Annotated in this window: 53 protein-coding genes and 1 tRNA gene (2 of these 54 only partly in view); 28 read left to right on the forward strand and 26 right to left on the reverse strand. The window is 65.4% G+C overall.

Annotated features, from left to right (window positions below):
- From GRI89_RS18245 to gloB, 7 genes are all read left to right on the forward strand, one after another.
- Window positions 1-182: the 3' portion of a CBU_0592 family membrane protein gene (locus GRI89_RS18245; RefSeq protein WP_328598116.1), read on the forward strand. Its footprint begins 163 nt before the window's first position; the window shows 182 of its 345 coding nt (coding positions 164-345); its start codon lies off the left edge, out of view; its stop codon occupies window positions 180-182.
- The gene (locus tag GRI89_RS06285) at window positions 179-808 is read left to right on the forward strand and encodes a (d)CMP kinase (RefSeq protein ID WP_159793320.1); all 630 of its coding nucleotides are present in this window, start codon (window positions 179-181) and stop codon (window positions 806-808) included. Before GRI89_RS18245 ends, GRI89_RS06285 begins: the two co-directional genes overlap by 4 nt.
- A 52-nt stretch (window positions 809-860) precedes the next feature.
- Entirely contained in the window at window positions 861-1223 is a 363-nt protein-coding gene (locus GRI89_RS06290) for an ArsR/SmtB family transcription factor (protein WP_159793322.1), read from the forward strand.
- Complete coding sequence (locus GRI89_RS06295) at window positions 1204-1713, forward strand: SRPBCC domain-containing protein (RefSeq protein WP_159793323.1); 510 nt, start codon at window positions 1204-1206, stop codon at window positions 1711-1713. The genes GRI89_RS06290 and GRI89_RS06295 overlap by 20 nt, the downstream gene beginning before the upstream one ends.
- Before the next feature lie 117 nt (window positions 1714-1830).
- A complete protein-coding gene (locus GRI89_RS06300) occupies window positions 1831-2151 on the forward strand; it encodes a hypothetical protein (RefSeq protein ID WP_159793325.1) in 321 nt (106 codons plus the stop codon).
- Window positions 2152-2419: 268 nt separating this feature from the next.
- On the forward strand, window positions 2420-4129 hold the full coding sequence (rpsA, locus tag GRI89_RS06305; RefSeq protein ID WP_159793327.1) for a 30S ribosomal protein S1: 1710 nt from the start codon (window positions 2420-2422) through the stop codon (window positions 4127-4129).
- Window positions 4130-4267: 138 nt separating this feature from the next.
- The gene (gene gloB, locus GRI89_RS06310; protein ID WP_159793329.1) at window positions 4268-5032 is read left to right on the forward strand and encodes a hydroxyacylglutathione hydrolase; all 765 of its coding nucleotides are present in this window, start codon (window positions 4268-4270) and stop codon (window positions 5030-5032) included.
- Here gloB and GRI89_RS06315 read toward each other — a convergent pair.
- From GRI89_RS06315 to GRI89_RS06355, 9 genes are all read right to left on the reverse strand, one after another.
- On the reverse strand, window positions 5029-5643 hold the full coding sequence (locus GRI89_RS06315) for an NAD(P)-dependent oxidoreductase (RefSeq protein ID WP_159793331.1): 615 nt from the start codon (window positions 5641-5643) through the stop codon (window positions 5029-5031). The two genes, gloB and GRI89_RS06315, sit on opposite strands and share 4 nt — an antisense overlap.
- Window positions 5644-5774: 131 nt before the next feature.
- Window positions 5775-6305 (reverse strand): F0F1 ATP synthase subunit B family protein, encoded by a 531-nt coding sequence (locus GRI89_RS06320; RefSeq protein WP_328598117.1) that lies wholly within the window; start codon window positions 6303-6305, stop codon window positions 5775-5777.
- Window positions 6298-6792 carry a F0F1 ATP synthase subunit B family protein gene (locus GRI89_RS06325; protein ID WP_159793333.1) on the reverse strand — a complete coding sequence of 165 codons (495 nt, stop codon included), beginning with the start codon at window positions 6790-6792 and terminating at the stop codon, window positions 6298-6300. Before GRI89_RS06325 ends, GRI89_RS06320 begins: the two co-directional genes overlap by 8 nt.
- 65 nt (window positions 6793-6857) lie before the next feature.
- Window positions 6858-7085: an ATP synthase subunit c family protein gene (locus GRI89_RS06330; RefSeq protein WP_159793335.1), complete on the reverse strand. Its 228-nt coding sequence runs from the start codon at window positions 7083-7085 to the stop codon at window positions 6858-6860.
- 33 nt (window positions 7086-7118) lie between these two features.
- Window positions 7119-7871, reverse strand: a complete 753-nt coding sequence (locus GRI89_RS06335; RefSeq protein WP_159793817.1) for a F0F1 ATP synthase subunit A — start codon at window positions 7869-7871, stop codon at window positions 7119-7121.
- Window positions 7872-7925: 54 nt separating this feature from the next.
- The gene (locus GRI89_RS18250) at window positions 7926-8237 is read right to left on the reverse strand and encodes an AtpZ/AtpI family protein (protein WP_159793337.1); all 312 of its coding nucleotides are present in this window, start codon (window positions 8235-8237) and stop codon (window positions 7926-7928) included.
- A 189-nt stretch (window positions 8238-8426) separates the two neighbouring features.
- Window positions 8427-8819 carry a YdbL family protein gene (locus tag GRI89_RS06345; protein ID WP_159793339.1) on the reverse strand — a complete coding sequence of 131 codons (393 nt, stop codon included), beginning with the start codon at window positions 8817-8819 and terminating at the stop codon, window positions 8427-8429.
- 11 nt (window positions 8820-8830) lie between these two features.
- Window positions 8831-8992 carry a YnbE family lipoprotein gene (locus GRI89_RS06350; protein ID WP_159793819.1) on the reverse strand — a complete coding sequence of 54 codons (162 nt, stop codon included), beginning with the start codon at window positions 8990-8992 and terminating at the stop codon, window positions 8831-8833.
- An 80-nt stretch (window positions 8993-9072) separates the two neighbouring features.
- Window positions 9073-12291 carry an intermembrane phospholipid transport protein YdbH family protein gene (locus GRI89_RS06355; protein ID WP_159793341.1) on the reverse strand — a complete coding sequence of 1073 codons (3219 nt, stop codon included), beginning with the start codon at window positions 12289-12291 and terminating at the stop codon, window positions 9073-9075.
- Between the two features lie 35 nt (window positions 12292-12326).
- Here GRI89_RS06355 and radC point away from each other — a divergent pair, with 35 nt between their 5' ends.
- Window positions 12327-13064, forward strand: a complete 738-nt coding sequence (gene radC / locus GRI89_RS06360; RefSeq protein WP_159793343.1) for a RadC family protein — start codon at window positions 12327-12329, stop codon at window positions 13062-13064.
- On the opposite strand, the gene GRI89_RS06365 is transcribed toward radC, so the two are convergent.
- Both GRI89_RS06365 and GRI89_RS06370 read right to left on the reverse strand, forming a co-directional pair.
- On the reverse strand, window positions 13061-14707 hold the full coding sequence (locus GRI89_RS06365; RefSeq protein WP_159793345.1) for an alkaline phosphatase family protein: 1647 nt from the start codon (window positions 14705-14707) through the stop codon (window positions 13061-13063). The genes radC and GRI89_RS06365 overlap by 4 nt on opposite strands.
- A gap of 76 nt (window positions 14708-14783) precedes the next feature.
- Window positions 14784-17558, reverse strand: a complete 2775-nt coding sequence (locus tag GRI89_RS06370) for a DUF3857 domain-containing protein (protein WP_159793347.1) — start codon at window positions 17556-17558, stop codon at window positions 14784-14786.
- Between the two features lie 159 nt (window positions 17559-17717).
- Between GRI89_RS06370 and purB the strand changes: the two genes are divergently transcribed.
- The 8 genes from purB to GRI89_RS06410 all read left to right on the forward strand — a co-directional run bounded on the left by purB (window position 17718) and on the right by GRI89_RS06410 (window position 25604).
- Entirely contained in the window at window positions 17718-19028 is a 1311-nt protein-coding gene (purB, locus tag GRI89_RS06375; protein ID WP_159793349.1) for an adenylosuccinate lyase, read from the forward strand.
- A gap of 101 nt (window positions 19029-19129) precedes the next feature.
- Window positions 19130-19465 carry a DUF1049 domain-containing protein gene (locus GRI89_RS06380; protein ID WP_159793351.1) on the forward strand — a complete coding sequence of 112 codons (336 nt, stop codon included), beginning with the start codon at window positions 19130-19132 and terminating at the stop codon, window positions 19463-19465.
- Entirely contained in the window at window positions 19462-20136 is a 675-nt protein-coding gene (gene pyrF / locus GRI89_RS06385) for an orotidine-5'-phosphate decarboxylase (protein ID WP_328598118.1), read from the forward strand. The genes GRI89_RS06380 and pyrF overlap by 4 nt, the downstream gene beginning before the upstream one ends.
- A 58-nt stretch (window positions 20137-20194) precedes the next feature.
- Window positions 20195-20833, forward strand: a complete 639-nt coding sequence (locus tag GRI89_RS06390; RefSeq protein WP_159793353.1) for a phosphoribosylanthranilate isomerase — start codon at window positions 20195-20197, stop codon at window positions 20831-20833.
- Between the two features lie 89 nt (window positions 20834-20922).
- The gene (gene trpB, locus GRI89_RS06395) at window positions 20923-22134 is read left to right on the forward strand and encodes a tryptophan synthase subunit beta (protein WP_159793355.1); all 1212 of its coding nucleotides are present in this window, start codon (window positions 20923-20925) and stop codon (window positions 22132-22134) included.
- Between the two features lie 178 nt (window positions 22135-22312).
- On the forward strand, window positions 22313-23095 hold the full coding sequence (trpA, locus tag GRI89_RS06400; protein ID WP_159793823.1) for a tryptophan synthase subunit alpha: 783 nt from the start codon (window positions 22313-22315) through the stop codon (window positions 23093-23095).
- A gap of 139 nt (window positions 23096-23234) precedes the next feature.
- Window positions 23235-24083, forward strand: a complete 849-nt coding sequence (gene accD, locus GRI89_RS06405) for an acetyl-CoA carboxylase, carboxyltransferase subunit beta (RefSeq protein ID WP_159793356.1) — start codon at window positions 23235-23237, stop codon at window positions 24081-24083.
- Between the two features lie 222 nt (window positions 24084-24305).
- Window positions 24306-25604, forward strand: coding sequence for a bifunctional folylpolyglutamate synthase/dihydrofolate synthase (locus GRI89_RS06410; RefSeq protein ID WP_328598119.1), 1299 nt, complete (start codon window positions 24306-24308; stop codon window positions 25602-25604).
- 6 nt (window positions 25605-25610) lie between these two features.
- Here GRI89_RS06410 and GRI89_RS06415 read toward each other — a convergent pair whose 3' ends face one another.
- Window positions 25611-26948 (reverse strand): AmpG family muropeptide MFS transporter, encoded by a 1338-nt coding sequence (locus GRI89_RS06415; RefSeq protein ID WP_159793357.1) that lies wholly within the window; start codon window positions 26946-26948, stop codon window positions 25611-25613.
- A 91-nt stretch (window positions 26949-27039) separates the two neighbouring features.
- Between GRI89_RS06415 and GRI89_RS06420 the strand changes: the two genes are divergently transcribed.
- Both GRI89_RS06420 and rsmD read left to right on the forward strand, forming a co-directional pair.
- Window positions 27040-27801, forward strand: a complete 762-nt coding sequence (locus GRI89_RS06420; protein WP_159793358.1) for a pseudouridine synthase — start codon at window positions 27040-27042, stop codon at window positions 27799-27801.
- A complete protein-coding gene (gene rsmD, locus GRI89_RS06425) occupies window positions 27798-28343 on the forward strand; it encodes a 16S rRNA (guanine(966)-N(2))-methyltransferase RsmD (protein ID WP_328598120.1) in 546 nt (181 codons plus the stop codon). Before GRI89_RS06420 ends, rsmD begins: the two co-directional genes overlap by 4 nt.
- A gap of 9 nt (window positions 28344-28352) precedes the next feature.
- Here rsmD and GRI89_RS06430 read toward each other — a convergent pair whose 3' ends face one another.
- Window positions 28353-28631, reverse strand: a complete 279-nt coding sequence (locus GRI89_RS06430; protein ID WP_159793359.1) for a hypothetical protein — start codon at window positions 28629-28631, stop codon at window positions 28353-28355.
- A gap of 112 nt (window positions 28632-28743) precedes the next feature.
- Between GRI89_RS06430 and GRI89_RS06435 the strand changes: the two genes are divergently transcribed.
- Entirely contained in the window at window positions 28744-31050 is a 2307-nt protein-coding gene (locus GRI89_RS06435; RefSeq protein WP_407924968.1) for an ATP-dependent helicase, read from the forward strand.
- Here GRI89_RS06435 and GRI89_RS06440 read toward each other — a convergent pair whose 3' ends face one another.
- From GRI89_RS06440 to GRI89_RS06450, 3 genes are all read right to left on the reverse strand, one after another.
- Window positions 31051-31866, reverse strand: coding sequence for a sterol desaturase family protein (locus GRI89_RS06440; protein ID WP_159793361.1), 816 nt, complete (start codon window positions 31864-31866; stop codon window positions 31051-31053).
- 50 nt (window positions 31867-31916) lie between these two features.
- Window positions 31917-33284 carry a DEAD/DEAH box helicase gene (locus GRI89_RS06445; protein WP_159793362.1) on the reverse strand — a complete coding sequence of 456 codons (1368 nt, stop codon included), beginning with the start codon at window positions 33282-33284 and terminating at the stop codon, window positions 31917-31919.
- 97 nt (window positions 33285-33381) lie between these two features.
- Window positions 33382-33951, reverse strand: coding sequence for a hypothetical protein (locus GRI89_RS06450; protein ID WP_159793363.1), 570 nt, complete (start codon window positions 33949-33951; stop codon window positions 33382-33384).
- A gap of 127 nt (window positions 33952-34078) precedes the next feature.
- Here GRI89_RS06450 and GRI89_RS06455 point away from each other — a divergent pair, with 127 nt between their 5' ends.
- Entirely contained in the window at window positions 34079-35527 is a 1449-nt protein-coding gene (locus GRI89_RS06455; protein WP_328598121.1) for an FAD-binding oxidoreductase, read from the forward strand.
- A gap of 67 nt (window positions 35528-35594) precedes the next feature.
- Window positions 35595-36398, forward strand: coding sequence for a SapC family protein (locus tag GRI89_RS06460; RefSeq protein WP_159793364.1), 804 nt, complete (start codon window positions 35595-35597; stop codon window positions 36396-36398).
- Between the two features lie 173 nt (window positions 36399-36571).
- Here GRI89_RS06460 and GRI89_RS06465 read toward each other — a convergent pair whose 3' ends face one another.
- Complete coding sequence (locus GRI89_RS06465; protein WP_159793365.1) at window positions 36572-37516, reverse strand: N-formylglutamate amidohydrolase; 945 nt, start codon at window positions 37514-37516, stop codon at window positions 36572-36574.
- A 115-nt stretch (window positions 37517-37631) separates the two neighbouring features.
- Between GRI89_RS06465 and cpdR the strand changes: the two genes are divergently transcribed.
- The 6 genes from cpdR to GRI89_RS06495 all read left to right on the forward strand — a co-directional run bounded on the left by cpdR (window position 37632) and on the right by GRI89_RS06495 (window position 42338).
- Window positions 37632-38006 (forward strand): cell cycle two-component system response regulator CpdR, encoded by a 375-nt coding sequence (gene cpdR / locus GRI89_RS06470; RefSeq protein ID WP_159793366.1) that lies wholly within the window; start codon window positions 37632-37634, stop codon window positions 38004-38006.
- 52 nt (window positions 38007-38058) lie between these two features.
- Window positions 38059-38133 (forward strand) — tRNA-Val (locus GRI89_RS06475).
- Between the two features lie 86 nt (window positions 38134-38219).
- The gene (locus tag GRI89_RS06480; protein ID WP_159793367.1) at window positions 38220-39290 is read left to right on the forward strand and encodes a type III polyketide synthase; all 1071 of its coding nucleotides are present in this window, start codon (window positions 38220-38222) and stop codon (window positions 39288-39290) included.
- A complete protein-coding gene (locus GRI89_RS06485) occupies window positions 39280-39966 on the forward strand; it encodes a methyltransferase domain-containing protein (protein ID WP_159793368.1) in 687 nt (228 codons plus the stop codon). Before GRI89_RS06480 ends, GRI89_RS06485 begins: the two co-directional genes overlap by 11 nt.
- Complete coding sequence (locus GRI89_RS06490) at window positions 39963-41039, forward strand: NAD(P)/FAD-dependent oxidoreductase (RefSeq protein ID WP_159793369.1); 1077 nt, start codon at window positions 39963-39965, stop codon at window positions 41037-41039. Before GRI89_RS06485 ends, GRI89_RS06490 begins: the two co-directional genes overlap by 4 nt.
- 75 nt (window positions 41040-41114) lie before the next feature.
- A complete protein-coding gene (locus GRI89_RS06495; protein WP_159793370.1) occupies window positions 41115-42338 on the forward strand; it encodes an NADP-dependent isocitrate dehydrogenase in 1224 nt (407 codons plus the stop codon).
- Between the two features lies 1 nt (window position 42339).
- On the opposite strand, the gene GRI89_RS06500 is transcribed toward GRI89_RS06495, so the two are convergent.
- The gene (locus GRI89_RS06500) at window positions 42340-43554 is read right to left on the reverse strand and encodes an FAD-dependent oxidoreductase (RefSeq protein ID WP_159793371.1); all 1215 of its coding nucleotides are present in this window, start codon (window positions 43552-43554) and stop codon (window positions 42340-42342) included.
- Window positions 43538-45019, reverse strand: a complete 1482-nt coding sequence (gene putP / locus GRI89_RS06505; protein WP_159793372.1) for a sodium/proline symporter PutP — start codon at window positions 45017-45019, stop codon at window positions 43538-43540. Before putP ends, GRI89_RS06500 begins: the two co-directional genes overlap by 17 nt.
- A gap of 110 nt (window positions 45020-45129) precedes the next feature.
- On the opposite strand from putP, the gene GRI89_RS06510 reads away from it, so the two are divergent.
- Window positions 45130-46896, forward strand: a complete 1767-nt coding sequence (locus GRI89_RS06510) for a cation:proton antiporter domain-containing protein (RefSeq protein WP_159793374.1) — start codon at window positions 45130-45132, stop codon at window positions 46894-46896.
- A 164-nt stretch (window positions 46897-47060) separates the two neighbouring features.
- On the opposite strand, the gene alaS is transcribed toward GRI89_RS06510, so the two are convergent.
- From alaS to GRI89_RS06545, 7 genes are all read right to left on the reverse strand, one after another.
- Window positions 47061-49727: an alanine--tRNA ligase gene (gene alaS / locus GRI89_RS06515; protein WP_159793376.1), complete on the reverse strand. Its 2667-nt coding sequence runs from the start codon at window positions 49725-49727 to the stop codon at window positions 47061-47063.
- Between the two features lie 72 nt (window positions 49728-49799).
- On the reverse strand, window positions 49800-50141 hold the full coding sequence (locus GRI89_RS06520) for a VOC family protein (protein ID WP_159793378.1): 342 nt from the start codon (window positions 50139-50141) through the stop codon (window positions 49800-49802).
- 25 nt (window positions 50142-50166) lie between these two features.
- Window positions 50167-50991 (reverse strand): class I SAM-dependent methyltransferase, encoded by an 825-nt coding sequence (locus tag GRI89_RS06525; protein WP_159793380.1) that lies wholly within the window; start codon window positions 50989-50991, stop codon window positions 50167-50169.
- A 148-nt stretch (window positions 50992-51139) separates the two neighbouring features.
- Window positions 51140-52210, reverse strand: coding sequence for a recombinase RecA (gene recA, locus GRI89_RS06530; protein WP_159793382.1), 1071 nt, complete (start codon window positions 52208-52210; stop codon window positions 51140-51142).
- Between the two features lie 157 nt (window positions 52211-52367).
- Window positions 52368-53984 carry a DUF4139 domain-containing protein gene (locus GRI89_RS06535; RefSeq protein WP_159793384.1) on the reverse strand — a complete coding sequence of 539 codons (1617 nt, stop codon included), beginning with the start codon at window positions 53982-53984 and terminating at the stop codon, window positions 52368-52370.
- Window positions 53985-53995: 11 nt separating this feature from the next.
- Window positions 53996-55510, reverse strand: coding sequence for a DUF4139 domain-containing protein (locus GRI89_RS06540; protein ID WP_235912839.1), 1515 nt, complete (start codon window positions 55508-55510; stop codon window positions 53996-53998).
- Window positions 55511-55688: 178 nt separating this feature from the next.
- Window positions 55689-57671 carry the 3' portion of a response regulator gene (locus GRI89_RS06545; protein ID WP_159793386.1) on the reverse strand. The gene runs 459 nt beyond the window's last position, so the window shows 1983 of its 2442 coding nt (coding positions 460-2442); its start codon lies off the right edge, out of view; its stop codon occupies window positions 55689-55691.

The raw sequence follows: 57671 nt of genomic DNA on the forward strand, positions 1-57671 counted from the left end.
CCAACCTGCCCTCGTTGCTGCTTGAGGGTATCTGGGCCTGTGTCGCTGTCTGGGGGCTCGCGAAGGCGTTCTCGAACCACTCCCCCTCCCGCAAGCGGGAGAGGTCAGGGGTGGGCCGGAATGCCACCTATTCTGCTAGCCCACCATCCAGCCCCCTACCGCCTGCGGGAGGGGGAGAATGATCATCGCTGTTGATGGACCTACGGCCAGCGGCAAGGGCACCATAGCCCGTGCGCTGGCCGCGCATTTCGGGCTGCCGCATCTCGATACCGGGCTGCTCTATCGCGCGGTCGGCTATCAGGTTGGACTCGACGGCGGCAATCCGGATGAGGCGGCGGACGCTCTCGCCGCCTGTGCGTTTCCCGACGCCCTGCTCGAAAATTCCGAACTGCGCAGCGAAGCCACCGGCGGGCTCGCGAGCCGAGTTTCGATCCATCCAGCCGTGCGGCAGGCTCTTTACGAGCGGCAGCGGCAGTTTGCACTGCAACCCGGGGGCGCGGTACTCGACGGACGCGACATAGGTACGGTCATTGCTCCCGAGGCCGAGGTGAAGCTGTTCGTCACCGCCTCGGTCGAAGCTCGCGCCGAGCGCCGTTTCCGCGAGATGCAGGCGCAGGGCCGCGCGGCAACGCTCGCCGAGATCGCAGAGGACCTGCGCCGGCGTGACGAGCGCGACCGCACACGTGCTACGGCCCCGCTGGTCGCCGCGCTCGACGCGGTGCAGCTCGATACCTCCAGCCTGTCGCCCGACCAGGCGGTGGCGGAGGCCATTCGTATCGTCGAGCAGAAGCCCAACCACCACGCCTAACCGAATCCAAGCGCGCTTGCGCGGGTTCGCGTTCGTCTATATACTGAACCATATGGTTCACTATTCAGAAGCCCGACTCGACACCGCCTTTGCCGCCTTGTCCGATGCGACCCGGCGCGGCGTGCTCGAACAGCTCGGGCGATCCGAAGCCTCGATCACCGAACTCGCCGACCGCTTCCACATGACCCTAACCGGCATGAAGAAGCACATCAGCGTGCTCGAGCGCGCGGGCCTCGTCACCACACGCAAGGTAGGGCGCGTGCGGACCTGCCGATCTGGCCTCAGCGGGCTGGAGGAAGAGGCGGCATGGATCGAGAACTACCGCAAGATGTGGTCCGCTCGGTTCGAGGCGCTGGACGAGGTTATCGAGGAACTGCAGGCACAGGAGAACGACGATGAACGACATGGCAAGTGAACCCGCCGGGGCGGCGCACCCGACAACGGCGGAACGCGTTTCAGACCGGGAAATGGCCGTCTCCCGCGTCTTCGCGGCCCCACCGCGCATCGTCTTCAAGGCATGGTCGCGCTCGGAATTGTTCCAGCGCTGGTGGGTGCCGCAGTCGATGGGACTCAACCTGCAATCGTGCGACATGGACGTCCGCACCGGCGGCACATACCGCCTCGAGTTCGGCTTGCCGGACGGTACCTCGATGGCCTTCTTCGGACGGTATCTCGAAGTAATCCCGGAAGCGAAGATCGTCTGGACCAACGAGGAAAGCCCCGAAGGCAACGTGATTACGGTGACCTTCGAGAACCGTGGCGACACGACACTGCTGACCTTCCACGAGCTCTATCCCTCGAAAGAGGCGCTGGATCGGGCACTCGAAGACATGGACGACGCCCTGCTCGAACCGTTCGAACAGCTCGACGCGCTGCTTGTCGAGATGGGGGCAAACCACGGCTAGCCGCGGCGCCTTGGCGTGCGATACATCTGCGCTTAATGGCGTGACCGTCATTGCCGCAGCGATCCGGCTGGCACAGGCGCGGATCGCCGGTTAGAAGTCGACAGGGATCGAATTGCCGTGTTACGCTGTACCTACCTGCCTCTCGCTCTGCTGGCGCTCGGCGCCCCGGCCATTGCCCCTGCGCAGACCTATGGCCCGACGCAAAGCTATGGCCCGGCGGTGGTCGACGAGCAGTATTACGAGATGTACCGCGGCGATTCCCTCGACATCAATATCGAGAAGGAAGCCGACTGGGCCAAGGTCGACGGCGAGGCGGTGGCGGCGATCCTCAGCACCGGCAACAAGCTGCGGCTGGTCGCGGTCAAGACCGGCAAGGCCGAAGTGACTGTGACCAATCACGAGAAGCTTGTCTGGCGCGCAGCCGTCGTCGTTCGCTGAGCCGCCAGAAGCAATCCGGGGCGGTTTCCCTTGCTTCGCAGCCGGTTTTCGCCTAGGCGCGCGCCCGTCCGACGGACAGTTCCCGACGATGCCCGGCGAGGATGCGCTTCCGGCGCCCCGCATCGCATTTGACGGTCCTGCCCCGAAGGCGCCCGTGACGGTATTCGGCCGCGCGGGCAGTTCGGCCACAAAGACCGGCGGATCCAACCGCCTGGCCGGAAAGACGTCAGTCCTAGCGAAGGCCGGGACGAAGTAGGATAATTGACACATGGCAACCACTGCCAACCCCACTCGCGACGATTTCGCGAAACTCCTCGAAGAACAGCTCGGCGGCGCCGGCGAAGACGGTTTCGAAGGCCGTGTCGTCCACGGCACCGTGACCGCGATCGAAAACGGCATGGCCCTGATCGACGTCGGCCTGAAGAGCGAAGGCCGTATTTCACTGCGCGAATTCGCTCGCGGCGAAGGCGATGAGCCGCTCAAGGTCGGTGACGACGTTGAAGTGTTCGTCGACCGTGTCGAGAACGCCGACGGCGAAGCGATGCTCAGCCGCGACCGCGCCCGCCGCGAAGCCGCCTGGGACAAGCTCGAAAGCGAATTCGGCGAAGGCAAGCGCGTCGAAGGCCGCATCTTCGGCCGCGTCAAGGGCGGCTTCACCGTCGACCTCGACGGCGCCGTGGCCTTCCTGCCCGGCTCGCAGGTCGATATCCGCCCGGTTCGCGACGTTGGCCCGCTAATGGACATGCCGCAGCCCTTCCAGATCCTGAAGATGGACCGCCGCCGCGGCAACATCGTCGTTTCGCGCCGCGCGGTCCTCGAAGAGACCCGCGCCGAACAGCGCAGCGAACTGATCGACCGCCTCACCGAAGGCCAGGTCATCGACGGCGTGGTCAAGAACATTACCGACTACGGCGCCTTCGTCGACCTCGGCGGCATCGACGGCCTGCTCCATGTGACCGACATGAGCTACAAGCGAGTCAACCACCCGAGCGAGGTGATCAACATCGGCGACACCGTCACCGTGCAGATCATCCGCATCAACCAGGACACGCAGCGCATCAGCCTCGGCATGAAGCAGCTGGAGAGCGATCCGTGGGACGGCGTGGGTGCCAAGTACCCGGTCGGCGCCAAGGTTTCCGGCACCGTCACCAACATCACCGAATACGGCGCCTTCGTGGAGCTGGAAGCGGGCATCGAAGGCCTCGTCCACGTCTCCGAAATGAGCTGGACCAAGAAGAACGTCCACCCGGGCAAGATCGTCTCGACCTCGCAGGAAGTCGACGTGATGGTGCTCGAGGTCGACGCCGAGAAGCGCCGCATCTCGCTTGGCCTCAAGCAGGCCCAGCGCAACCCGTGGGAAGAGTTCGCCGAGACTCATCCGGTCGGCTCGAAGGTCGAAGGCGAAGTCAAGAACGCCACCGAGTTCGGCCTGTTCATCGGCCTGCCCGGCGACGTGGACGGCATGGTTCACATGTCGGACATCGCCTGGGGCATCTCGGGCGAGGACGCGCTAGCTCTGCACCGCAAGGGTGAGCAGGTCGAAGCGATCGTGCTCGACGTGGATGTCGACAAGGAGCGCATCAGCCTCGGCATGAAGCAGCTCGAGAAGGGCGCGCCGGCTGCCGGCGGCGTCGCGACCTCGAGTGGCCTGAAGAAGGGCGACGTCGTCACTGTCACCGTCCTTGAAGTCCGCGATGGCGGCCTCGAAGTGCAGGCGGGCGACGATGGCGCGACCGGCTTCATCAAGCGCAGCGACCTCGGCCGCGACCGCGACGAACAGCGTCCCGACCGCTTCCAGCCGGGCGCCAAGGTCGACGCCATGGTCACCGGGTTCGACCGCTCGAAGAAGCCGAACTTCTCGATCAAGGCGCGCCAGATCGCCGAAGAGAAGGAAGCTGTCGCGCAGTTCGGTTCGTCCGACTCCGGCGCCTCACTCGGCGACATCCTCGGCGAAGCGCTGAAGGGCAAGAGCGAGTAACGCCAGGACCTCGTAGCGCGCTTGTGGACGTCAACCGTCCTCAAGTAGCGAAGCGATAGGACAACAAGAAGGCCCGCTTGCTCAAAGGAGCAGGCGGGCCTTTCCTATGGCGCGGCGCACGCGTAAATTCGCGACTCGATGCTGCAAGTCCACCAGTTCCCCTGCCTGAGCGACAACTACGGCTACCTGCTGCACGATCCTGCCAGCTACGAAACGGTTTGCATCGATACCCCCGATGCCGAGTCCTACCTGCGCGAGGCCGACGCGCAGGGCTGGCCGATCACCGCAATCTGGAACACCCACTGGCACCCCGACCACGCCGGAGGGAACATGGCGATCAAGGCCGCGACCGGCTGCGAGATCATCGCCCCGGCGATCGACGCGCCGAAGATCGAGGGCGTCGATCGCATGGTCAAAGGCGGCGACACGGTAATGATCGGCGAGTTCGCGGCCTACGTGATTGACGTTGGCGGACACACGATGGGACACATCGCCTACCACCTGCCCGAGGCGGGCATCGCGTTTGTCGGGGATTCGGTCTTCGCGCTCGGCTGTGGCCGGATGTTCGAGGGCACCGCACCACAGTTCTGGGCCAGCCTCCTTCGCATCAAGGCCATGCCGCTCAGGACGACGCTCTACTGCGCACACGAGTACACCCAGGCCAACGCCAGGTTCGCGCTCCATGCCGATCCCGACAACGAGGAACTGCGGCATTACAGCGAGGAAATCGACGACAGGCGCGCCACGGGCAAGCCGACCGTGCCGATGGTCCTGAAGCGCGAGCTGGCCACCAACCCGTTCCTGCGCGCCGACACGCCCGAAATGCAGGCCCGCTGGGGCGGCTCCGGCCCCGCCGAGACCTTCGCCGCGCTGCGGGCGGCGAAGGACAATTTCAGGGGTTAGTAACCGACGGTAAAGCGGCTGCGGATGGAGTTGCCCTGCTCCAGCTCGTCGACCATGGCGATGGCGTAGTCGGCGTAGCTGATCTTGCTCTCGCCGGCATCGTCAACCACCAGGTCGTCCTTGCCGAGCCGGAAGCTGCCCGGCCCCTTCCGGTCACCGACAAAGATGTTCATCGCCGGGGAGAAGAACGTCCAGGCGGTGTGCGCCTCCTTCTTCAGGTCGTCGAGGAAATCCATGCCCGGCTTGACGATCGGCTTGAGGAATTCCGGGAAACCCGCGGAATCGAACACCCGCACGCCTTCGGGGTTGGTCAGGCTGGCCGCGCCGCCCATCACCAGCAGCCGGTCGATACCGGCCTTCTTGACCGCACCGAGCAACGTCGAGGCCGGAACGTCGAAATGCAGCGCGCTGATGACCGCGTCGGCACCGGCGACGAGGCCGGGCAGCGCATCAACGTCGGAAGCATCGCCCGGACGCTGTTCGATATGATCGCCGCTGGGGAGCGTGTCGGCATTGCGCCCGATGGCGATCACCTCATGCCCGCGCGAAACGAGCTCCTTGGTGATCTCCGAACCGCCCTTCCCGCTCGCGCCGAGTACTGCAACTTTCATCACGCTCTCCTGACCTGTCTTTGCATAGCAACCTAACGGCAGCGTGCAGGCAGCGAAAGCCCGGAGTGCAGATACGACAGGGCCGCGCGGCGCCAATGGCGCCGCGCGGCCCTGCGAATTTCGGACCGAGGTCAAATGTTCGAGATGATCTCGTCGGCCAGCTTACTGTCTTCCTTCTCGCCATGCTTGGCGGCGATCAGCTTGCGGGCGGCCTCGGCAGCCGCGCTGGCGACCTTTGCGCGCAGTTCCTCGACCGCGCTACGCTCGGCCGTGGCGATCTTTTCTTCGGCCAGCGATTTGTGACGCTCGATCAGCGCAGTCGCGTCGGCCTTGGCCTTCTCGACGATCTCGGCGGCCTGCTTTTCGGCACCGGCGCGCAGGGCTGCGATGTCCTTTTCGGCGTCGGCAGTCTTCTTGGCGTAGCTGTCGCGCAGCGCCTCGGCCTCGGCGCGCAGCGCCTTGGCTTCATCGAGCTGCTTGCGGATGCCCGCAATGCGGTTGTCGAGGATGCCGGCGATAATCCCCGGCACGCCCTTCCAGAGCGCAATCGCAAAGACCATGATCATCGCCAGGGCGACATAGCCGCCCGGCGAAATACCGAACGCGGTCGGCTCGACGTGGTGTTCGGCTTCGGTGGCGGCGTGGGCGAGAATCTCAAGCACGGCTCAGGGCTTCCGCAACGGCGGTGCGAGCGGCGGCATCATCCACCTTCGAACCGGTCAGTTTGGCGACGATTTCACGGGTCGCATCGGCGGCCATGGCTTCGACTTCGGTCAGGGCCGAACGGCGCGCCTCGTCGAGTGCGGCAGAAGCCTCGTCGAGCTTCTTGGCAAGACGCTTATCGGCAGCCGCGACGCGCTTGTCGGCGTCCTTGGCAGCTTCTTCCTTGGCCTTGGCGGTGACCGCCTGGGCTTCGGCATGCGCCTCGTTGATCGTCGCGCGCCAGGCTTCTTCGGCCGTGGCGGCTTCCGCACGCAGGTGCTCGGCCGCGGCGAGGTCGGCGGCGATCTGTGCGTCGCGCTGGTCCACCGTCTCCTCTACCTTGGGGACGATCCCGCGGCCAACGAAGAAGTAGATCACGCCAAGCACGATCAGCAGCCAGAACCACTGCGACTGATAGACGAGGGCAAGTTGCGCAAGTTGGGGCATCGGATGGCCTTTACACGAAAATTCGCTGTCAGGACCCGGCGGCGCTTGCCGCCGGGCCGGCTGGATCAGCGCGCGTAGAGGATGATCATCGCGACGGCGAACGCCATCAGGCCGAGCAGTTCGGCCGCGGCGAAGCCGATGTACAGCGTACCGGTCTGGCTACCGGCAGCAGCCGGGTTGCGCAGCGCGCCCTGAAGGAACGAACCGAACACGAAGCCCACACCGGCAGCGGCGGCGCCGACACCGATCGCCGCGATACCGGCACCGATAACCTGAGCAGAAGCGAGTTCCATTTTGTTAACTCCGTTGGATAAATCGTTGAAAGACTAGTGAAGATTGACCGCGTCGTTGATGTACAGCGCGGTAAGAAGGGCAAACACGAAGGCCTGGATCGCACCCACCAGCAGCTCGAGCGCGCTGACGAAGGCGACGAACAGGAAGGCGAGCAGCGAAATGCCGTAGCCCATCGGACCGCCAGCGTTCAGGCCCTGCACCACGAAGTTGCCAAACACCTCGAGGAGGATGTGACCGGCGAACATGGCGATGAACGGACGCAGACCGAGGCTGAACGGGCGCACCATGAACGAGACGAACTCGATCGGCGCGATCAGCAGGGTCAGGATAAACGGCGTTCCCTTGGGCACGAACAGGCTGAAGAAGTGCAGCCCGTGCTTCCAGAAACCGACGCCGAGGACGATGGCGAAGCTGATGATCGACATCGTGCCGGTCACGGTGAACTGGCTAGTGACGGTAAACGGATGCGCGCCGGGGACGATGCCGAACGGCATGGCGCCGATCCAGTTGGCGGCGAGGATGAAGACGAAGGCGGTAAACACCCACGGCAGGTACTTGCGGCCTTCGGGGCCGATAGACTGCCGGGTGACGTTTTCGAGGAAGCCGGTCAGCATCTCGACGGCCGTCTGCCAGCGGCCAGGGACCAACTGGCGCTTGGTGCCGCCCCACATGAACGCCACGATCACCGCGAGGACGATGAGCATCCACAGCGCGGAATTGGTGAACATAAACGGCGATGCCTGCAGTTCTCCGCCGCCGAGCGACGTGATCTGGAACTGGTGCATCGGGTCGATCTTGGCGGGACCTGCCACTTGGTCGTCTTTCCTGTCCTTGGGAGCCTATTGGCCGTTCTTGTTCATCCGCACGACGTGAATGCACGCGCCGGCGAATGCCATGAACATGAGGATGATGGTGAGCCACGGCAGGGTGCCGAGGACGTTGTCGAGCACGAGGCCGATGATAATGCCGCCGAGCGGATAGCCGACCATCGTCGAGACGACCTGCATGCCGATCGCCGGGCCCGACTTGCTCGTGCCATGCTCTTTCGCGACGCGTTCGTCTTCCGCCTTGCGCGCGGCGGCAATGCGTTCCTCAAGCGAATCGATCTTAGGATCTTCGCCGATGGGTGCGTTATCGGGATCGTTGGCCACGATGAAGCTTTTGCCTCGCGCAGGGGTTGCAATGAAATTCGCGGCCAGAGTTGCCCCCGGCCGACGACGCGCCGCCATTAGGGGGGCTGGCAGGCCGAGTCAACCGCGGTTGCCGCGGTGCAAAAACGACAGCGCCGCCTGCCGGTCAGAAGCCGGCAGGCGGCGCAAGCCTATTCAATGATGTACGCCTTACGGACAGCGCGGATCGCGCACAGGAGGTCCGTTGCCGCGGGTCTGCCACGAACCATCGGGCGCCTGGTACTTTTCCCCCGGGGCGGTACGGGCAATTGCAAGACAACCGGCGGTGAAGGCGTATTCCTCGAGGGTAGCCGAGGCTGCTTTGGCCTTGTCGGCATAGACCGCGCGGCGCTTGATGTTGAGGTCGTCGACGAGCTGGCGCAGCGTCGCGTCCCCGGCACCGACGATCGCCAGGTAGCCATCCATCTTTTCGCCGATCTTGCCCGATGCGCGCGCCGCTTCGTAAGCCGGGTCACGCTGGGCAAAGGCCGGCCCGGCAAAGCCCGTCAGGGTCAGCGCGACCGCGGAAAGGGCCAGCGTGGCGCGATTAAAACCGGTGTGCATGCCATTCTCCATCAAAAGATGTCCGCATTCTCGTCGATCGTGTTCCCGGCGTCTTCGGCCAGGCGATAGATAACTTCCTGCTTGATGTTGATGTTGAGCTCAATGACGATAGGCTCGCTCGGTGCGTTGACCGAGATACAGCCGCCCGTCAGCATCGAGCCCAGCACCACCATCGCCGCAGTGCATGTCCGCAAACCCCCGTACATCGGTGGCTTATGCGCCGGACAGGCACCTTTGGTCAAATACACGGCTATCATGGGGTTACCTCGCTTTCGCGGCGCTGAATGGGCGGTTCATTGGCGGTCTGGTTGCCGGGCGGCGGCGCCGGCATCGGTGGATTCGCGGGCGGGCGTCTAATGACATTGCCGTCCTTGTCGAGCAGCCCGACGCTGGCATCGCGCGGGTCCTTCACGGCCGAGGGGTCATAAAGCGACTTCAGGTTCGAGAGCAGCTGGTAGAACGAGGCGCGGATATTGACCACGAAGCGGATCGGCAGGTTGCCGAGCCTGCGGGTGATGAAGTTCTTCTTCGCGCCCTCGCCCTGCCGCACGCCCTCGAAGCGGACCTGGGTGACGATCTCGCCAGTTAGCGGCCCGTTCATGACCACGGTCATGTGGTCGTAGTCGAGAGACTTGAGCGCATCGAAGGCGAAATTGGCAATCGCCCCCATGTCCTCGTAGGTCAGCGCGCCAACGTAGGAGACGTTGCCGGGCCCGCGCGCAGCCAGCTCCCCGTTGACGATGCGGCCGTTGCCCTCGGTATCGAACACCAGCGGCAGGCTGCCATCGAACACGCCGTCGGCGCTGATATTGCTGAGGTCCATGCGCTGGACGAACTGCGAAGCCTCGAGCCCCTTGATGTCGAGAACGTAAGTCCGCTCCTCCGAAACGCCGATGTTGAGCGCCACCGGGCGCAGGGTCAGCGTGCCGCCCATGAACGGCCAGGTGCCGCCGGTGACCGCCAGGACTTCGCCGTTCCTGACCTCGATGCCGATTTCGCCGTCGTATACCTCGATTCCGGGGTTGATCGCCTTGATCTTGAAGCGCTGGTCGGGCGCCGTCGTCAGGCCGAGCAGGTCGGTGAAGCGGACCGTGCCCGAAGCGCCGGTCACCGGGCCGAAGGCGGCCGCGAAATCGAGCGAATCGCTGCTAAAGCTGCCCGCGCTGGTGACGCCCAGCTCGTCCCAGTCGATCCGGCCCAAACCGGTGACCGTTCCGTTGACATTGGCCACCACGCCGAGCGCGAGATGGCTCAGTGCCTCGGGCTGCAATCCGCTGTCGAAGACGATGCCCGGCACGGCGAGGTCGGCGAAACCGCGCCCGGTGCCAAGGTCGTGGTGGATCGAGGCTATGGTGACCGTGCGACCCGACGCCGGTTCGCGCATTTCGGCGTTGGCGAGGATAACGTTGTTTTCGAGCGACAACGTCGCATCGCGCGAAACGAGCGGTTCGAAGCGCGCCTCCTTCTGGCGGTCGATCAGGCGGAACGCGCCGTCGGAGATACGCAGGACACCGCCCGAATAGGACCAGTTGCCGCTGGCATCGAGCAGGTCGAGCGGAACGGCGAACAGCTTTACGTCGGTGCCGTCGAAGCTTCCCGAGGCCCCCTTGCCGACATTGGCAGAAAGGTTGCTCAGCGCGAAGGTCGAGGCCGTATCGCGCGGCCCAAGCGAGACGCGCACGCTGCGCGCGGCGATGGTGCCCGGATAGGCGATGCCGACCGGGCCGCTGGCGATCGCAATCGGGGTCTGTCCGAGCCGGCCGCTGACGTCGAGCGACGGCGCGCCCGCGGCGATCTTTAGTCCTCGTCCGTCGTATCGCACTATCGGCTGACCACGCGCGGGGCACAGCTTCAGGCTGCGCCGGTCGAGTTCAAGGTTGGCGAAGCGCAGCGCGGCAAAGCGCAGGTCGGTGCAATCGCGCCACAGCGCCAGCCCTCCGGCGGACGACCAGTTACCATTGAGCGGAACCTCGAGATCGCGGGCAAAGCCTCCAGGCAGCTCGCCGCTCATCAGCGCGCGACCCGCGAAGCCGACCTTGTCGTCGCTCGAAACCAGCGACAGTCCGGGAATCGCCAGCTTGCCTCCCTCGGCGGAATACTCGGCCATGGTCAGGCGCGCGGCGAAGTCGGACCCGCCCCGGCGTTCGATGCGACCCTCGATCCGCGGCATCTCGTGCCCGCCGGTCGAGAAGTTGCCCGCGATGCGGGGAGTGCCGTCACCCGATGCACCGTACTGGAGGCGCGAGACGGCCAGCACCTTTTCGCCGGTGCCGCCGCTGACCTGCGCCTCCGGGATGACGACGGCGAGCACGTCGCCGGTGCGGCGCACTTCGGCCAGCCCCGACAGCGTGCTGCCCTGAGCCTCGCGCTGGATCGCGCCGCGCAGCTTGCGCAGCAAGGCGGCAGCGAATGTCTCGTTCGCACCCTTGGCCATGTCGGCGAGCGTCTTGTCGAGCGCCGATCCGGGCTTGATGCCGCTCCCGGCAAATTCGCCGTCCACGCGCACCCAGTCGAACCTGTCGCCGGCGCGCACCGTACCCTTGGCCGTAAAGGCCGCCAGGCTGGCCTGCGGATGGTTCACGTTCTCGGTCCCGACATCGTAGCTCGCGGTCAGTTCGGCATCGCGGAAGATTGCCTTGCCCTTGAGGACCAGCGATTCGAGCGTGACGGCAGCGAGCTTTGCGCCGTGTGTCTGGCCGATCAGGCCTGCTTCGATCCCGGCCATATCGCGGTCGAGGCGCAGGTCAGCGCTGATGGCCGTCTCGGCGAGGTCCACGCCAGCATCGACGCAAGTCAGCCCGGCGAGGCGTAGCGGCCCCTGGAACTGGGGCCGTTCGGCATCGATACCGATGCTTCCGTAGAGAGTGGCCCTGCTCGCGTCGCACCCCGCGCCCGCCAGTCTCGGTGCGGTTGCTGCCAACTTGCCGGAAAAGCCGCCGCGCAGGTGGCCCTTCCCCTCCGCCTTCATGCCGATGGGTCCGAATTCGCTCTCCAGCAGCGCACGCCCGTCGACGAGGTCGAGCGTCATGTTGGGGAATTCGAACGGCTCGGTGGACCCGCTGAAGACCAGCGGGTCGAGTGCGCCGAAACTCAGCTTGCCGCCGTAGTAGGTGCCGAACAGCCGGGGCCTGACCAACTTCAGGCTGGCGACACCCGGAAGGCCGAGGCGGTAGCGGATCACGACTTCAGCGCGTTCGACCGTAAGGTCCGGCCTGGTCGGGTCGCCGATGATTATGTTTTTCAGCACCTGCCTCCGCCCGCCGATGCGCTCAACCTCGTAGGTCGCCTGCACGCCCTTGCTCGCCAGCGCCGAGGCAATGACGTTATCGGCGATGTCCTTGCGCTGGACCCAAAATGCTATGAACGCGAGCGTTAGGATCAGCAGGAACGGAAAGATAATCCAGCGCCGCCAGAACGAGCGCCGGGGTCCCGGCTCGCCCGGGTCGGGGGAGGTCGCAGCGTCCTCGGCCATTGCCGCACACTTGCGCGAGGCGCGTGGTAAAGGCAATGCGGCATTCGCACGGGGAAAGGGTCGGCGTGTCGCGAAATCAGCCGGAATCAGTCACTAAGACTGCGCATGATGGTGCCGGGCATCGCGCCAGGCTGCGCCAGCGGCTGCTCGACGGCGGGTCCGAGGCGCTGGCCGATTACGAAGTGCTCGAATACCTGCTTTTCGCCGCCATCCCGCGCGGCGACACCAAGCCGGCGGCCAAGGCGCTGCTCGCCCGGTTCGGCTCGCTCGCCGGGGTGCTGAAGGCCGATCACCATGCGCTTGCCGAGGTGGACGGCGTGGGCGAATCCAGCGCCGCCGCGCTCAAGGCCGTGGCGTTCGCCGCGCGGAGAATGGCGCGCTCCAAGGTGCGCGAGAAGACTGTGCTGGGCAGTTGGCAGGCGCTGCTCGACTATCTGACGATCGACATGGCGCACCTGACGATCGAGCGGGTGCGGATCCTCTATCTCGATGCGCGCAACCGCCTGATCCTCGACCACCTGGCGCAGGAAGGCACCATCGACGAAGCGGCGATCCATCCGCGCGAGGTGGTCAAGAAGGGCCTCGAAGTCGGGGCCAGCGCGCTGATCCTCGTCCACAACCACCCGAGCGGCAATCCCGAGCCAAGCCGCGCCGACATTCAGATCACCCAGCGCATTGCCGAGGCAGGGAGGCTGCTCGGCATCGTCGTCCACGACCACGTGATCATCGGCAGTGAGGGGCACACCAGCCTCAGGGCCAAGGGCCTTATCTAGGGATCGCAGGTCGTCCCCGGCCCGGCGTCGAGGTCGAGGCAGCGGCCGTCGATCTCGCCGGCAGGTATAGCCACCTCTGCCAGCGCCGCCAGCGTCGGCACGATATCCACGGTGCGCACCGCGAGCGGTTGTTCGAACCCGGACATGCCCTTGCGCCAGAACAGGATCGGCACGCGGCGGTCGACGTCCCACGGCGACCCATGCGTCGCGACCGAGGCTTTCACCGGGCGTGCAATCGACGAGACGCTCGACTTCAGCAGCACGACGAAATCGCCCGAGTGAGGCGCGTAGTACGATGCGCGTGCCCGGTCTTCGAGCGTCCACTCGTCGACCGGCCCGGTCGGCACCGGACGGGCGGCCAGTTCGGCTGCATCGAACACCGCCGCAACCTGCGAGGAAGCCCTGAACTTTGCGATGGCCGCCGCCTTCACCTTCGCCTGCACATCGGCGGGCAGCGCCCGATTGACGTAGTAGTCGCCGGTCGGACCACCGAGCAGCGGAGCTGGAAGCGTGGCATCCAGCCCCAGCTCGGCAGCGACGGCGGATCCGGCATCGCGGGCGCTGAGCCCGGGATCCCTGCGGCTCGCCGTCGGATCGCCCTGCATGACGATGCGCTCCGGCAGGTCCTGCCCGCCATGGTCGGCGGTCAGCACCACGGCATAGTCGATGCTCCTGGCGTCGAGGAAATCGAACATGCCGGCAAGCGAGCGGTCGAGCGCTTCCTGCTGGATACACATTTCGACGCCCTGCGTGCCGTAGGCGTGGCCGATGTAGTCGTTGGCCGAAAGGCTCAGGCTCAGCACGTCGGTTGCCGCGCCCTGCCCCAGCCGCATCGTATCGACGAGCTTCTCGGCCACCTCGATGGTCCAGCGGTCGAACGCAGGGCTGGTCTTGAAGTTCTCGTCATTGCCGCCCGGCCGCGCGAAATGCCCCGTGCCGACCGAAAGGACATCGTTCACCGGGATCGCCCGTTCGAGATCGCGACACCACTCCGGCACCGCCACGTCCTCCGTGGGAGCGGCGAACTCGAGGGCGAGACGGGCGTTGACCTCAGCTACGACCGGATCGACCGGCTTGCCGGGCAGCGTCACGAACTGGCCCTTCTTCCAGAAATAGGCTGCGTCGATCGCCTTGCCGCCCATCATCAGCGCGGCGCGATCCTTGCCCGATACGGCGACATTGCGCGATGCAGGCTCGACTCCGTGGATGCGTTCGCCGAGCGTCGGCACCAGCAGGTGCTGAGAGGATTCGACGTAGCGCGAGTGATCGGTCCCCGGAGCGCTCTCGTCCTCGGCGCAGTAGACCTCCTTGTCCGCGCGGGCGATGCCCTGGTCGATCCAATAGTTGCCGACGATTCCGCTGCGCGCCGGGTTCGCCCCGGTCATGATCGCCGCATGGCCCGGGCAGGTCTCGGTCGCGGAATGGCCGTGGTAGCCCGAAGGAAACACCGCCCCCTCGGTCAGCCGCTTGAGGCCCCCGGTGTAGTGCTCGCGGTACTGCGCGAATTCGGCGGCGGAGAACTGGTCGACGACAATGGCGACGATCAGCTTGGGCGGATCGCCCTCATCGCCAAGCGCCGGACCTGTTGCCAGTAGGCCAATTGAAGCCAGCGCCGAGGCGGCAAGCTTGCGTAAGAAGGCCAAGAATCAAACCCTCCGAATGCGACGGTGCCGCAGCCGATAACCGAGATTTCGAGCACTTGTGTGACAGGCGATTAGCCTACCGCACGCTGATTCCATAATGGGCGTACTTGCGCTCCAGCGAGGGATCGCGGGCCAGTGCGGCAGCGATGTCGTCGGAGCCCTTCTTGTCGCCCATCGCCTTGCGCACCACTCCGCGCATCAGGAGCGTCGGGCTGAGCTCGGGGCTAGACAGCAGCGCAGCATCGATGTCGTCGAGCGCTTCCTGCAGGCGGCCGAGCCGGAAGTAGGCCATCGCCCGGCTGTCGAGCACCGGCGGCGACCAACTCGATTGCTCCACAGCGCGAGTGCAGACCTGCGCGAGGTCGTCGGGCTGGTAGTTCCAGCTTGCCTTGAACCAGCACCGCGCGTTGAGCATGGTCGGGTCGCCGGGGCGTTCGGCAAGCAGGTCCTCGATCTTTGCGAAGCCATCGTCCTTGCGCCCGGCCTGGGCGTAGAGATCGCTGAGTTCCATTCCGATCGACTGGCGCTCGTTGGCGTCGCCGTCGAGGTTCTCGACAATGGCGATGGCCTCATCGACCCGATCGAGTTCGGCCAGGATCTGCGCCTCGTAAATCGCCGAGCCGACCGAGGGATCAAGGTCGGATGCCGCGCGGGCATCGGCCAGGGCGTCGTCGAGCCGTCCGAGGTCCAGCAGTAGCCCCGACCGTGTCCAATAGGCTTGCGTGTCGGGCGCCAGTTCGATTACCTTGTTCATGTCGGCCAACGCACCATCGCGATCATAGGTGCCGCTGCGGAAGCGGGCGCGGTTGAGGTAGTTGTCGGCGTCGTCCGGTTTTCTTTCGATCAGTTTGGCGTAAGCCTGCTCGATCGGCGCCAATCGCGAACGGTCCCTCTTGCCGGCGAATTCGAAGCGCCGGGAAACGTCACGCGGTGCTTCGAGCGTGAGCGCGAGCGAGCCGAGGCGACTGGCGCGCGAACGCTCGGCCATCGCCTGGTCGGCGGGGAGTTCCCCGCCCTGCGAAGTGGCGAAGTCGGTCACGAAGAAGCGATTGCCCTCGATCTTCGCGCTGCGTTCGAGGTGCGTCCCGGCAATGTCCTCGTCAAGCGTGGTCTTGCCTTCGAGTTCGAACTTCCCCTCCGTATCGGGGAGCAGGATCGTCACCTCGTTCATCTGTGCCGACGGTCCGTCGAGCTCGACCGGGATTTCACTCCACGCCTTGCGCGATCGGTCGGGCTTGAACTCGAAGCCGGTTGTCACGAGGTTCAACTGGCGCTTGCCCTGCCCGCGATCCCAGCGCCAGAGCGTGGTCATCAGGCCTTTCACTTTGACTATGGCCCGGTTGTTGGCGGCATCGAATGTCATCGATCCTTCGATGACCTGAGTAGGCCCGATCGAGGAAGCCACGAATCCCGCGATCAGGTCGTCCATCTGGTCCTTGCCGGCCTGATCGATAAGCGCGCGCAATGTGCCGGCGAACGATCCGCCGACCGTCCACTCGGCGTCGAACAACATCGGCAGGTCGAGACCGGGGCGATTGTCATACGTAATCTTGATGCTGCGGTCGAACTGTCCGCTCCGGCGCGGCGTCATCGCCACAAGTCCGGCGCCCTCAGCCCGCACTGGCAAGGCATTGCGGAACGGCGGGACCGCCTTGAGCGTCGCCAGCGTCGCGCCCGAATCCGTGCCGTCGAGCCAGTATTCTTCTCCGCCGAGCGTGGCGTGGACGATGATGTGGTCGAACGCGCCCGGCATCGGCAGCATCTCGGACACCGCATCCCCTGCGACCGAACTGACCAGGGCGGGCTCGGCCTTGATGTCCATCGCGTGCAGCAGCGCGAGCAGCAGCAGGGTCTTCGCCTTGCAGTCGCCGTAGCGCTTCTGCCAGGTGTCCGCCGGGCTCTGCGGAATATAGTTTCCGCCTTCCATCCCAACGGCGAGGTAGGCCACCTCGTCCTGCACCAGTCGCAGCGCTGCGGCCATGCGCGTCATCTTGTCGTCGCTCGCGGCGACGATCTTCGCCACTTCGGCGGCGAGGGGGCTGTCCGCAGCGATCGTCCCATCGGTCGCATAGAGCGGGGCCATGACGCTGGAGACTTCCTGCCAGCCGGCGAAGCTGCCGGCCTGCAGAATGTTCGGCAGCTTGAAGCGCGCGGGCGCGTCGCCAGGCATGTCCTCTGGCTTGGCCAGAGGCAGCATCACAGTAATCGATTCGAACCCGCCGGCTGCGACCGGCTCGGGCAGGTGGAGCGGGTGCGTGGTCGACCAGCGGATGTCCGAGCCCACCGGCCACGACAGCTGCACACTGGCCGACTTGGCGTCGACCGGGGCGGCGATCAGCGGGACGACCGCCTGCACTTCCTTGCCCAGAGTCTGGTCGGAAACCGTCATACTGTAGGCAACGCGCAGGATATCGCCGACGCGCAGCCCCGGCACGGTCATAGTCGCGGTCATCGCCCCGGTGAGCGTGCGCTGTTCGAGCTGCTGTTCGCGCCGCAGGACGTCGAACTTGGAGCCTTGGGCCAGCACGTCGATCGTCTCGGCGCCGCGAATTATTTCCACGCGGTGGATGATCAGGTCGCCCTTGTCGGGCAGCCACGGCGCCTGGATCGTGCCGAGGGTATTGAGCATCTGCGGATTGTCCACCCGCAGGGCGCGATCGGTGTAGTTGGTGACTGTCCCTTCGACCAGGCGCCGCTCGTCGTCGTAGAGTACGATCGTCGGGCCTTTGGTATCGGCCGGCAGCGGCTTTACCGAAACCCAGGCCGGGGCCGGCTGGTACAGCGGTTCCTCGCCCGCCATCGCAGGTGCCGTGATTGCCGCAGAAGTCAGCAAAAACAGGTGCTTGTACATTATTTGAGCGCCCCTTCATGCGGCCCTGACCGCAAATAGGCGGGCACAAAACCATGCCCGCGCCGGCAATGCAAACGCATTTCCTTCGGCACCTGCACCTTGCTATCGCGGCGCGCTGCTTCTAGCGGCTGCGGCATCCCGTCCGCTCCGGAGTCCCCGATGGTCCCCCGCTATTCCCGCCCCGCCATGACCGCCATCTGGGAGCCGGAAGCGCGCTATCGCATCTGGTTCGAGATCGAGGCCCATGCGACCGACAAGCTCGGCGAGCTCGGCGTCGTCCCGGCCAGTGCGGCCAAGGCTCTGTGGGACTGGTGGAAGACCGATCCGAAGATCGACGTCGCCGCCATCGACGCTATCGAGGCCGTCACCAAGCACGACGTCATCGCCTTCCTCGACTGGGTGGCGCAGCAGGTCGGCCCGGAGGCGCGATTCATGCACCAGGGCATGACCAGCTCCGACGTGCTCGACACGACGCTGGCAGTGCAGCTTGCCCGCTCGGCCGACATCCTGCTCGAAGACCTCGACGCCCTGCTCGCCGCGCTCAAGCGCCGGGCGATGGAGCACAAGTACACGCCCAGCATCGGCCGCAGCCACGGCATCCATGCCGAGCCGGTAACTTTCGGCCTCAAGATGGCCGAGGCCTATGCCGAATTCAGCCGCGCCCGCGCCCGCCTCGTCAACGCCCGCGCGGAAATTGCCACTTGCGCGATCAGCGGCGCGGTCGGCACCTTCGCCAATATCGACCCGGCGGTGGAAGAACACGTCGCCGAGCGGCTCGGCCTCGCGGTCGAGCCAGTCTCCACGCAGGTCATCCCGCGCGACCGCCACGCCATGTTCTTCGCCACGCTGGCGGTCATCGCCAGCTCGATGGAACGGCTCGCGGTCGAAATCCGCCACCTGCAGCGCACCGAGGTGCTCGAGGCCGAGGAATACTTCAGCCCGGGCCAGAAGGGCTCGAGCGCGATGCCGCACAAGCGCAACCCGATCCTGACCGAGAACCTGACCGGGCAGGCGCGGGTCATCCGCAGCTATGCCATGCCGGCGATGGAGAACGTCGCGCTCTGGCACGAACGCGACATCTCGCACTCATCGGTCGAACGCTTCATCGGCCCCGATGCCTGCATCACCCTCGATTTCGCCCTCGCCCGTCTCGCCGGGGTGATCGACAAGCTCCTGGTCTATCCCGAGCGCATGAAGAAGAACCTCGACCGCATGGGCGGGCTTGTCCACTCGCAGCGCGTGCTGTTGGCCCTGACGCAAGCCGGGCTGACCCGCGACGACGCCTACCGCCTGGTCCAGCGCAACGCGATGAAGGTGTGGGAATCCGACGGCGCGCTGTCTCTGCTCGACCTGCTCAAGGCCGATCCGGAAGTCTCCGCCGCGCTCAGCGACAGCGAACTCGAAGAGAAGTTCGACCTCGATTACCACTTCAAGGCGGTGGACAAGATCTTCGAAAGGGTCTTCGGCTGATCTACCTATAACCCTTCGGGGGGACAGGTTTACCCGCACTTTCCTTCCGTCAGTATTACACCTAGGTTTGCGGCAACCATGAACTAGGGAGACGAGGCCCAATGCAAATCGTCCGCACGATAGTCTGGGTGCTGCTGCTGGTGGCGCTGCTCATCTTCACGGTGTTCAACTGGCAGCCGGTGACGATCAAGATCTGGGAAAACCTGGTCCTCGAAACCAAGATCCCGGCATTGGTGATCGTCTCGTTCCTGCTCGGCCTCGTGCCGATGTGGCTGCTGCACCGCGCCAACAAGTTCTATCTCGGACGCCGCATCACCTCGCTCGAAACTGCTGCGCGCACCGCTTCGACGACACCCGTTGCGCCCACTCCGACGCCGCCCCCAGATCCGGTGGTGAGCGAGGAACCCGTTGGCGACCTGAAGCCGGAGGGTCAGTGACCAATCCGGTCTATCTCGCCCTCGACCTGCCGCAACTCGATGCAGCCAAGGCATTGGCCGAACGGGTCAAGTCGCACGTCGGCGGCTTCAAGCTCGGCCTCGAATTCTTCTGCGCCCACGGCCACCACGGCGTTCACGAGATCGCCCATGTCGGCCTGCCGATCTTCCTCGACCTGAAGCTGCATGACATCCCCAACACCGTGGCGGGCGCGATGCAATCGATCCACGTGCTCGAACCGGCGATCGTCACCATCCACGCCAGCGGCGGGCGGGCGATGATGGAGGACGCCAAGGCCGCCGCGGCGGATAGCTGCAAGGTCGTCGCGGTGACCATGCTCACCAGCCTCGACGAGCGCGACCTCCTGCGCACCGGAGTCTCCGGCAGTGCGCACGACCAGGTCATGCGGCTCGCCGAGCTGGCCGAAGCGGCCGGTCTCGACGGCATCGTCTGCTCGGGCCACGAAGTCGCCGGGGTCCGCAAGCAGTGGAAGGACGGTTTCTTCGTCGTCCCCGGCCTGCGACCGGCGGGCAAGGCGACCGGCGACCAGAAGCGCGTCGTCACCCCGCGCCAGGCCCGCGACGACGGCGCCAGCGTGCTGGTGATCGGCCGCCCGATCAGCCGCGCAGATGACCCGGAACTGGCGGCGCGCGAGATCGAGGCGACGCTCTAAGGCTCCTCATCCAAGTTCAGCATGACGAATGGGGGATGGTTCGCTAGGGACCCCCGCCATGTCCGAAGATACCGAAATCAAGATTTGCGGGTTGTCGACGCCCGAGACGGTCGATGCCGCGGTGGACGCGGGGGCGACTCACATCGGGCTCAATCTCTACGAGCCGAGCCCGCGCTATGTCACGGTCGAGCAGGCGGTGAAGCTGCGCCGCCGGGTGCCGCCGTCGGTCAAGGTCGCGCTCGTGGTGGTCAACATGGAGGCCGAGCCGACTGCCCGGGTGCTCGACGCGGTTCGCCCGGACATCATCCAGTTCCACGGGCTGGAAACGCCCGAATGGCTCGCGCTGATCAAGAACAACACTCCGCTGGAGGTGTGGAAGGCCTGGGGCGTGCGCAACGCGGATTCCCTCGCCAACGCGCTGAAATACAAGGATGCGGTGCACAGGATGCTGTACGATGCGCCAGCCCAGAAGATGCCCGGGGGGACCGGCACGGCGATCGACTGGTCGATCATGGAAGGCTTCCGGCACCAGATTCCGTGGGGCCTGGCGGGAGGGCTTTCGCCGCAAAACGTCGCCGAGGCCATCGCCCGCACCGGCGCGCCGCTGGTCGATGCCTCCTCGGGCCTCGAAACCGCGCCGGGCGTCAAGGATGTGGACCTCATCCGGCAATTCTGCAAAGCGGCGCGCGAAGCCTGATCTCCGCTTTCGGGCGCGTGAAGTCGGGATGAAGCGGGGCATAGCAATCGTGTCTCGACTTCGTTCGACACGAACGGCAAGGGAAGTCCATGGAGAATAGTCCGAATTCCTTCCGCACCCAGCCTGACGAGCGCGGGCACTTCGGCCAGTTCGGCGGCCGCTACGTCGCCGAAACGCTGATGCCGCTGATCCTCGACCTCGAGAAGGAATACCGCGCGGCCAAGGCCGACCCGAGCTTCAAGGAAGAGTTCGACGACCTGCTGGAGCACTACGTCGGCCGCCCCAGCCCGCTCTACTTCGCCCCGCGCCTGACCGAAGAGCTTGGCGGCGCGCAGATCTGGTTCAAGCGCGACGAGCTCAACCACACCGGCGCGCACAAGATCAACAACTGCATCGGCCAGATCCTGCTCGCCATGCGCATGGGCAAGACCCGCATCATCGCCGAGACCGGCGCGGGTCAGCACGGCGTCGCCACCGCCACGGTCTGCGCGCGTTTCGGCCTGCCCTGCACCATCTTCATGGGCGCGACCGACGTTGCCCGCCAGCAGCCCAACGTGTTCCGCATGAAGCTGCTCGGCGCCGAGGTCGTGCCGGTCACCAGCGGCGCGGCGACGCTGAAGGATGCGATGAACGAGGCGCTGCGCGACTGGGTCGCGAACGTCCACGACACCTTCTACATCATCGGCACCGCCGCCGGACCGCACCCCTATCCCGAGCTGGTGCGCGACTTCCAGAGCGTGATCGGCAAGGAAGCCCGCGAACAGATGCTCGCCCGCACCGGCCGCCTGCCCGACCTGCTCGTCGCGGCGATCGGCGGCGGCAGCAACGCCATCGGCCTGTTCCACCCGTTCCTCGACGATCCCGACGTCGGGATGCTCGGCGTCGAGGCGGCGGGTCACGGGCTCGACAAGCAGCACGCCGCGAGCCTCGCCGGCGGCTTCCCCGGCATCCTCCACGGCAACAAGACCTACCTGCTGCAGGACGAGGACGGCCAGATCACCGAGGCGCACTCGATCAGCGCCGGTCTCGACTACCCCGGCATCGGCCCCGAGCACGCCTGGCTCAAGGAAACCGGCCGCGTCGAATACACAGCCGTGACCGATGACGAGGCGTTGGACGCCTTCCAGCTCCTGTGCCGCACCGAGGGCATCATCCCCGCGCTCGAGCCGAGCCACGCCATCGCGGCGATCGTCAAGCGGGCGAAGGAGATGCCGCAGGACAGCGTGATCCTCGCCAACCTGTGCGGCCGCGGCGACAAGGACATCTTCACCGTTGCCGAGGCGCTGGGAGTGGAGATGTGAGGCGCAGCTTCTTAGAGGCTCTGCGCATTGGCCTCGTTTACAGCTTAATATTCGCGATGTGCCGAGTCGTTGGCTTCTGGCTCGTTTCACGCCCGATCGATATCTGGCTCGAGCTCACAGTCATGATTGTCGCTGCGATTGCTATCACTATGCTCAAATGGCGCACAAAGTGGCTCGGATGACCCGCCTCGCCTCCGCCTTCGCCAAGCCTCACCCGGCCCTCGTCTGCTTCATCACCGCGGGCGACGGCGACACCGCCGCCAATCTCGACGCGCTGGTCGCGGGGGGGGCGGACGTGATCGAGTTGGGGATGCCGTTTACCGATCCGATGGCCGACGGCCCGGCGATCCAGGCGGCGAACCTGCGCTCGCTCGGCGGGGGGACGAAGACCGCCGACGTGCTGAGGATCGCGACCGACTTCCGCGCTCGCCACCCGGACGTGCCGCTGGTGCTGATGGGCTATGCCAACCCGATGGTCCGCCGCGGACCGGAGTGGTTCGCCGAGGCCTGCACCAGGGCCGGCGTCGATGCAGTAATCTGCGTCGACCTCGCGCCGGAAGAGGACCCGGACCTCGGCCCCGCGCTACGTGAGGCGGGGATTTCGCTGGTCCGTCTCGCCACCCCGACGACCGACGCCTCGCGCCTGCCGACCGTGCTCGAAGGCTCCTCGGGCTTCCTCTACTACGTCGCGGTCGCCGGGATCACCGGCAAGCAGCAAGCGGCGATCGAATCGATCGAGAGCAACGTCAGCCGCATCAAGCGCTCGACCGACCTGCCGATTGCTGTCGGTTTCGGCGTGCGCACGCCCGAGCAGGCCGCCGAAATCGCCCGGGTCGCCGATGGCGTGGTGGTCGGATCGGCGCTGGTGGAAATCATCGCCGAGCATGGGGCCAATGCACCCGCGAAGCTGCGCGAGCTTTCCGCGGCGCTTGCCGCGGCGGTGCACGAAGCGAGAAATTGATACAACTTCGTCATTGCGAGCGTAGCGGAAGCGAAGCTGGCCTTGGCCAACCAATCCAGAGCGTCCCGCAAGCCGCCCTGGATTGCCGCGGGGCTTCGCCCCTCGCAATGACGAAACAAGTAGTCTAGAGGCCCGTCCCATGAGCTGGCTCACCCGCGTTCGCAATTCGCTGCCCTTCATGCAGAAGCGCGAGACCCCGGATAACCTCTGGGTCAAGTGCCCCGGCTGCAGCGAGATGCTGTTCACCCGCGAATACGAGGAAAACCTCAACGTCTGCCCGCGCTGCGAGCACCACGGCCGCATCGGCGCCGACGTGCGGCTCGAACAGATTCTCGATCCGGGCTACCGCCTGCTGGCCGCGCCGGAAGTGCGCGAGGACCCGCTCAAGTTCCGCGATTCCAAGCGCTACACCGATCGCCTCAAGGCGGCCCGCGCCAGCAACCCGCACAACGATGCCTTCACCGCCGCGGTCGGCACGATCGAGGGCAAGAAGGCCGTGGTCGGTGTGCAGGACTTCACCTTCATGGGCGGATCGATGGGCATGGCGGTGGGCGAGGCCTTCTGCGACGGCGCCCAGCGCGCGCTCGACGAGAAGTGCGGCTACATCGTCGTCACCGCCGCCGGCGGGGCGCGGATGCAGGAAGGCATCCTCAGCCTGATGCAGATGCCGCGCGCCACGGTCATGACCCGGCGGCTGCGCGAGGCGGGCCTGCCCTACATCGTCGTGCTGGCCGATCCGACCACCGGCGGCGTCACCGCGAGCTACGCGATGCTCGGCGACGTGCACATCGCCGAACCGGGCGCGCTGATCGGTTTCGCCGGGCAGCGGGTGATCCAGGAAACGATCCGCGAAAAGCTGCCCGAAGGCTTCCAGCGCGCCGAATACCTGCACGAACACGGCATGGTTGATATGGTCGTAAAGCGCAGCGACCTGCGCCCGACGCTGGCGAACCTGCTCGGCTATCTCGCTCCGGCAGAGGCGGCCTGACACGCGGCCGATCGGCCGACAGCGCGCATTTCCACTTTCCTACAACGGTCCAATCGTGCTGAGCAGATTTCGATGCTGCTTCCTTTCTTCCTTGCGCCTGAATTGCACCTCGCCGCCCAACGGCATTTCGCGTCCGGGTCTGGAAGAAATAGCGAGTGCCGAGTTTTTGCCCAGGACACTGTCAACAGTGTCAACCGGGTGTGACCTTCGCGGAGTGATGACGTGAAAGACTTCGCCACCTCCGACAACCCGCTAGTCCAGGCCCAGCTCAACCGGCTGTCGCAGCTCTCGCTGCCGCAGGGGCGGCTCGGGCTGGAGACGATCCACGAACTGCTCGCGCGGCTCGGCGATCCGCACAAGCGACTGCCGCCGGTGTTCCATGTCGCCGGGACCAACGGCAAGGGATCGACCTGCGCTTACCTGCGCGCGATGCTCGAAGCGCAGGGACTGGTGGTGCATTCCGCGATCAAGCCGCACCTCGTGCGTTATAACGAACGCATCCGGATTGCCGGCGAACTTGTGTCCGACGAATTGCTCGCCAGCCTGCTCGAGGAAGTGCTCGACGCCAGCGACGGGCTCGACCCGAGCTTCTTCGAGATCACCACCGCCGCCACCTTCGTCGCCTTCGCGCGCTATCCAGCCGACGCCTGTGTGATCGAGGTCGGCCTTGGCGGACGGTTCGATGCGACCAACGTCATGGACAGGCCCGCGGCCTGCGGCATCGCCACTCTCGGCATCGATCACGAGGCCTTCCTGCTGGTACCTGAGGAAGGCGCGCCGACCGAACCCATGGTGCGCATCGCCTTCGAGAAAGCGGGGATCGCCCGAGCCGGATCGCCACTGGTAACGCAGAGCTATCCCGATCCGGCTGTCGAGGCCGAAATCGCCATACGCGCGGACTTCGCCGGGGCCCCGCTGCACATGCGCGGGCAGGACTGGTGGGCCGATGTCGGCGAGACGATCCGCTACCGCGATGCGAAGGGCGAGTTGGAATTACCCCTCCCCTCCCTGCCCGGCCGCCACCAGGGCGACAATGCCGCGCTCGCCGTCGCGATGCTGCGGCATCAGGATGCGGTGTCGGTCTCGCCCGAGGCCATGGCGGAGGGACTGCGCACGGCGAAGTGGCCGGCGCGCCTTCAACTGCTTGTCGAAGGGCCGCTCACCGCGCGCGCGCCGGGCCATGAAATCTGGCTCGACGGTGGACACAACGCGGATGCCGGGCTGGCGATCGGCCGCCACTTCGCCGGGCAGGACATCCATCTCGTTATCGGAATGCTGGCCAACCGCAATCCGGACAACATCCTCGATCCGCTCGCCGGCCGCCTGCTCAGCATCACCGCGGTTCCGATCGAGGGCAGCGACTGCCACCGCGCCAAAGCCTACGCCAGCAAGGCCAGATGGGCCGATTCCGTCGAGGAAGCGCTGAGCGGCCTGCCCTCCGACGGAAGGCCGGTGCTGATCGCCGGATCGCTCTACCTCGCCGGGAAGGTCCTCGAAGCGAACGGGGAGATCCCCGACTGAACGACGCTACTTGAAAACTTCGCGCTCATTCGTCTCGCCGGCAGTGCCCATCGCCGCATCTACCAGCCCGGTGCGCATCATCCACCAGAACAGCAGGATGCCCGGCAAGGCGGCGACGGTCGTGAGGATGTAGAAGTCCACGTAGCCGAAGGTCTCGATCATCGCCCCGGCGGTCGTGCCGGTCAGGAACCGGCCAACGATGCTCGCCGCGGCCGAGATGAGCGCATATTGCGAGGCCGTGAAGCGCAGGTCGCACAGCGCCGAGAAGTAAGCGACGACGACGACGCCGCCGTACCCTGAGGCGATGTTCTCGAAGCCGATCGCCCCGGCCATGCCCCAGTTGCTGTGTCCCGCGGCCGCCAGCATGGCGAAGCTGAGGTTGGAGATCGCCATCAGGATCAGCGAGATGAACACCGAGCGCTTGAGCCCGAGCTTTGCATAGAGCACGCCGCCGATGAAGACGCCGATCAGGTAGGCCCAGAAGCCCATGCCGACGTCGTAGAGCGCGATCTCGTCATTGCTGTAGCCGAGGTCGTCGAACAGCAGCCGGAACGTCAAGTTGGCCAGCGTGTCGCCGATCTTGTGCAGCAGGATGAACAGCAACACGATCAAAGCGCCCGAGCGCTTGAAGAACTCGACAAAAGGTCCGACAAGCGCCGCCCACATCTCCGCAAAGCCCTTGCGCTCCGCCGCCGGACGACGCCGCGCCGGTTCGCCAAGGACGAGCGCCGTAATTATTGCAGGAAGCGCAAAGGCAGCGCAGGCCATGTAGGCGATTTGCCAGCCGAAACGTGCTGCCAGCACTAGTGCCAGCGCGCCTGCCGCCACAGAACCGATCCGCCAGCCGTACTGGCTCATCCCTGAACCGACGCCGAGCTGGTAGGGCTTGAGCGTCTCGATCCGGTAGGCGTCGATCACGATGTCGTATGTCGCACCGGCAAACCCGACCAGCACGGCAGACGTCGCCATCCACACGATGTCGGCGTTGGGGTCAGCCAGAGCGAGATTGATGACCGCCGCCATGACCATGACGCCGGCGACAAGCATCCATGAAACGCGTTGCCCCAGACGGCCCAGCACCGGGATTCGCACACCGTCGATGATCCACGACCACAGGAACTTGAAGTTGTAGACCAGGAACGCGAGGCTGAATGCCGTGACGGTCGATTTCTCGATCCCGTCCTGCGCCAGCCGCGTGGTCAGCGTCGCGGCGATCATCGCATAGGGAAAGCCGCTGGAAACGCCGACGAAGAACGCTGCGAGCGATTCCTTTTCGAGGTAAGGCTTGATCGAACCCCACAAGCTGCGCTCCTGCGACGGCAGCGTCTGTTCGATCTCGCGCATGGACACGTTTCTCCCCGAAAGCCCCTGCTTAGCGTCCCGCTGCATCATGGGAAGGGTGGATGAACCGCGCATCAACAGCTAGTGGCGCGGCATGACGGATAGCAACAAGCCCGAAGGCGAACGTATTGCCAAGCTCCTCGCCCGGGCCGGCGTAGCGAGCCGTCGCGAGGTCGAGCGGATGATCGCCGACGGGCGCATCGCGCTCAATGGCGAGAAGCTCACTACCCCCGCAACGATCCTGCAGCACCTGCGCGGGGTGACTGTCGACGGCAAGCCGGTCGGCAAGGCCGATCGCACGCGCCTCTATCGCTTCCACAAGCCCTCCGGCCTGCTGACCGCCGAGCGCGACCCCAAGGGGCGGCCGACGATCTATACGGCGCTGCGCAACGCCCTGCCGCAGGACGCACCGCGGCTGATGCCCGTCGGGAGGCTCGACCTCAACACCGAAGGGCTATTGCTGCTGACCAACGACGGCGAACTCAAGCGGGCGATGGAACTGCCGTCGAGCGGTGTCCCGCGCACCTACCGCGCGCGCACGTTCGGCGACATCACCCAGGGCCAGCTCGAAAGCCTGATCGAAGGCGTGACCGTCGACGGCGTGAACTATGGCCGGATCGACGCCAATCTCGAACGCCGGACGGGCCGCAACCAGTGGATCGAGTTGACGCTGACCGAGGGCAAGAACCGCGAGGTCCGCCGTGTGCTCGAACACCTCGGCCTGAAGGTCAGCCGCCTGCTGCGCACGGCCTACGGTCCGTTCGTGCTCGGCGACTTGCCGCGCGGGGCCGCCGATGAGTTGAAGAAACACGAAGTCGAGCGCTTCATTTCCGAGCTGAAGAAGGGCAGCCGGTGAGACTGATTGCCGGGGAATGGCGCCGTCGCCTGCTAAAGGCGCCGCCGGGCGAAGCGACACGGCCGACCGCCGACCGCACCCGCGAGACGTTGTTCAGCATGCTCGCAAGCCGGCTCGGCAGCTTCGAGGGACTCGCTGTGGCTGACCTTTTCGCCGGGTCGGGCGCACTGGGACTCGAAGCCCTGTCGCGGGGCGCTGAACGATGCTTGTTCGTCGAGCAGGACGCTGCGGCGTTGCGGGCGCTGAGGGCAAATATCGCTGCCTTGCGCGCGCAGCAGCGATGCTCAGTCAACGCTACGTCTGTCTTTTCGCTTGGTCAGGCGAAGGAGCCCTGGGACCTAGTTCTGCTCGATCCACCCTACGGCAGCGGCGCCGGAAATGTCGCGCTCGACAAATTGGTGCGCCTCGGATGGATTGGCAACGCGACCTGGATCGCGCTCGAAACCGCCCGCGACGAGCCTGTGAACGTCAAGCGTCTGGAAATTGAAAGCGAAAGGACGGTCGGCGCTGCACGCCTGACGCTGCTGCGCCTCCCGTCCTGATCGTTCGGCTTACTTGCCGCCTTCGCTGGCTGGCTTGCCCGGCCAGTGATCGAGCGGCTCGTTGCCGAAGTTGAGGCCGGCCTGCCGGGGGTTGATGCATTCGTCCTGCACGGTGCCCGAGCAGACAGCATAGACCTTACCGTTCACCTCGACTTTGGTCGCCTTGCCCTTGGAATCGCGTTCGACGACCTTGGCGTTGACGGTGTTTTCATCGCCTTCCTTAGCCTGCGCTGGCAACGCCGGAATCGCGATTGCGGCCAGCGCCGCGAAGAGAACCATCTGTTTCATCATTCTAATCCTCAGTCGGCATTCTCACCGTTGTTCAAACGTCGTTACTCGGCACCGGTTCCGCTGACCGGCGGGCTTGCGCGCGCGCCACGTGTTCCCTAGCTGTTCGCACGTGACCGAGCCCTCTCCTTCTGCCGAAAACGCCCTCTCCGTCGATGCTCCGGCATGGCTCGAAGGGCTGAATCCGCCGCAGAAGGAGGCGGTGCTTACCACCGAAGGCCCGGTGCTGATGCTGGCGGGCGCCGGTACCGGCAAGACGGCTGCCCTGACCGCTCGCCTCGCCTACCTGATCCGCACCCGCCGCGCCTGGCCGAGCGAGATCCTGTGCGTCACCTTCACCAACAAGGCGGCGCGCGAGATGCGTCACCGCGTCGGCGAGCTGATCGGCGAGGCGGTCGAGGGAATGCCGTGGCTCGGCACGTTCCACTCGATCTGCGCAAAGATGTTGCGGCGCCATGCCGAAATTGTCGGGCTGCAATCGAACTACACGATCATCGATACCGACGACCAGCTACGCCTGCTCAAGCAGCTGATTGCCGACCAGAACCTTGACGAGAAGCGCTGGCCGGCGCGCCAGCTGGCCGGGCTGATCGACCGCTGGAAGAACCGCGGGCTCAATCCCGGCGACCTCGATGCGGTCGAGAACGAGGCCTATGCCAACGGCAAGGGCCAGCAGATGTACGGCCTTTACCAGCAGCGCCTGAAGAGCCTGAACGCTTGCGACTTCGGCGACCTTCTGCTGCACATGCTCAACATCCTGCGCACCGAGCGCGAGGTGCTGCAGATGTACCAGCAGCGCTTCAAGTACGTGCTCGTCGACGAATACCAGGACACCAATGCCGTCCAGTACCTGTGGCTGCGGTTGCTGGCGCAAGAGCGCAAGAACATCTGCGTGGTCGGTGACGACGACCAGTCGATCTATTCATGGCGCGGGGCAGAAGTCGCCAATATCCTGCGATTCGAAAAGGATTTTCCGGGCGCCAAGGTCGTCCGGCTCGAGCAGAACTATCGCTCGACCCCGCCGATCCTCGCCGCAGCCTCGGGACTGATCGCCGCCAATTCGGAGCGTCTCGGCAAGACGCTGTGGACTGAGCGCAATGGCGGCGACAAGGTTCGCGTCATCGGCGTGTGGGACGCGCCAGAGGAAGCGCGCCGGGTCGGCGAGGAGATCGAACGGCTCGAACGCGAGGGCGCGCCCCTCGAACAGGTCGCGATCCTCGTGCGGGCGCAATACCAGACTCGAGAGTTCGAGGATCGCTTCATCCAGATCGGCCTCGGTTACCGGATCGTCGGCGGTTTCCGGTTCTACGAGCGAGCCGAAATCCGCGATGCCCTCGCCTATTTGCGCGTCATCGCCCAGCCGCAGGACGACCTCGCCTTCGAGCGGATCTATAACCAGCCGAAGCGCGGGCTCGGTGCAAAGGCGCTCGAGCAGATGCACCGTCATGCACGCGCCACGGGGATGCCGCTGGCTGCGGCTTCGCTGCAACTCGCGGACAGCGACGAACTGCCACCGCGGGCGCGCACCACAATCGCATCGCTGATGGGCGATTTCCTGCGCTGGCGGGACATGAGCGAGACGGTCACGCCGTCCGAGCTGCTCCGCACCGTGCTGGAGGAAAGCGGCTACGACGCCATGCTCAAGGCCGACCGCTCGGCTGAAAGCGCCGGGCGCGCCGACAACCTCACCGAACTGTCGCGAGCAATGGAGGACTACGAGACGCTCGGCGACTTCCTCGAACACGTCAGCCTCGTGATGGACAACGATGCGGCCGGCGACGAGGAAAAGGTCACCATCATGACCATGCACGCCGCCAAGGGGCTGGAATTCGACAACGTGTTCCTGCCGGGTTGGGAAGAAGGCGTCTTCCCGAGCCAGCGCGCGCTCGACGAAGGCGGCCTCGCCAGCCTCGAGGAGGAACGCAGGCTGGCCTACGTGGCGATCACCCGCGCCCGGCGGCGTTGCACCATCATCCATGCCGCCAACCGTCGCATCTACGGCCAGTGGACCAGCTCGATCCCCAGCCGTTTCATCGAAGAGCTGCCACAAGACCATATCGAGGTGGAAACAACCATGTCCGGCGGCGCCTCCTTGTGGCGCGCCAACTGGTCGGAGCGTGAAGATCCCTTCGCCCATGTCAGCGCAGCGCGACCCGAGCGTTCGGGGGCTCGGGGCCCGGGCTGGCAGCGCGCACTCAGCACCGGTTACGACCCGAAGCCGAAGCGCCTCGCCGAACCCGGCCGCAGCGCCGCCAGCTTCGCCGCCAAGCCACGGAGCGACATCGCTATCGGTGCGCGGGTCTTCCACGAAAAATTCGGTTACGGCGAAGTCATCGACCAGGAAGGCAACAAGCTCGAGATCGAGTTCGAGCAGGCCGGCACCAAGCGAGTGATCGACAGCTTCGTTTCGCTCGCCTGATCAGGATGCGGGCGAAGCCGCCGGACGCTTGAAACGGTTGGCGACTGCTTCAAACGGCCGCGCGAGTTCTCCGAGGAAGAGGCGGCTGCCACCGGCAATGCCGGTGCGGCAATTGAGATGGCATGATGCGTCGTCGAAAGTGCCGAACAGCCGGTCCCAGATCGAGAAGAAGCCACCGAAATTCTGGCCCATCAGCAGTTCGTCGTCGATGTGATGAAGACGATGCGCGGCGGGCGAAATCAGGACCTTGCCGACCGGGCCGAGGGTCCATGGCAGGTCGGCATGGATGAAGTAGCCCCACCAGGTGCGGATAATCGACGAGGCGACCACCGCCCAGGCCGGGAAACCGAGCAGGATCAGCGGAATCGAGTCGACGATATTGCCGAACAGGTGGCTGAGCGGGTGCTTCCGCAGCAAGGTCAGCCAAGTCATGGCCTCGTCCGAATGGTGCGTGGCGTGAATAGGCCAGAGTGCCGGGACATGTTCGGCACGGTGGCGCCAGTAGACGACGAATTCGTCGACGAGGAGCGCGAGGAGGAGGAGTCCAATCTCGGGAACGCCGACCCAGAAATCCGCCAACATGGGGAATAGGCGCAACTGGGTCTCCAGCGAGCCTGTCACCAGCGCAAAGAACCCGGCCAGCAGGACGCTGTTGAGTACCACCAGCAGCAGGTTCGTGACCGTCTCCGGAACGGCCTTGCGCAGGGACGGCAAAGCGCCGCGCCGCTTCACCACAAGCGAAAGGAGGGCAAACGCGGCCGCTACCGGCAACAGGGCCAGCGCAACGGCATAGGCTTGCGAAGAAAGCGCTTCCATGCGCGCCAGACTAGGCGCGGGATGGCAAACAGCGGGTTAAGATTGGACGTCTAAAGCGCGGACTGGCCGAGGAAACCGGGAACCGGGCCGTTCCATTCGCCAGGCTCGTCCTCATCTTCTTCTTGCACCGTCTTCGCGCGCGGTTCGGCACGGCGTGCGGGCTTCTTCTCCGGCTTGGGACTGGCGGGACGCTTTTCACGCCGCTGTTCGCGCTCTTCGGCCTCGACTTTCTTCTCGCGGCGGGATTCGCGCGGAGAGCGTTCCGTCGTGCGCTCGGGCTTCTTGTCCTGCTTTGCCGCGGCCTGGCCGACTTCGAAGACGGGAATGTCCATCTTCGTCAGCTTCTCGACGTTGGCGATCGCTTCGGCATCTTCCGGAGCCACGAACGTAAACGCGCGGCCCTTCGCCCCGGCGCGACCGGTGCGGCCGATGCGGTGCACGTAGTCGTCCGGGTGCCAGGGGGTGTCGAAGTTGAAGACGTGGCTCACGCCCTTGATGTCGAGACCGCGTGCGGCGACGTCGCTGGCGACGAGAATGTTGATCTCACCCTTCTTGAACTGATCAAGTTCCTTGATGCGGCTGGCCTGGTCCATGTCGCCGTGGATCTCGCCGGTCTTGAAACCGTGGCGCTGCAGGCTCTTGTTGAGCTCGCGTACGGTGGTCTTGCGGTTGGCGAAGATCAGCGCGCTGGTGACATCGTCGGTCTGCAGGATGTGGCGAAGCACTTCGCGCTTGTTGCGCGACTGCACGTGCACCTTGTGCTGCGCAATGTTGGTGTTCGCCGTCGCTGGCCGCGCGACCTCGATATACTTCGGATTGGTCAGGAAGCGGTCTGCCAGTTTCTTGATCGGCGGCGGCATGGTCGCGCTGAACAGCAGCGTCTGGCGGTTGGCCGGCAGCTTCTCGCAGATGAACTCGATGTCGGGAATGAACCCCATGTCGAGCATGCGGTCGGCCTCGTCGATGACCAGCAGGTCGCAACCGGTCAGCAGGATCTTGCCGCGCTCGAACAGGTCCATCAGGCGGCCCGGAGTGGCGATGAGGACGTCGACGCCCTCGTTCAGCGCCTTGACCTGGTCGCCCATCTGCACGCCGCCGATGAGCAGGGCCATGCGCAGGTCGTGATTGACGCCGTACTTCTCGAAATTCTCCGCCACCTGCTGGGCCAGTTCGCGCGTCGGCTCGAGGATCAGGCTGCGCGGCATGAGCGCCCTGCGGCGGCCATGGGCGAGGATGTCGATCATCGGCAGGACGAAGCTCGCCGTCTTGCCCGTCCCGGTCTGGGCGATCGCAATCAGGTCCTTCATCATCTGGACCTGCGGGATGGCCTGCGCCTGAATCGGCGTCGGCTCGCTGTAACCGGCGGATTCGACCGCCTCCAGCAATTCGTCTGACAGGCCGAGATCGGCAAATTTCATAGGTCGCGATGTCCGGATTTTATCTCGGTACGGGATCGCCCCGTATCCGACGCGCGCGCCCTACGCGTTGACGGCGAGCAAAGTCAAGGAATGCGGCTCAATCCTTGATCGCGACGAGGCGGTTGAACTGGGCCACTTCGCAACTGGTGCCGGCGCGAGACTGCAACTGGTCGCGGCCCGAACAGAGCATGCCGTCACTGCTGCGCTCGACATAGAAGCCCGAATAGAACGCCTGGGCATCGCAGGCACGATCGAGCGCAGCACTGAGCACCCGGCGATCGCGCATGAAAAGCAGCAGGCGATTGGGCTGCACCGGGGCGACCCCGCCGATGCTCTGGATTGGGACGCAGCTATCCAGCTTCACTTCCTGGAAGCGCGTCGTCATCGGCTTGCGCGGCAAGGTCGAAAGCATCCTCTCACGGGTCGCCGGAGGACTCGGGGCGATACGAATGATGACACGTTCCTCGATGCGAACCTGGTACTGGTCCTGCGGTCGCATGGCCTGCTCAACCATCAGGAATGGCGCAGGCAAGTTCCGGCGTCCTGTCGCCGGCGGCGCGTCACCCGGCCGCACGTCGTACGCCACGTCGGCCCGCAACAGCGGCGGCGGCGGGAACGCAGACGCACCAAAGGCGAACGTGGAAAACAAGGCAGTGAAGCTGATCATCGAGCAGTCGTTACGAATTGCGACCCGACAGGCCGCTCGCATCCCCCCTTAAGACGATCGCTTGAATAGCGGCTTAACCCCCAGATTGCGTTTTGCAAACAAGCCGCAGCTTTGGCAAAGCGCTTGTGTGAACAACACAGAGCAATTCCTGGCCGAAGCAGCCGACCTTCTTGGGCCGCGCGGGCTGACCCGCGACCCCGATCTCATGGCCCCATGGCTCACCGACTGGCGCGGCCGCTTCACAGGCGAGGCCATGGCCATCGCCTCCCCTGCTTCGACCGAGGAAGTGTCCGCGCTGGTCAAACTTTGCGCTCGTCATCGCGTGCCGATCGTCGCGCAGGGCGGCAACACCGGCATGTGCGGCGGCGCCACGCCTGATGGATCTGGAAGATCAATTCTCCTGTCGCTGCGCCGAATGAACACGATCCGGCGCCTCGACCCGGAGGCCCGCGAAGCCGTCTGTGAAGCAGGCGTCATCCTCCAGACGCTGCACGAAGCTGCCGAAACCGAAGGATTGCGTTTCCCGCTTACTCTGGGCGGCAAGGGTTCGGCGACCATCGGCGGGCTCGTCTCGACCAACGCCGGAGGCACGCAGGTCCTGCGGCACGGCTCGATGCGCGCGCAGGTCCTGGGTGTCGAGGCGGTGCTTGCCAACGGCTCGGTATTCAACGCCCTCACCGTACTCAAGAAGGACAACCGGGGGTTCGATCTCAAGCAACTGCTCATCGGATCCGAGGGAACTTTGGGGATCGTGACCGCGGCGACGCTAAAGCTCCTCCCGGCAATCGGTGAGCGGCGGGTCGTCTGGGCTGGAGTTCCTTCGCTGGCCGGTGCGCGCGCGCTCCTGCTTCATTGCCAGGACGTGGCCGGCAATGCGCTCGAGGGTTTCGAGGTGATGCCGCAGCAGACCTTGCACGATGTCGTTGCCCACCTCCCCAATGCCCGCGAGCCGCTGGCTGAGCCGCACGCGTGGCATGCGCTGATCGAACTGGTCGCCGAACGCGGAGAGACCGACCGGCTGGGCGAACTGGCCGAGCGAATGCTCGCCAGCGCGTTCGAAGCCGGTCTGCTGGAAGATGCCGTGATTGCCTCCAACGAGCGCCAGGCAGACGATTTCTGGCTCCTGCGCGATTCGATTGCCCCAGCCGAGCGCGAGAAAGGTCCGGCGGTGCAGCACGACATTTCCGTCCCGGTCGACCGGATGCCCGAGTTCGTCGAAGTCGCCGTTCCGCAACTGGAGGCGCACTGGCCGGGCACCGAGGCGCTGGCATTCGGTCACCTCGGCGACGGCAACGTGCATTTCCACGTCATCGCTCCTCCAGGAGTCGAGCCGCTCGAATGGATGACGGGTGACGGCAAGAAGATCAGCGCCGAGGTCTACGAGCTGGTGACCGCATGGCATGGTTCGATCAGTGCCGAACACGGCATTGGGCAGCTCAAGCTCGACGAGCTCGTAAGGCTCGGCGATCCGGTGCAATTGGCGATGATGCGCGCCGTAAAACAAGCTCTCGATCCGCACGAATTGCTCAACCCAGGTAAACTCGTGCCGCTTGCACCTGCGGCGGGGAGCCACTAAAGCGCCCGCTTCGCCACTGACGGGCCCGACAAGGAGCCCGCGACAAGCAGACTTTTCGGAGAGAACAATGGCCAGCGCGCCGCAACCGCAACTGCCCCTATTTTACAACGACCTCACGCCGCTCAACAGCCGCGATCACAGCAAGTTTCGCGCCCTGTCGACCGACAAGGCGCCATGGGTCGCCAAGCAGCACGCCATTCCGCTGACGACTGACGAGTTCGTCCTGGCAGCGCGCGACTATCCGATCGTGTTCTCGCAGGGCGAAAATCCGGTTCCGCTGGCGCTGATGGGTCTCAACGAAGGCCTCAACACCTTTTTCATGGAAGATGGCACCGCTTACGAGCCGGTCTACATCCCGGCCTACATCCGTCGCTATCCGTTCCTGCTCGCACGGCTCGATCCGAATTCGGAAAACATGTCGCTGTGCTTCGATCCGACCAGCGATCTCGTTGCCGAGGGTGACGAAGGATTTGCGCTTTTCGACGGCGAGACCGCAACCGACCACACCAAGGGCCTGCTGCAGTTCAGCCAGTCCTTCGAGGAGGCGGGGCTGCGCACGCAGAACTTCATCGAGGAACTCAAGAAGGCCGGCCTGCTTATGCAGGGCGAAGTTTCGATCCAGCGCAACGAAGAGCCGGATCGTCCCTACATCTATCGCGGCTTCATGATGGTCGACCAGGAGAAGCTCCGCGAGCTGCGCGGCGACCAGCTGCGGACATGGAACCAGAACGGCCTTCTGCCGCTGATCTACGCCCACCTCTTCTCGCTCGACCGCATGCGCGTGATCTTCGCCAAGCAGGTCGAACAGGGCTGGGAACCGAAGTCCGCTGCCGGTGACGCCCAGACGGCGAACCTCGAGACATCGGCCTGACGCGACAATTTGCTACCTTTGCGCACTTGAACACAGGGCGCAGCAAACCTAGATAAACGAGGTCCGGATGGTGCTTCCCTCATGGCCCGTTCGGATAGGCGCACCTCGGTGCGCCTCCTCCCTGAACCTTGGCCACCTCGTGCTTCGTGCACGAGGTGGTTTTTTCTTGCCTGCTATTCTGCGGCCAACCGCGTTGGATTGCCGAGCTGGCCCATCTCGTCGGCCAGTCGCCTGACGAGGCCCGCTATCACCGCGCAAACTGCCGCAAAATTCGACCCCGGCTCGCGCAGGTCGGCGTCAAGATATGCAGCACGGCAGACCTCAAGCTGGAACGCATGAATCCCACTTGAAGGCGAAGCATGGCGGTCGAGCACGTATCCTCCAGCGTAGGGCCTGTTGTGCGCAGCACGCCGTCCGCAGCTTGCGAGATGGTCGAATGCTGCGGCGCAAAGCGCCCCCGAACAGGAGCTTCCGAAGCGGTCCCCGATTACGAATTCCGCCGCACCATGGCGATCGCGCGTTTCTGATAGCGGCGGCATGGAATGCAGGTCGATCAGCAGGGCATGACCCCAGCGATCATGGAGCGCCACGAGCTCTGCGGACAGGGCGGCATGGTAGGGAACATGGACCTCTTCGACCCGTCGCCGAAGTTCCGCTTGGGGCAGGCGCTGCTTCCACAATTCGCCCATCCCGGGCAACCGGCGCGGGACCAAACCAAGGCCGCCCCGTGCCCGCCGCGATGTCCTGAGCGCTCCGCGGCCGTTGGGCCGTCCCTCGACAAGCATGTCCCAATCCATCTCATCGGGCGCCCGGTTGAGGTCGATCATGGCCCGTGGGGCGTGGGCGATGAGCAGGCCGGCGCCCGTTGTGCGCGCGACTTCGCATGCAATCAGGTCGGCATGGCGATCCTCAAGCCGTATCCCGATCCGCGCCGGATCGCGCATCTGTGCGAGCAGCGAACGCGGATAAGTCCGGCCGGCGTGCGGCACAGCGATGAAAACGGGAATCGGTGAAGGCATCCGGCGACCGAGCGAATAGGCCGGCCGGCTCGGGGCACCCGGGATGGAGCCGCACCCGTTGAGGGGAAATTCCGACGAATCCTGCACCGAATCGCTCATTCACACCTTGCTGCCTTTGGTACTCGTCTGTGTCAAAGCAGGTCACCTCCGAAATGCAGGAGGGATTTTTAACGCCGCTGGAGTATGGGGCGGGCCTGCAACGGAGGGCATTGGTATGATCCGCATCTTGCTAGCCGAAGACGATGAGGCCATGCGCGCCTACCTTTCGCGGGCGCTCGAGAATGCGGGATACGAAGTCTACGCGGTCGACCGCGGGACGATGGCGCTCCCACTGCTCGAGGACGGCGAATTCGACCTGCTGCTGTCCGACATCGTCATGCCAGAGATGGACGGGATCGAACTCGCCCAGCGCTGCTCCGAAGTCAGCCCGCGCACCAAGGTGATGTTCATTACCGGATTCGCCGCCGTATCGCTTCGCTCGAATCGCGAAGCGCCGCAGGCCAAGGTCCTGTCCAAGCCGTTCCACCTCCGCGACCTCGTGCTCGAGGTCGAGCGCATGTTCGAAGACGCGCAGAGCGTTTCTCTCTAACCCACTTGCCACCGCAACGAGGCGACGCTATTGGCGCGCCTCCCGATGGTGAGGGCGTATAGCTCAGTGGTAGAGCACTATGTTGACATCGTAGGGGTCCCAAGTTCGAACCTTGGTACGCCCACCATCCGGTAAGCAAGGGAAGCGTCGCGCAAGCGGCGCTTTTTCTTTATGCTGCGGCCAACGATGCAAACTTCGACCGTTGGTAGGTGAATGCCATCATACAATTCGGGAGCGCGGATCAACGCGGTCGCCAGCGCGTGTCCTTCACACGACGTTGAGGCCACCTATCGCCGCTGGGCCGAGGAAATACTCACGGACGAACGCGACGCGAAGCTGTTCGCACGCATGGCCGAGCGATCGGGCATCGAACACCGCTGGTCGGTCCTCGGAAAGGCCGCGGACCTCACACCCGGTGGATTCTACACCAGCGGCGTCAGTCCGACGACAGCGCAACGCATGGCGATCTATGCCCGGGAAGCCCCGCCTCTGGCGCTGGAGGCGATTCGCAAGCTTCCCGATTTCGAAGGCATTACTCACCTCGTAGTCGCCAGCTGCACTGGATTCACGGCCCCGGGAATCGACCAGATCATCGCCCGGGAACTCGGACTGCCGGGAAACGTCGAGCGGACGCTGATCGGCTTCATGGGCTGCTATGCGGGGGCGACCGCCCTGCGCACGGCGGGGCACCTGGCGAATGCAAATCCGGGCGCGAAGGTGCTCGTCGTAACAGTCGAGCTGTGCAGCCTGCACCTGCAGGCGAAGGCGAACCTCGAAGCGACGCTGGCCATGGCTCAGTTCAGCGACGGGGCCGCCGCTGCCATCGTATCATGCGAAGGTCCCGGGCTGGCCATCGGCGAAGGCCTGTCGGCAACGATCGAGGAAAGCAGCGACCTGATTACCTGGACGATCGGCGATACCGGCTTCCTGATGAACCTTTCTGGCGAAGTCCCGCGGCGGCTGAGCCAGGCGATGGCCGACCCAGCCCTGGCAGGTCGCATCGTCAATGGTGGAAGCGCGGCAGAAATCGATGCCTGGGCGGTACATCCGGGCGGAGCCTCGATTCTCGATGCAGTCGAACGGGCGTTCCACCTGCCCGAAACGGCGCTTGCCGAATCGCGGGCAGTTCTGCGCAATTGCGGGAACATGTCTTCGGCGGCGGTCATGTTCGTGCTCGAACGGATCATGCGTCGCAAGCCGGAGCGCGGTGTGGCGCTGGCTTTCGGACCGGGACTGGCGATGGAAGGCTTCCGCTTCGGCTGGACCGACGGCGATGCTGTCTGAACGGCTCCAGACCGAGGAGTTGATGGACGATCCGTCGCTCGACGCCGCCACCTATCACGCTGTTCTCGCCGATCTCGCCAAGGTCAACGCGGCTACCTTCGCCTACCGCCCCACCCTCGACTTCCTTGCCCGCGCCGTCGGCAATCGCAGCGAGTTTTCGCTCCTCGACGTCGGATTCGGAGATGGCGACATGCTGCGCCAGATAGCGCGCTGGGCGGATCGACGCAGTATCCGTGCCCACCTGACCGGGATCGACCTCAATTCACGCAGCAAGGCCGCGGCGGAACGGTCGTCCTCGCCCGGCGATCCGATCACCTACCTGACCGGGGATTATGAGATGCTGGCCGGCGAGGGCTTCGATTGCATCATTTCCAGCCTCGTTGCACACCACATGAGCCACGCCCAGATCATCGCCTTCCTGCGCTTCATGGATCGTGAGGCGCGCGCCGGCTGGTTCATCAACGACCTGCACAGGCACGGTTTCGCATGGCTGGGTTTCCCGCTGATGGCGCGGGTCATGGGCTGGCATCGGATCGTCCGGCTCGACGGCACGACCTCGATCGCACGCAGCTATCGACCGGACGAATGGCCGCCGATCTTCACTGAGGCCGGGATCGAGGGTGCGGAGGTCCGCCGCTTGTTTCCCTTCCGGCTCTGTATCGAGAAGCTGCGTTGAGCGAAACCATCGTCATCGGCGCCGGGCCTGCGGGATGCGCAGCTGCCATCGAACTGGGGCGGGGTGGCGCCGCACCGGTTCTTATCGACCGCAACGCCGAACCGGGTGACGCGCTGTGCGGCGGCTTCCTCAGTTGGCGAACGGCGCAACGGCTCGAGAAGCTTGGCTGCAGCCCGGAGGCGCTCGGGGCGCACAAGGTGGATACACTGGTGCTCTACGGCCCCGGGAGACCAGCCCACATCCCCATGCCCGAGCCGTGCTGGGGCCTGTCGCGCCGGGCACTCGATACACGCCTTCGCGCTCTCGCGACTGAAACTGGCGCGAATTTCGAAATCGACACTATCCGGGAAATCAACGGCCTCGACTTGCATGGACGCAACCGCAATTGGAAAGCGAACGCTCTGTTCCTCGCCAGCGGCAAGCACGATGTGCGCGGTGGCGGGCGTCCTCGCGAGGCAGCCGATCCGGCGCTCGGGCTGCGCCTGCGCCTCAAACCCTCGCCCACACTTGCCCGCCGCCTCTACGGTCGCATCGAATTGCACTTGTTCGCCGGAGGTTATGCCGGAATCGTGCTGCAGGAGGACGACACGGCCAATATCTGCATGGCGGTGCGCAAGTCACTGTTCACTGCCCATGACAGCGATCCGCACACCTTGCTGGGCGCCCTTGCCCGCGCCTATCCGCATTTCGGATTACGGCTCGACCCGGACTGGCAGGCTGCGAAGGTCGATACCATCGGCTCGATCCCCTACGGCTGGTCGACCGCAGAGACGCTCCCCGGTGTCTTCCGGCTCGGGGACCAGTGCGCGGTCATTCCCTCGCTCGCCGGCGAAGGCATCGATATCGCGGTTGCCAGCGGCATTGCGGCGGCCCGGGCATGGCTGATAAGCGGCGCGGCGGCTTCGACCCAGTTTCAGGCCGAATTCCACCGCGAGGTTGCCGGTCCCGTACGCTGGGCCGGAGCCGCCTGGCAGGTTGCAGAAAGCCCGGCAATGGCCTCCGCGGCGCTCGCAGCGGCCCGTTTCGCCCCTGCGCTGCTGGAGAAAGTGATCGGCGCGACGCGTCTCGCCTAAGGGCCGCCTTGCACTCGCCTCGCCTGCCCGTTACGAGCGCGGCGAAATCCCAATTACGAGACGACAGGACACCGCATGGCGAAGATCAAGGTAGCTAACCCGATCGTGGAAATCGACGGCGACGAGATGACCCGGATCATCTGGCAGTGGATCCGCGAACGGCTCATCCAGCCCTACCTCGATGTCGACCTGAAGTACTACGACCTGTCCGTCGAAAAGCGCGACGAGACCGACGACCAGATCACGATCGATGCCGCGAACGCAATCAAGCAATACGGCGTTGGCGTGAAGTGCGCGACGATCACCCCCGACGAAGCGCGCGTGGCCGAATTCGGTCTCAAGCAGATGTGGAAGAGCCCCAACGGCACGATCCGCAACATCCTCGGCGGCACGATCTTCCGCGAGCCGATCGTGATCGACAACGTGCCGCGCCTCGTTCCGGGCTGGACCGACCCCATCGTCGTAGGCCGCCATGCCTTCGGCGACCAGTACCGCGCGACCGACTTCCTCGTTCCCGGCGCGGGCACGCTGCGCCTGGTGTGGGAAGGCGAAAACGGTGAGACGATCGACCGCGAAGTCTACCAGTTCAAGGCGCCTGGCGTGGCGATGTCGATGTACAACCTCGACGATTCGATCCGCGATTTCGCCCGCGCCAGCTTCAACTACGGCCTCGACCGCGGCTGGCCGGTGTACCTGAGCACCAAGAACACGATCATCAAGGCCTATGACGGTCGCTTCAAGGACCTGTTCCAGGAGGTGTTCGACACCGAGGGCTTCGCCGAGAAGTTCAAGGCCGCGCACATCACCTATGAGCACCGACTGATCGACGACATGGTCGCCGCCGCGCTGAAGTGGAGCGGCAAGTTCGTCTGGGCCTGCAAGAACTACGACGGCGACGTTCAGTCGGACGTCGTCGCGCAGGGCTTCGGCTCGCTCGGCCTGATGACCTCGGTGCTGATGACGCCGGACGGCAAGACCGTGGAAGCTGAAGCAGCGCACGGTACTGTCACCCGCCACTATCGCCAGCACCAGCAGGGCAAGGCGACCAGCACCAACCCGATCGCCAGCATTTTCGCCTGGACGCGCGGCCTGATCTACCGCGGCCGGTTCGACAACACTCCGGACGTGGTTCGCTTCGCCGAAACGCTCGAGAAGGTCTGCATCGAGACGGTCGAGAGCGGCAAGATGACCAAGGACCTCGCGCTCCTCATCGGCCCGGATCAGCCGTGGATGACAACCGAGCAGTTCTTCGAAGCCATCGTCGAGAACCTCGAAACGGAAATGGCCGCCTGGGCCTGACCTAGCTCCGCAGCGCCTCGGGACTGCGGACATGCTCCTGGCGGATTCCATGGCCGATGAAGTGGCCGGGGATCCGCCGCAGCATCGGGTGGCGGTCGAGCACCTTCAGCAGCAGCGGCGGCTCCAGCGGGACGCTCGCCCTGCCCTCGATAAGCGGCTGCAGCACGCGCTCGTGCGCCTGGCGCTGAGCGCCCTGGATCACCCGGGTCGGCCAGAGCCGGCGCTTCTCAACCGAAGGCAGCAGCGAGTCGACATTCTCACCCCGCGCCAGCGAGGCGGCGAGGATGTTGGCCGTCGCGACCGCGTCCTGGATGGCGAGGTTGATGCCGATGCCGCCCACCGGGCTCATGGCATGCGCCGCGTCGCCGATGGCCAACAATCCCGGGCGTGACCAAGCGGTGAGCCGGTCGAGCGAGACCGACAGCAGCTTTACCGCATCCCAGTCGGGAAGCGCCTCGTCGATGTTGTCGACCTCGGGCAAGGCAGCCAGCACGTCCTCGCGGAACTTCTCGATCCCGCGCGCCTTGACCTTTTCCGCACCGCCCTTGGCGATGACCGCGGCGCATTGCCAGTAGTCGCCGCGGTCGATCAGCACGAACAGGCGATAGCCGCGAATGACGCCGCGCAGCGCGGTGCCGGAATGGCTCTTGGGAATGGCGAACCAGAACACGTCGATCGGCACGCCGAGCGATTCGAGCGGCAGAACCCGGCGGACCTTCGAATCCCGCCCGTCGCAGCGCAGGACGAGCTTGTTTGCCCGCACGACCTCGCCCGAGCCCAGCGTGACGCCGACGTAGCGTCCATCCTCCTCGACGAGATCGACGGCCTCGGCCTCCATGCGCAGCGAGAATGTCGGGAAGGCCGCGCCCTCGTCGCGCAGGAAGTCGAGGAATTCCCACTGCGGCATCATGGCGATAAACGGGGCCGGCATGTGCAGGTGCGACAGGTCGCCGATGGTCAGCTTGCGATCATTGTACCAGATCTCGGCGTGGTCGATGCGGTTATGCGGACGCTGCAGGAAGCGTTCGAGCAGCCCTAGCTCTTCGAGGATCTGCATCGTCGAGGGGTGGACAGTGTCGCCCCGGAAGTCGCGGAAGAATGCGGCGTGCTTCTCCAGCACCGTCACGGAAACTCCCGCGCGGGCGAACAGGTAGCCGGCCATCATCCCGGCCGGCCCGCCGCCGACTATGATCACATCGCTAGGCGAGCTCGGCATGCTCCTCTCCCTCCGACACACTCGTCGCCCGGCTTAACAGCCAGATTGCCAACCACGAAGCGATGAAGCCGGGAACGATCTCGTAAACGCCCGGCCCGCCGAGAAGGCGGTCGTTCCAGCCCAGCGCAATCCACGCGATGACCACCGCCGCGCCGACCACCAGGCCCGATACCGCCCCGGTCCCGGTCATCCGCTTCCACGTCAGCGAGAGCACGATCAACGGCCCGAACGCGGCGCCGAAACCGGCCCAGGCGTGGCTGACTAGTCCCAGAACCTCGCTATCGGGGTCGCCGGCAATGAGGATCGCCGCGAGCGCCACCAGCAGCACGCAAATTCGCCCGACATTGACCGCCTCACGCTCGGTGGCGTCCTTGCGCAGGAACAGGCGGTAGAAGTCTTCGGTCAGTGAACTCGACGAGACCAGCAGCTGCGAGCTGATCGTGCTCATGATCGCGGCGAGCAGTGCGGCGAACAGGAATCCCGTCACCGCCGGGGAGAAGAGCGCTTCGCTGAGGAAGATGAAGATCGTCTCCGGATCGTCCAGCGCAATCGCGTTGCGCTCGACGTAGGCGCGGCCTGCCAACCCCACGCCGATGGCGCCGAGCAGGCAGATGAACATCCAGACCATGGCGTAATTGCGCGCGGTGGCGACCTCGCGCACCGAGCGCACGGCCATGAAACGCACGATGATGTGCGGCTGGCCGAAATAGCCGAGCCCCCATGTCACCGCCGAAAGCCAGCCAACCGCTGTCAGCCCGTATCCAAGATCAAGGAAGCCCGGCTGCACCTGCGTCAGCGAAGCCCCTGCGCTTCCACCCGGCCCGAACATCACCACGAGCGGCATGAACACCAGCGCGGCGAGCATGATCAAGCCCTGCACGAAGTCGGTCAGGCTGACCGCAAGAAAGCCGCCGATCATGGTGTAGGCCAGCACAACGCCCGCGGTGAGCCAGATGCCGGTGGCGTAGTCGCTCATCCCGCCAACGTCGAACAGGCCGGCAAAGGCTGTCTGGAACAGCTTGCCACCCCCGACCAGCCCGGCCGCGGTGTAGACCGTGAAGAACAGCACCACGATCACCGCCGAGGTCACGCGCAGGGCGATGGCCTTGTCGGGGAAGCGGTTGGCGAGGAATTCGGGGATGGTCAGCGCATTGCCGTAATCGACCGTCTGCTGCCTAAGGCGCGGCGCGACGACGATCCAGTTGACCAGCGCACCGACGAACAGCCCGATGCCGATCCACGCCTCGACCAGTCCCGAGGCATAGAGCGCGCCCGGGAGACCGAGCAGCAACCACCCCGACATGTCCGAAGCCCCGGCCGAGAGTGCCGCCACCGCCGGATGGAGGTTGCGCCCCCCGAGGAGATAGCCCTCGCTGTCGGACGTCGATTTGCGCCAGGCGTAGAGGCCGATGGCGAGCATGAGGATGAAGTAGAGGGCGAGAGAAATCAGGGTGCCTGTATGCATAGGCACGCCTTCATAGGGACTGAGGCTGCTGTGTCACCCTTTGTGGGGAAACAGTCGCTTACCCGCCGCGGTGCGTTGCCGCCTGCCCGGCCAGCCTGCATAACCGCGCGATGCACGGCGAAGCCATCTCCCCCGTCATGTCGGACGCGCTGGTGATCCTCGGCGCAGCGGGGATCGTCATTCCGGTCTTCGCCCGCTTCCGCATCACCCCGGTGATCGGTTTCATCCTCGTCGGCGTGCTGGTCGGACCCTACGGCCTCGGTCGGATGGTGTTCGAATACGACTGGCTCACCTGGGTCACTATCACCGATCCGCAGCGGCTCGAACCCTTTGCCGAATTCGGCATCACCCTGTTGCTGTTCACCATCGGGCTGGAGCTCTCGTTCAACCGGCTCTGGGCGATGCGCCGGATGGTGTTCGGCCTCGGCGCGCTGGAGTTGCTGGTGATCGGCCTGCTGCTCGCCTCGTTCCTCGGAATGATGGGGCAATACTGGACCGGGGCGCTCGGCCTCGGCCTCGCCCTCGCGCTCAGTTCGACCGCCCTGGTCCTGCCGATGACCAACCAGAACTCCGCTGTCGGCCGCGCCGCGCTGTCGATGTTGCTGTTCGAGGACATCGCCATCGTCCCGATAATCTTCACCCTCGGCGCACTGGCGCCCTACGCCGGGGCAGACGGGCTTGGTGGGCTGTTCACGACCGTCTGGCAGGGCGTGCTGATGGTGCTGGCGATGATGGTCGTGGGACGGTTCGCCCTGCCCCGGCTGTTCGCCCAGGCGGCGCGGACCAAAAGTCCCGAACTGTTCCTCGCCGCCAGCATGCTGGTAGTCATCGGCGCCAGCCTCGCCACCGCGCTGGTCGGGCTTTCGCCCATCGTCGGCGCGCTGATCGCCGGCCTGCTCATCGCCGAAACGGAATACCACGCCGAGGTTGAAGGGATCATGGACCCGTTCAAGGGCCTCGCGCTGGGGATCTTCCTGATCACCGTCGGCATGGGCATCGACCTGTCGACGATCTGGAACAACTTCGGGCCTATCGCGCTGGCGGTGGTCGCGGTGCTCTCGCTCAAGGCGGTGGTGACGATGGTCCTGCTGCGGATGATGGGCGCACGGCCGAGCACAGCGGCGGAGACGGGCCTGCTCATGGCCAGCCCTTCCGAAACCACCCTGATCGTGCTGGCCGCCGCGACCAGCGCGCTGCTCATCCAGCCCGGCACAGCCCAATTCTGGCAGATTGTTACCGCCATCGGCCTGACCATCACGCCATTGCTCGCCAAGGCTGGACAGGCGATAGCGCGCCGGGTCGAACCACTTCCGGAGGCAGCCACGCTCGGGGAAGGCCCGGACGAGGAGCGCGTAGTGATCGTCGGCTGCGGGCGCGTCGGGCGGTTGGTGGCCGACATGCTCAAGGTCCACGGCCGGCCCTATGTCGCGATCGATTCGGACACCGACCTGATCGACCGCTGCCGGCGCGACGGATACAACGCGGTGTTCGGCAATGCCGCTCGGCCGCGGTCGCTCGAAAAGCTCGGCATCGAACGCGCCCCGGCGGTGATCCTGACCATGGACGAGCCGGTGCTCGCGCAATCGATCACTCGCAAGCTGCGCTCCGCCCACCCGGACCTGCCGATCATCGCCCGCGCCCGCGACACCGGTCATGCCGCCGAACTGTACCGCAACGGCGCCAGCACCGCGGTGCCCGAAACGCTCGAGGCGAGCCTGCAGTTGTCCGAAGCCGTGCTGGTCGAGCTCGGCGTGGCGATGGGGCCGGTCATCGCCAGCATCCACGAGAAGCGCGACGAATTCCGCGAGATGATCCGCGAAGGCGGGGCGCTGGAGCACAAGCCCAAGCTGCGGACGAGCACGCTGGAGCGCGGCTGACCCCGGCGAAGTTCAAACGAGGTTGACACATCTGACAGTGTCCTGGGGCAAAACTCCGCCATGCTCTGACCTCATGAGAAGGCGGACGCGAAGCAACCAGGTGCGGACGGGCGAATCATGCCCGCAGGCAAGCACACGCAACACCTTGTAGGACAGCGATTTTTCTAGACGGTCTCGCTCGCCAGCGCCTCGCGCACCGCGGCAAGCGCAGCATCGGCCTTGTCGCCATCCGGTCCGCCGCCCTGCGCCATGTCGGCGCGGCCACCGCCGCCCTTGCCGCCGAGCGCCGCGACGCCGGCCTGGACCAGCGCGACGGCATCGAAGCGGCCGGTGAGGTCGTCGGTGACGGCCACGGCGAACGCCGCCCGGCCCTCGTTGACTGCAACGATCGCAGCCACACCCGAGCCCATGCGGTTCTTCGCCTCGTCGAGCAGACCGCGCAGTTCCTTGGGGTTCATCCCGTCGAGCACCTGGCCCGAGAACTTCACGCCCGCGATTTCCTCGTCCGCCGAGGGCGCAGCCCCGCCTCCGCCGCCGAGCGCCAGCGCCTTCTTTGCATCGGCCAGCTCGCGTTCGAGTTTGCGGCGTTCCTCGACCAGCGCGGCGACGCGCGCCTCGACCTCGTCGGGCGCGGTCTTGAGCGTCGCGGCGACCGCCTTGAGCGCTTCCTCGCGGCCGACGACCCATTGCCGCGCGGCCTCGCCGGTCAGCGCCTCGATGCGGCGCACCCCGGATGAGACGGCGCTTTCGGAAACGATGCGGAACAGCCCGATGTCGCCGGTGGCGCGCACGTGGGTTCCGCCGCACAGTTCGACCGAGTAGCTCTTCCCGCTGCCCTGCCAGTTGCTGTTGCCCATCGACAGGACGCGGACCTCGTCGCCGTACTTCTCTCCGAACAGCGCCATCGCCCCGGCCTCGATGGCGTCGTCGGGGCTCATCAGGCGGGTGCCGACCGTCTCGTTGAGACGGATCTCGGCGTTCACTTCGGCTTCGACCGCCGCGATTTCCTCGGCGGTCAGCGCCTTGGGGTGCGAGAAGTCGAAGCGCAGGCGATCGTCGGCAACCAGCGAGCCCTTCTGCGTCACGTGCTCGCCAAGCGCGTTGCGTAGCGCGGCGTGCAGCAGGTGGGTCGCCGAATGGTTGGCGCGAATGCGGTCGCGGCGCGGCGTGTCGACTGTCAGGTGGACGCTGTCGCCTACGCTGATCGAGCCCCTGTCGACATGCCCGTGCATCGCATGCAGGCGGCCGAGCGGCTTGGAGGTTTCGGTCACGCTGATGGCGAGGTCGTTTGCCCCGGCGATCCGCCCGGAATCGCCGGTCTGGCCTCCGCTTTCGCCGTAGAACGGAGTCTGGTTGGTCAGCACGACGACGTCCTGCCCTGCCTCGGCCTTCGCCACTTCCTTGCCGTCGACGACGAGCGCGACCACCCTGCCCTCGACTTCGGTCGAGGTGTAGCCGGTGAATTCGCTCGACCCCTCGCGCTCGGCGATGTCGAACCAGATTTCGTCGTCGGCCGCGGCGCCCGAGCCCTTCCACGCGGCGCGGGCCGCTTCCTTCTGCCGCGCCATGGCGACATCGAATCCGGCCTTGTCGACGCCTATGCCGCGGGCGCGCAGGGCGTCTTCGGTCAGGTCGTATGGGAAACCGTAGGTGTCGTAGAGCTTGAACGCGGTTTCGCCCGGCAGCTCGCCACCCTCGGCAAGCCCGGCGGTTTCCTCGTCGAGCAGGCGCAGGCCCTTGTCGAGAGTCTGGCGGAAGCGCGTCTCCTCGCGCTCGAGCGTCTCCTGGATCAGCGGGCGGGCCCGCGCGAGCTCGGGATAATGCGCGCCCATCTCGGTCACCAGCGCCGGGACGAGGCGATGCATCAGCGGGTCCTTGGCACCGAGCAGGTGGGCGTGGCGCATCGCGCGGCGCATGATGCGGCGCAGGACGTAGCCGCGCCCTTCGTTCGAGGGCAGCACACCGTCGGCCATCAGGAAGCTGGTCGAGCGCAGGTGGTCGGCGATGACGCGGTGGCTGGCGATGGTTTCGCCGTCCGCTGCACTACCCAGGAGCGATTCGCTGGCCTCGATCAGGGCGCGGAAGGTGTCCGTCTCGAACACGTTCTGCTGGCCTTGCATGACGCTGGCGATGCGCTCGAGACCCATGCCAGTATCGATGCTCGGGCGCGGAAGGTCGCCCACGATTTCGTCGTTGGCCTGCACGTGCTGCATGAACACGAGGTTCCAGATCTCGACGAAGCGATCGCCGTCCTCGTCGGGCGATCCCGGCGGGCCGCCGGCAACAGGCGAACCGTAATCGTAAAAGATTTCCGAGCAGGGCCCGCACGGGCCGTCCGGACCCGCGGCCCAGAAATTGTCCTTTGTGGCGATGCGGACGATCTTGTCCTCGGGCAGCCCGGCGATCTTGCGCCACAGGTCGTGCGCCTGGTCGTCGGTATGGTAGATCGTGACCATCAGCCGCTCGCGGTCGAGACCGAGTTCGCGCGTGACAAGGTTCCACGCCAGCTCGATCGCGCGTTCCTTAAAGTAATCGCCGAAGCTGAAGTTGCCGAGCATCTCGAAGAACGTCAGGTGGCGCGCGGTGTAGCCGACGTTGTCGAGGTCGTTGTGCTTGCCCCCGGCGCGCACGCACTTCTGGCTGCTCGCCGCGCGCGGCGCGGGCGGGCTTTCGAGGCCGGTGAAGACGTTCTTGAACGGCACCATGCCGGCCGCGACGAACATCAGCGTCGGGTCGTTGTACGGCACCAGCGGGGCGCTGGGCGCGATGTAATGCTCGTTACCCGCGAAATAGTCGAGGAATGCGCGGCGGATGTCGTTCGTCGATTGCATGGAAGGCGAGTTAGGGCCTCGCGCCGCCAGCGACAAGACGATTAAGCCGGTCGAATTGAGCGAATCCGGCGATCAGTCGCGTTGCCAGATCGCCACTTCGATGCTGTCCGGGTCGGTGAAGTGGAAACGTCGGCCTCCGGGAAAATCAAAGATGGGCTTCACGATAGTGCCGCCTGCGGCCTCGACCTGCGCCAGCGAGGCCTCAAGATCGTTGCTCTCGATCACCGCGAGCGGCGGACCTTTCGTCTCCGCATCGAGCCCGAGATCGGTGTCATCGGTGGTCGTCGCGGCGTAAGTGGGACCAAAGTCCGTGAACTGCCACCCCAGGGCCGCGCTGTAGAAGTCACGCGAACGTCCGCTGTCGGCCACGCGAAGCTCGAAATAGTTCAGGCGATGCTTCGGGCTGTTCGACATGGCTCTCTCCTCAGTTACGGGCAAGTCACGGTCTATGCGCGGTCACGATCCACGCCGCCGCCTTGAGCGCTACAACGCGATCCTTGGAGTGACGCTGGGCTAACTGGCGGATCGCTGCGATCCATTCGTCCCGCGTGGCATCGTCCACCTGCGAGAGCCGTTCGGCGGCAGGGCCGATCGAGGTCCAGTAACTCACGGCATCCTCGACCGGATCAGGCCCGGCCCCGGTGACCATGGCGAGATCGACCGCCTCGAAACGTACATCGCTCCACCCGCCACTTTCGAGCACCGAGCGCGTGTAGTCACGGTCGGCAAAGGCGAAGGGGCCCGGCGCGCGCGGATCGGGTGCTGGGCCCTCAACCGGCGGAAGCACTGCCGCCACTTCGCTGAAGACCGGGTTCTCCGCCGGGGGACGGAAGCACGAAAACATGAGATTCGCCCCGGCAGCGGAGAAGCTGGAGATATTGGCGAAGGCGGCGACGGGATCGGGAAAGAACATCACCCCATGGCGCGAGACGACGAGGTCGGGCGCCTCTCCGGGTTCCGGGCGCCAGGTCGCGGCGTCGGCGGTGACAAAATTCACGTTGCTTAGATGCGCCCCGCGCCTCTCGGCTGCAGCCACGAGATCGTCCGAAATGTCGACTCCGGTAATGTTGGCGTGCGGTCGTCCCCGTGCCAGAGCGAGGGAGAGTTCACCGGCACCGCAGCCGATATCGACCACGCGCTCGAATTTGAAGTCCCGGCTGCGCGCGAGGAGTCGTTCAGTCAGGCCGCCGAAGCTGCGGTCGGTGCGCTGCCACTCGGCGGCCCAGGCCTTCCCCGTCCTGCCCTGCCAGTCGCGAACTTCCATTGCCTTGCTCCACTCCGCTGCTCTGTCCGGCGTTCTTGCCGCAGCCCGGGGGGAAACGAAAGAGGCCGGCGCGCACCCCTTGAGGTAGTTTCGCACCGGCCCCGGTTTCGTACCGCCTGCCCCCGGTCAGGGGCGCGCGGGTTGAGGATCAGTCTTCGGAGTCCGCGTCCGGCCCCGTCATCATCTCCTCGGCGACCTCGTCGGTGCGGCTGCGGATCGCAGCTTCCAACTTGTCGCAAACTTCGGAATTTTCCTTGAGATACTGCTTGGCGTTCTCGCGGCCCTGACCGATGCGGATCGAGTCGTAGGAGAACCAAGAGCCCGACTTCTCGACCAGCCCGGCCTTGACGCCGAGATCGAGGATCTCGCCGATCTTCGAGATGCCTTCGCCGTACATGATGTCGAATTCGACCTGCTTGAACGGCGGGGCGACCTTGTTCTTGACCACCTTCACCCGGGTCGTGTTGCCGACGATATCGTCACGGTCCTTGATCTGCCCGGTGCGACGGATGTCGAGCCGGACCGAAGCGTAGAACTTGAGCGCGTTGCCGCCGGTCGTGGTCTCCGGATTGCCGTACATCACGCCGATCTTCATGCGCAGCTGGTTGATGAAGATGACCATGCACTTCGAACGGTTGATCGAGCCGGTCAGCTTGCGCAGCGACTGCGACATGAGGCGGGCCTGCAGGCCGACGTGGCTGTCACCCATCTCGCCCTCGATCTCGGCGCGCGGGACGAGCGCTGCAACCGAGTCGACCACCAGCACGTCGATCGCGTTCGAGCGGACCAAGGTGTCGGTAATCTCCAGCGCCTGCTCGCCCGTGTCGGGCTGCGAGACGATCAGCTCGTCGATGTCGACGCCGAGCTTCTTGGCATAGACCGGGTCGAGCGCGTGTTCGGCGTCAACGAAAGCGGCGGTGCCGCCGTTCTTCTGCGCTTCGGCGATGACGTGCAGCGCCAGCGTGGTCTTGCCCGAGCTTTCCGGCCCATAGACCTCGATCACCCGGCCCTTCGGCAAGCCGCCGACGCCAAGCGCGATATCCAGTCCAAGCGATCCGGTCGAAATCGTTTCGACCTGCATCGTTTCCTTCTGGCCCAGCTTCATCGCCGAGCCCTTGCCGAACGCGCGGTCGATCTGTGCCAGCGCGGCGTCGAGCGCCTTCTGACGGTCCGTGTCCACCTCTTTACCTTCCACCAGTTTCAGGTTCGCCGCCGCCATGACACATGCCTCCATCGCTTCCTAGGGGTGGGGCCGGGGTTGGCCCCAACTCCCTGTTGGATTTGCGATGTATTCCATTTGTTCTCATGGAACAAGGGGGGAACGAAACTTTTTCGGACCCCACCGTCAGACCTGTTTTGCGCCTTGCGTGAGGAGTTTACTCGTCGTCGAAGCGATAAGTCCAGCGCAGCGTCTTCGTTCCGTTGGCCGGAACGGTGAGCTCGACAATGCGCTCACCGTCCTTGACCCGCACGTCCCTGAGCCCGACGATCTTGTGCGCGCCGCTAGCGCCGAGCGAGAGGCGGACCAGCGCCGGTGCGTCGGCAGCATTGGTCAGTGTGGCTCGCAAGGAAACCTGCGAACCCTTCTCGTAACTTCCCTGCTCGCGGCCTACGATCCCGCAGCGGACCTGCACCAGGCTGCTGTCGCCGACTTCGATATCAACGTCCTGCCCGGCGGCGTAGTCGCGCAACTGCTCCTCGCCGACAAAGAGGTCGCCCGCTTCGGAAGGTTCGAACATGGTGATCGCACCATTTGGCAGCGCCACGCCGAGGCCGTGTTGCTTGTCGTTGACCGTGGCGAGGACCCTGCTGGCAGGAGAATACTCGTCTTCAGGGTAGTCCCATGGGTCACAGGTCGTCTCGTAGCGCAAGCTCCCCTTCACGCGGTCCTTGTCGAGGAATACGACTTGCTTGAGTCCCTTGGCCGATACCGTCACCCGTTCGGGCACGCGGTAGAGCTTGAGGTCGCCGAGGTTTTCTTCGACCGCCACCATCACCGGCGAGCTGGCAGCGAACTCCGAACGCCTGAGCTTCGATCCGGTGACGATGATCGCCTGGTCGGATTCGTCATAGACTGCCATCGGCGCGGGCGGCGGTGGGGGTGGCGGAGGCGGCGGATAGGCGATCGGCGAGCCCATCCAGGTATGGCCGATCGGGTAGCAGGTCAGCCGCAAGGGCCGCGCATCGGGTGGGTCGGACAGCGCCTGGTAGTTGCTGCGCACCTCGAGCCTGCCCGCGACGACGTTAAGCTGCGCCCCGGTGAAGCTCTGGGCGTTGTCGTTGAGCAGGGTCAGCCAGCTCATCAGCCGCACGCCGACATCGCCGCTCTTTCCCGGCTCGTCGAGCGTGGCAACGTAATGCGCCTGCCAGTCGAAGCCCCAGGCGAGATAGGTCAGCTGGACGGTGTAGGTGCCGCCGGATTTCTCCTGCGTGTCGATGGTGAAGACCGGCTGCGCGGAGAGGCCCGTGGGAACGCGGTCGAAAGTGAGCTTCTCGGGCAATCCTGAACAGCGCACCGCCTCATAACCAGCGCCGGTCTGCAGCACGAGCCCGCCATCGGCTCGGGTGCGGATGACGGCTTCCTCACTCACCGCCTTGCCGGTCGCCGGGTTGGTGCGGGTCACGGTGACGCGGTTGCCAAGCGTTCCGTCGACCAGCGCGGCCGGGCTCAACAGGTCGGCGTTGCGGTTCTTCTCGATCGTCCCGCCGGGCAGACCGGTTACGATCGCCGTGACTGCGACCATGCCCTCGGCGACTCCCTCGAAACGGATCGTCGATTCGCCCGGCGGCAGCGTCACCATGCGCGTCTCGCTGATCATGGCGAAACCACGCGGGTTGCGGCGGTTCATCGACTGGCCCGTGCCGCGGTTCGGATCGCGGTAGAGGGTCACGGCTACGTCCTGCGGCGCCGAGGCGTCGACGGTCGTGCGCGCCAGCGCCGGGCTGGCCGCCAATGCCGGCAGAGCGGCGAGGATGAGCGCAGCGCGGCGCACCGCCCTGCCCCTCAGTACCGGGTCTCGTAGGTGACGCGGACCTCGCGCTTGCCGTTGGCGGGGACCTCGATGACGTACTTGCGACGGTCGGCGTTGAGCTGCTCACCCGGTACGTCCTCGCTCGTCACGCGGAAGTCGTTGCCCCACCATCCGCGATCGAGGCCGGATTGCACAAGTTCGACCTTGACCGGTGAGCTATGTGCATTGGTCACAGTATAGCGAATGGTCGTGCGGTAGAAGACCTTGGGCCGTTCGAGCGTGCCCTGGCGCACGACGCTTCCGTTCTCGTCGAGCACCCGCCAGCGGGCGCTCTTTTCCCACTCGGCGCCGGTGATCGTCTCGCGCTTCTCGACCTCGGCCTGGGTGTAAACGTCGAAGGCATCGCCGGTCTTGAGCGTCAGCTCACTGCCCATCGGCGTGTGGCCGATCTGGTTTTCGCCAATGAACTGCGGGTTGCCCTGCCGGTCGCGCTGGTAGAAGCGCACCGTGCCCGCGGGCAGCGCATCACCCAATCCGCCGTCGCGGCTTGAGTTGAAGGCGATCTGACTCGCCGCCGGAACCGGGTCGCCGTCGCTCGACAGCCAGCCTACGGTGCGGCCGTAAATCTTGCGCGCCGCTACGCCCTGCACGTCGAGGAAGCTGACCTGCTTGGTCTGGTTGTTGGCGATCGTGGTGCGCCCGGAGATGGGATAGAGGTAAAAGTCGCCGAGCCGCTCGCGCCCAGGGCTTTCGGTGCCGGGAACGAAGCTGTTCGTCGAACTGCGCCCGCCGTAGCGCGGCGGCGGGGCGTAACCACCGCTGCCGGAATTGGGATTTCCCGCCACCAGCAGCGTGTCGGCATTGCTGAATGTCGTCCCCGTGCTGTTGGTCAATGTGACCCAACCCTGCATGTCGATCGTGCCCCTGCCTTCATCGTAGAGCGCAACGTAGTCGGCGCCCCAGCCCAGGCCAGGAGTGAGGTAGCGCAGCGAGGCCGGACGGGTGCCGCCGCGCGAACTTTCAATCGTGACCGACAGCGTCGGCCGAGCGCGGAGGTTGGGCGGCACGCGGTCGAAGATCACCCGCACCGGCAGCCCGTCGTCACGCAGCACTTCGATGCGGTCGCCGATCTGCACCACCACGCCGCCGGCGGTAGAGAGGACCGTGGCCCGCTCGCGGGTTTCGGAGCCGGTCGCCGGGTTGGTCCGGACCAGCGTGACGGTCTGGCCGATGGCCTTCTCCATCAGCTTTGTCGGGGTCAGCAGGTCGAAGTCGAAGTTCTGCTCGACGATGCCGGTGTCGGGCGCGGCGAAACTGAGCGTCTCTGGCCGGATCTGCGCCGAGACGTCGGGAAATTCGACCCGGCTGCGACCGCGCTCGAAGGCGATCTGGCGAATGTCCTGCACCAGCGCCTGCCCATCGTTGTAGATCGTGACCGAGACGTCCCCCTGGGCATTGGGCTCGGTCGAGATTTCCTGCGCCAACAGCGGCGTGGCGACCAGCGCGCAGGGCGCGGCAGTCGCAAGAGCAATGGCGGCAACACGCATCGGTACTCTCCCCATGAACTCGACATGATGAGATAATGTTACATCATCTGTATGGCGGCTGAACGACCCCTTTTCATCCGCTTACGTCATGGCAGTGAGCAGAGCGAAGAAGCAACCGAGAGCTTTCCCACGCAAAAATGGAGTTGTGAGCTTCCAACCTTGCGCTAGCGAACGGGCCTCAGCCCTTGTTGGCGCTAAGCACCTGGCCGACCTTCGCCGCGATCTGCTGCACGCTAAAAGGTTTGGGGATGAAGTGCATGTCTTCGAACGAAATTTCGTTGCGCAACTGCTCTTCGGCATAGCCCGACATGAACAGCACCGGGATCTTTGGCGCGAGCTTGCGGATCTCGCGGGCCATTGCCGGGCCGTCCATGCTCGGCATGACCACGTCGCTGACCACGAGATCGAATTCACCCGAGGCCTTGAAGGCCTCCAGTCCCTCGTCGCCGTCGCTGGCCGTGGTGACGGTGTAGCCCTGACGGGTCAGCGCCCGCTCGGCCACGGCGCGGACCATGTCCTCGTCCTCGACCAGCAGAACGCGCCCACCGCCCGACCAGTCGGCGGCTTCCTCGGCCTGCTTTTCCTTCTGCCGGTCTTCCTCGGTGATCTGGTGGACCGGAAGGTAGATCGTGAAGCGGGCGCCACCCGGCTTGCCGTCGGGTCCAGCGACGTTGTCGGCGAAGATGAAGCCGCCCGATTGCTTGACGATGCCATAGACCGTCGAGAGGCCGAGCCCGGTGCCCTTGCCCTGCTCCTTTGTGGTGAAGAACGGCTCGAAGATCTTCGACAGGTTGTCGGGCGGAATACCGCCGCCGGTGTCCTGCGCGATCAGCGCGGTATAGTGCCCGGCGGGAATGATCTCGTTGTCGCGCAGCCGCCGGATATCGGTCGCGGTGATGCGCCGGGTGGCGAAGGTCAGCGTGCCGCTGGCGTTCTCCCCACCGTTGCTCTGGATGGCGTCGCGCGCATTGACCGCGAGGTTGACGATTACCTGTTCGAGCTGGCGCGGGTCGGCGCGGACCGGGCCGAGATCGCGGTCGTGGTGAGTGCGCAGCGTAATCTTTGCGCCGAGCAGGCGCTTGAGCAGCTGGCTCACTTCGCTGATCACGTCGGGCAGCTGGAGAATCTCGGGCTGCAGCGTCTGCTGGCGACTGAAGGCGAGCAGCTGCCGGGTCAGGCTAGCGGCGCGGTTCGAGTTGGCCTTGATCTGCTGGATATCGTCGTAGTCGCTGTCGCCGGGGATGTGGCGCAGCAGCATGAGGTCGCAATAGCCGATGATCGCAGTCAGCACGTTGTTGAAATCGTGCGCCACGCCGCCGGCGAGCTGGCCGACCGCCTGCATCTTGGTGGCCTGTGCGACCTGCTTCTTTAGGCGCGTCTCTTCGGTCGTGTCGGCGAGGCTGAGCAGCACGGCCGCCTCGCCCAGCCCGCGCACCCCGGCAAGGCCGAGACTGATCGGCTCGTCGGGCTGGCTGCGCAGTCGCACGGCGATGTCACCGCTCGACGACGGGCCCTGCCCGTAGCGACGGACCGCGTCGGACAGTGCAGTCTTGTCGGCTGGAACCACAAGGTCCGATGGATAGGGCGGGACATGCTTGCCGCGCGCGATACCGGCAGCGTTTCGGAACGCCGGGTTGGCGAACAGGAAGTGTCCGTCGCGGTCGGTCATCGCTAGGCCGACCGGAAGCTGTTCGAGCAGCGCCTCAAGCTGCGGGGCCTGGCTGCTGTCGCTGCCCCAGCCGCCAAGGCCGACGCCGTTGTCGACCAGCATCATCAGCGAGGGTGCCTGGTCTGCCGAGAGACGCTGCTGCGAGCCCGGCTCGACCAGTGGCACCTGGACCAGCGTCTGCGGCGAGCCCTTGCGCCCCTCTCGGGCGAAGTAGATTCGCTCGCGCTCGTCGGAGCGGAGCAGGCCGGTAAAGTCTTGTCCGGCCATGCTGGCATGACCGTCACCCATCGAGCGGCGGGCAAAACCGGCACTCGCCGCGCGGACCGCGCCGTCGGGCCCGACCAGGGCGACCTCGATCCCGGCGTTGCTAAGTATGCGGCCGAAGACGCCGGTTACATACTTGCCGATCGCCTGCAACGGCTCGGTCCGTGTAACCGGGGCGAAGCGCCACACGAGATAATCCTCGGAGCGCCCAGCGCGAACCACTTCGGC

It is taken from the genome of Croceibacterium salegens (assembly GCF_009827435.1).
Taxonomy (GTDB): Bacteria; Pseudomonadota; Alphaproteobacteria; order Sphingomonadales; family Sphingomonadaceae; genus Croceibacterium_B; species Croceibacterium_B salegens.

Coding starts and splice junctions, on each gene's coding strand:
- GRI89_RS06510 (WP_159793374.1), top strand. CDS start 45,130: ATGCACGGCGAAGCCATCTCCCCCGTCATGTCGGACGCGCTGGTGATC.
- trpA (WP_159793823.1), top strand. CDS start 22,313: ATGACCCGCCTCGCCTCCGCCTTCGCCAAGCCTCACCCGGCCCTCGTC.
- GRI89_RS06355 (WP_159793341.1), bottom strand. CDS start 12,291: ATGGCCGAGGACGCTGCGACCTCCCCCGACCCGGGCGAGCCGGGACCC.
- GRI89_RS06450 (WP_159793363.1), bottom strand. CDS start 33,951: ATGATCAGCTTCACTGCCTTGTTTTCCACGTTCGCCTTTGGTGCGTCT.
- recA (WP_159793382.1), bottom strand. CDS start 52,210: ATGGCGGCGGCGAACCTGAAACTGGTGGAAGGTAAAGAGGTGGACACG.
- accD (WP_159793356.1), top strand. CDS start 23,235: ATGAGCTGGCTCACCCGCGTTCGCAATTCGCTGCCCTTCATGCAGAAG.
- GRI89_RS06330 (WP_159793335.1), bottom strand. CDS start 7,085: ATGGAACTCGCTTCTGCTCAGGTTATCGGTGCCGGTATCGCGGCGATC.
- rpsA (WP_159793327.1), top strand. CDS start 2,420: ATGGCAACCACTGCCAACCCCACTCGCGACGATTTCGCGAAACTCCTC.
- GRI89_RS06465 (WP_159793365.1), bottom strand. CDS start 37,516: ATGAGCGATTCGGTGCAGGATTCGTCGGAATTTCCCCTCAACGGGTGC.
- GRI89_RS06520 (WP_159793378.1), bottom strand. CDS start 50,141: ATGTCGAACAGCCCGAAGCATCGCCTGAACTATTTCGAGCTTCGCGTG.
- GRI89_RS06480 (WP_159793367.1), top strand. CDS start 38,220: ATGCCATCATACAATTCGGGAGCGCGGATCAACGCGGTCGCCAGCGCG.
- GRI89_RS06390 (WP_159793353.1), top strand. CDS start 20,195: ATGTCCGAAGATACCGAAATCAAGATTTGCGGGTTGTCGACGCCCGAG.
- GRI89_RS06290 (WP_159793322.1), top strand. CDS start 861: ATGGTTCACTATTCAGAAGCCCGACTCGACACCGCCTTTGCCGCCTTG.
- gloB (WP_159793329.1), top strand. CDS start 4,268: ATGCTGCAAGTCCACCAGTTCCCCTGCCTGAGCGACAACTACGGCTAC.
- GRI89_RS06345 (WP_159793339.1), bottom strand. CDS start 8,819: ATGCACACCGGTTTTAATCGCGCCACGCTGGCCCTTTCCGCGGTCGCG.
- GRI89_RS06380 (WP_159793351.1), top strand. CDS start 19,130: ATGCAAATCGTCCGCACGATAGTCTGGGTGCTGCTGCTGGTGGCGCTG.
- radC (WP_159793343.1), top strand. CDS start 12,327: ATGCGGCATTCGCACGGGGAAAGGGTCGGCGTGTCGCGAAATCAGCCG.
- GRI89_RS06370 (WP_159793347.1), bottom strand. CDS start 17,558: ATGTACAAGCACCTGTTTTTGCTGACTTCTGCGGCAATCACGGCACCT.
- GRI89_RS06430 (WP_159793359.1), bottom strand. CDS start 28,631: ATGAAACAGATGGTTCTCTTCGCGGCGCTGGCCGCAATCGCGATTCCG.
- GRI89_RS06495 (WP_159793370.1), top strand. CDS start 41,115: ATGGCGAAGATCAAGGTAGCTAACCCGATCGTGGAAATCGACGGCGAC.
- cpdR (WP_159793366.1), top strand. CDS start 37,632: ATGATCCGCATCTTGCTAGCCGAAGACGATGAGGCCATGCGCGCCTAC.
- GRI89_RS06315 (WP_159793331.1), bottom strand. CDS start 5,643: ATGAAAGTTGCAGTACTCGGCGCGAGCGGGAAGGGCGGTTCGGAGATC.
- GRI89_RS06460 (WP_159793364.1), top strand. CDS start 35,595: ATGGCCAGCGCGCCGCAACCGCAACTGCCCCTATTTTACAACGACCTC.
- purB (WP_159793349.1), top strand. CDS start 17,718: ATGGTCCCCCGCTATTCCCGCCCCGCCATGACCGCCATCTGGGAGCCG.
- GRI89_RS06325 (WP_159793333.1), bottom strand. CDS start 6,792: ATGCCCCAACTTGCGCAACTTGCCCTCGTCTATCAGTCGCAGTGGTTC.
- GRI89_RS06335 (WP_159793817.1), bottom strand. CDS start 7,871: ATGCACCAGTTCCAGATCACGTCGCTCGGCGGCGGAGAACTGCAGGCA.
- GRI89_RS06285 (WP_159793320.1), top strand. CDS start 179: ATGATCATCGCTGTTGATGGACCTACGGCCAGCGGCAAGGGCACCATA.
- alaS (WP_159793376.1), bottom strand. CDS start 49,727: ATGCAATCGACGAACGACATCCGCCGCGCATTCCTCGACTATTTCGCG.
- GRI89_RS06295 (WP_159793323.1), top strand. CDS start 1,204: ATGAACGACATGGCAAGTGAACCCGCCGGGGCGGCGCACCCGACAACG.
- GRI89_RS06500 (WP_159793371.1), bottom strand. CDS start 43,554: ATGCCGAGCTCGCCTAGCGATGTGATCATAGTCGGCGGCGGGCCGGCC.
- GRI89_RS06525 (WP_159793380.1), bottom strand. CDS start 50,991: ATGGAAGTTCGCGACTGGCAGGGCAGGACGGGGAAGGCCTGGGCCGCC.
- trpB (WP_159793355.1), top strand. CDS start 20,923: ATGGAGAATAGTCCGAATTCCTTCCGCACCCAGCCTGACGAGCGCGGG.
- GRI89_RS06415 (WP_159793357.1), bottom strand. CDS start 26,948: ATGCGCGAGATCGAACAGACGCTGCCGTCGCAGGAGCGCAGCTTGTGG.
- GRI89_RS06485 (WP_159793368.1), top strand. CDS start 39,280: ATGCTGTCTGAACGGCTCCAGACCGAGGAGTTGATGGACGATCCGTCG.
- putP (WP_159793372.1), bottom strand. CDS start 45,019: ATGCATACAGGCACCCTGATTTCTCTCGCCCTCTACTTCATCCTCATG.
- GRI89_RS06540 (WP_235912839.1), bottom strand. CDS start 55,510: ATGCGTGTTGCCGCCATTGCTCTTGCGACTGCCGCGCCCTGCGCGCTG.
- GRI89_RS06445 (WP_159793362.1), bottom strand. CDS start 33,284: ATGAAATTTGCCGATCTCGGCCTGTCAGACGAATTGCTGGAGGCGGTC.
- GRI89_RS06350 (WP_159793819.1), bottom strand. CDS start 8,992: ATGGTGGTGCTGGGCTCGATGCTGACGGGCGGCTGTATCTCGGTCAAC.
- GRI89_RS06440 (WP_159793361.1), bottom strand. CDS start 31,866: ATGGAAGCGCTTTCTTCGCAAGCCTATGCCGTTGCGCTGGCCCTGTTG.
- GRI89_RS06420 (WP_159793358.1), top strand. CDS start 27,040: ATGACGGATAGCAACAAGCCCGAAGGCGAACGTATTGCCAAGCTCCTC.